Genomic DNA, 57,671 nt, shown 5'->3' with positions numbered 1-57,671 from the left:
AGTAAAAGATTTTGATCCATCTCCTTACTTTGAATATCTTAATCCTAATGACTATGGGAGAACTACTCAACTAGCTGTAGCAGCAACAAAAATGGCTATTAAGGACGCCCAGATTGATACTACAGTTCTTTCGGAGGAGACATCGGTATGCATAGGTACTACTATGGGAAACAATTCAGTCATTGAAAACTATCATGATTTAAATAATGCAAATCAGATGGTAAAACCTGAATTTATCTCCCACTACCCAGCTAACCATATAGCTGCTGCAATATCTGAGGAATTAGGTAGTATGGGAACAACTATGGTTATTCCAACTGCTTGTGCCGCAGGCAATTATGCAATTGGGTTTGCTAGCGATTTAATAAAAGATGGAAAAGCTACGATAGCCATTGCAGGTGGTGCAGATGCCATGTCTCGAGTTATCTATACTACCTTCCATCGCCTAGGGGCTCTATCAGATGATGCATCTAAACCTTTTGATAAAAACCGAAACGGTATCAATGTTAGCGAAGGTGCAGGAATTTTGATTCTTGAAGACTACGAATACGCAATAAATAGAGGGGCTCGTATTTATGCTGAGCTTAAAGGCTACGGTTTGGCATGTGATGCTCACCATCCTACTGCCCCTCACCCTGAAGGAGAAGGAGCAATCCAAGCTGCATTAGAAGCATTAAAAGAATCTGGATTATCAAAAGAAGACATCTCCTATATAAATGCTCACGGAACAGGAACTAGAGCTAATGATCATACAGAGTCAATTGCAATTAAGTACTTATTCGGAGAACGAGCGGATACTATTCCAGTTAGTTCAATTAAATCGATGCTAGGGCATACTATGGGTGCTGCTAGTGCAATAGAAGCTGCTTGTTGTTCTCTAGCAATTTATCATTCAGTTATTCCTCCAACCATGAACCATGAAGTGGAAGATCCAGAGTGTGTTAAAAACGTTGTACCTAATAAAAGTTTAGCCACCAAAGTTAATTATGCACTTAGTAACTCTTTTGCATTTGGAGGAAATGTAGCCAGTATTATTTTGGGGAGGTACACCCATGCTTAATAAAGAGGAAATTGTTATATCAGGGTTGGGGGTTATTACCCCATTTGCAAGTACCGTTGATCACTTCTGGAAAACACTGATTAGTAATTTGGATACAAAAAAACAGTTAAAAGACTTCAGTAACCAAAAAGTTTGGAAAATTGGTGATGAATGGAAACCAGAAGAGCTAATGGGTAAAAAAGGCATCCGTTATATGGTGCCTAGCTCTAAATATATTATGGGAGCATCAATCTTAGCTCTTAAAAATTCAAATCTTTTCGAAAATAAACCGGAAGCTAATGAAATAGGAGTAGTTGTTGGTTGTAACTTTACTGGAATGGAATCAGCAATAGATTATGATTTAACAACCCTAAATAAAGGACCCAAATTTGTAAGCCCTATGCAAGCACCAAATGCGTTAGCTAATTCACCTGCATCACAATTAGGTATTAGATTTGGTGCAAAAGGAAGTAATACAACCATTACTACAGGGGAAAATGCAGGGCTAGATAGTATTGGTTTTGCTCTAAATTTACTATTAAAAAATCGAGCCAATTATGTTATCTCAGGGGGTGTTGATCATATCGATCCATCAACAATGTGGTTATTCAAAAAGTCTGGTTTAATTCCATCAGAATATAGTAGTGAACAAGGAAACATCTATTCAAATGATTCAAAAGGAATTATTACAGCAGAAGGTGCTGGCGTAGCTGTTCTAGAGAAACGATGGACTGCAGAAAGTAGAGGTGTGGATATTTATGCAGTTGTTGAAGGATGGGATAGTAGATATGCCCCTTCCAGGAAACCAAATAGTCGTAAATACACCCTTCAGAAAAGCATATCAGCGCTACTTCAAAATAATCAATTAACTAATGATGATATAGATTTAATCATTTCTGGAGCAAATGGGATGCCAGAAACTGATTTACAAGAACAAGAGGCATTATCCGAGCTTTTACCTGAGGTACCCATATTCCCGATCAAAGAATTAATTGGTGAAGCTTTCGGTGCCAATGGATTATTACAGTTAGTGGCTGCATCAGGTATTTTGGTTAATCAAACATTACCTTCAAATACAGTCAAGAATGATCAAAAACAGATGGTTACACCCGCTGGACTGGTAGCTAAGCAAAATTCTACACTAAATAGAATTCTACTAACTTCTCAAAATCAATCAGGTGAAATCAGTACGGTGATGATTAGAAGTAATTAAAGGAGAATAAATGAAACAAATAATATCTTATGACAAGGTTAGAGAATTACTACCACAGGAATATCCATTTATCTTTATCGATTTCGTCACTGACTTCAATCAGAGTCAAAGTATTATCTGCATAAAAAACTTAACTGGAAATGAATCATTCTTTCAGGGTCATTTTCCACAGAATGCTATTTTCCCAGGAGTGCTCATACTCGAGTCAATGGCACAGTCTGCAATATTACTAAACAAGTTAAGTTCTCCGGAGAAATCACAAGATAAAAAATACATGCTTGCTGGTACTAAGGTAAGGTTCCTACAAACAGCCATTCCAGGGGACCAATTAAAAATTGAAACCGAAATGATTAAAGAAACATCTGGCGGAGGCATTGTTAAGTCTTCTGTATGGGTTGCGGATAAAATGATTGCAAAAGCAGATTTAACCTTTGCAATTAGTTCACAGGAAAAAATAAACGTTAAAAAGGAGACATTTCATGACTTTTGCTAAGATCTTAACAGAACTTCCGGGTCCTAATTCAGTAAAAATATTAGAGAAAAAAGATTCTGTTGCTCGTGCCTTCGGGACTTTTGTGCCATCTATTGTTGATTACGCTAAAGGTGCACGAGTTTGGGATATGGATGGAAATGTATTTATCGATTTAGCAGGTGGTGTTGGTTGTTTAAATGTAGGTCATAGCCACCCTAAAGTTGTAAAAACCATTCAAAGAGAAGTTGAGCGATTTACGCACACAGATTTTACAGTCATCCCTTATGAATCATATATCGAACTAGCAGATAGACTGTGTAAAATGATGCCTGGTAATGACTTACAAAGGGCCGCCTTTTTTAATTCAGGTACAGAAGCCGTTGAAAATGCAATTAAAATAGCACGAAAAGCCACAGGAAAAAGAGGAATTATTTGTTTTGATGGTGCTTTTCATGGTCGAACCATGTTATCACTCTCTCTCACTAGTAAAGTTAATCCTTATAAGGAAAAAATGGGTCCATTCTTTAACGACATTTATCGTGTACCATACCCAAATCCATATCGGTGGAATGGAACAACTGATCCTGAACAAGTCTCTCAAGAGGCTATCAATAGTTTAATGAACCTATTTATAACTCAAATTCCACCAAGTGAAGTGGCTGCACTTATCGTAGAACCAATTCAAGGAGAGGCTGGCTTCATCACTCCACCTAAGAGCTATTTACAAGCACTACAAAAAATATGTAATGAAGTTGGAATTATTTTCATTGCCGATGAAGTACAAACGGGTTATGGACGGACAGGAGAATTCCTAGGTTCAGATTATTTTCAAATTGAGCCAGACATCATTACTCTCGGAAAATCCATCGCAGGAGGATTGCCACTCTCAGCAGTAATTGGGAAAAAACATATTATGGACAGTGCTGGTGATGGGGCAGTTGGTGGAACATTTGTAGGTAATCCAATCTCTTGTGCAGCAGGGTTAGCAGTATTAGATATTTATGAAGAAGAAAAACTAGGGGATAAAGCAAGAGTAATAGGAAATCAGATTAAAAATAAGATTAATGATTTAAAAGAAAAGACACCATTAATTGGAGATATTAGAGGTGCAGGTGCAATGATTGCTTTTGAACTTATTAGAGACCACGAAACACTTGAACCTGCCGATGAGGAAACACTTGAAATCATTCAGAAATGCTTGCAAAAGGGAGTTATTCTCTTTAAGGCTGGCCTTTATAACAACGTAATTCGTTTCCTGGTTCCATTGGTAATATCTACAGAAGAATTAGCTGAAGCACTTAATATAATAGAAGAAAGTGTAATAGAAATAACGGAAAAGTATCAATCAGACAAGCTAATTGGAGCGGAGAGATAACTTATGAATGAATGTATGAACTTTATAGGAGGGAAATGGATAATCGGCAAAGGGGAGGTTAATTTTACTAATCAGAACCCAGCGACGTTTGAAGATTTCTCATCAGGACAGACGGCTTCACATGAGGACGTACTTGAGGCTATTGGTTGTGCACAGGAAGCTTTCATCAAGTGGAAACAAATTCCTGCACCCAAAAGAGGCGAGATTTTATTTAGGATTGGAGATGTTCTTAAGAATAGGAAAAGTACTCTTGCAAAAATAATTACAAATGAAATTGGAAAAACAAATTTAGAAGCCGAAGGAGAAGTTCAAGAAGCCATAGACATGGCTTATTATATGGGCGGTGAAGGAAGAAGGATGTTTGGTCAGACAATTCCTTCGGAACTACCTAATAAATGGGCAATGTCTGTACGAGAGCCTGTTGGGGTTGTGGGGGCTATCAGTGCCTTTAACTTTCCAGTCGCTGTTCCATCATGGAAGATACTACCCGCGATTATACTCGGGAATACAGTAGTTTGGAAACCATCATTAGAAACAAGCGCAATAGCGAATGAATTCATAAGTTGTTTTGAAGAAGCGGGACTTCCATCAGGCGTAGTTAACCTCATAATTGGTGAAAAGGATGTTGGAGAGGCCTTAGTTGATGATCCACGAGTCGCACATATTTCCTTTACAGGTTCAACAGAAAGCGGAAGAAAAGTTTATACACATGCTGCCTCTCTATTAAAGAGAGTATCACTAGAACTTGGTGGAAAAAATGCAGTCATAGTCCTAAAAGATGCAAACTTAGATTTAGCTGTTGAAGGTGTAGTTTGGGCTGCGTTTGGTACAAGTGGGCAACGTTGTACATCTGCTAGTAGAGTTATCGTAGAATCAGCCATATATGATGAATTTATCAACCGGCTAATTGATAAAACTGCAGAACTTGTTGTAGGTAATGGTAGTCAAGATGACGTCAATGTTGGACCACTTTTAAATGAAGCATCCGTTCTTAAGATGGAAAAGTTTATAAAAATAGCAAAAGAATCACGGATCCCTATTTTGTATGGTGGGAAACGCTATGAGGATAGAATAGGTCATTTTTTTAAGCCTACGATACTTGGCCCGGTAAGCCCGGGTGATCAGTTAGCAAACGAAGAGATTTTTGGCCCTATTCTATGTGTAATAAAAGCGGAAGATCTTAATCATGCCTTACATATAAACAATTCAAGCCGATATGGGCTGTCTACAGCTCTTTTTACTGGAAATGTAAATCATTCATTTAAAGGGATAAAAGAGATAGATACAGGAATTGTTTATGTTAATCATGGTACTACTGGAGCTGAAATTCAATTACCTTTTGGAGGAACAAAAGATACTGGAAATGGCCTAAGAGAAGCTGGTCAAGCAGCACTAGATGCTTTTAGTGAATGGAAGAGCATCTATATTGATTATAGCAACCAGCTTCAAAAGGCTCAAATTGATACAGATAGATTATCATCAATGATTTAAATAACATAGGGTAAGGGGGAAATCCCCCTTGCTGTTCTTTATGAAATTCTATATTTCTTACTAAATAACTTTAAAGTCAAACCACTTAATCCAAAAGCGATTAGAACGTTGATTAATATAACTAACAGATTCCACCATAAGTAGTTTGATACTTTAAATAGATGAAATGCAAATCCATAGTCTGGTGCCAATACAGGGGTAAAGAGAAGAACACTAGAAAACTGAAAGAGAAAATAATAAACACCACTTAAAATCAAGAAGAGGAGGGTACCTTTAATGGGTAATTCTTTTTTATATGCTTGATGGTTTGAATTATTCATTTTGAGTGATTTTTGATCTTCCTTAGCAATGGCTGTATCCATAAAGTGAAGTGCAAAGTCTTCTGGTGATCCTAAATCATCGCGAAAATCCTCATTTTGAATCCGGGCTTCATTAATATGTTCAATGAGTTGAACCTTTGCATCTTCTCTATATGAGGGACTTACGCCACTCGTTTTTAAAATATCTAAAATTTGACTTACGTATTGTTTCTCATAAGCAGTTAATTCAGATTTCATCTTACTACACTTCCTCCTTAAGATTATTAGCATTCTTTGTAAGTAATGAGTGAATATCCTGCTGTATTTCATGCCATTCTTTAATTTCTTGTTTAAGGAATTCAATTCCTTTGTCGTTTAATTCATAGTAAATTCTTGGTCTCTCGTCTTCACCGAATTCTTTAGAAACATTCACTAATTCTTTTTCCTTAATTCGAGTGAGAATTGGATAAATACTGCCTACTCCTTTCAATTTAATATTGAATTTTTCCAGTTCTTTCATAATCTCATAACCATAACTCCGCTTCTTATACAAGATGCTCAGTACACAAATTTCTAAGCTGCCTTTAACAATCGTTATTCTATCCATGTTTACATTATAACCTCAACTATATACTTTAGTCAAATATATATTTTTTTGAAAAATATAATTGTATTAAGTAACTAAATAATGTAAACTGTTTACATAATCTTCAAACTAACTATGGAAGAAGGGAATTTATGGGTTGGCTAAAGTTACTGTTAGAAAGAAAATTAATTGTTGGACTTGCATTTTTAATGCTTATCGTTGGAAGTCTATTCTTCTTTGATAAACTGGAAAACCAGTTTTATCCTGAAGTAAATTACGATACAGCTACAATCTCAGCACATGCTGATAATATGCCTGCGTTAGATGTAGAAGAGAAAATAACCTTTCCTATTGAAGAGAAAATATCTGGACTCGAAGGGATAACTTCATATGAATCCGTTTCATCTGAAGGGTTAAGCTCTATCAAAGTAAGCTTCAAAGAAGGTGATGGGGATGAGGCATATGAACAATTAAAAGACGCAATGAGCGATATTCAAAATCAAATACCAGTTACAGAGTTAGAGACACTTCGAAGTACAACTGCACAACTTTATGAGATGTTTATGGATATGCATTCAGGCGATCTAAGTGTAATGACCAACTTTACAGAGAGTGTACTAAAACCAAGGTTGGAATCCTTATCAGAGGTACAAAGAGTACGTATTATCGGACAAAATGAACAGCAAGTACAAATACAACTGAGTTACGAACTATTGAACAAACACAATTTAGAGTTTGAGGATATTGAAAAAATACTGCAACAAGAAAATTCAAATGTATCTTTAGGGAATTCTGATAATAATTCAGAATTACCAACACTTCGTTGGGATACTCGTTTAGATTCACTTAAACAAATTGAAGATATCCTAATCCCATCTGATGAAGGGGTCATATCTTTAGGAAATATTGCTGATATTTCATTAATTGAAAGTCGAAATAATCAAGAATTATGGCGTGATGGTGATAATAATTATGTTTGGGTCTCGATAGGAAGGACCAATGATGTTACTCAAAGTGAAATGACTAATGCTGTTAGGGATGAAATTGAAAAAATAAAAAATGAAGGCCACCTTGACGGCTTTATCTTAGAAGAAACCATTGTACAGTCTGATTTTGTAAAAGACTCTATTGGTAGTCTTCAAGGGAATGTGATTATTGGGGCTGTTTTAGTAATTATTGTTTTATTAGCAGTTCTTAGAAACTTTATGGCAACAGCAATTATTGGTGTAACAATACCAATAACAGTCCTTCTAACTTTCTTGCTAATGGGATTATTTGATGTAAGCATTAACTTAATTAGTATTTTAGCTCTTGGAATAGCACTTGGAATGATTGTCGATTCATCTATAGTAATCCTGGAATCCATTTATAAAAAGAAAGAGTCTGGCCTTGATCCGAGAACTGCCACGATCCAGGGTACAAAAGAAGTTTTTACACCTGTTCTAGCTTCTACACTAACTACAATTACAGTCTTTTTGCCAATAGGATTAATTAGTGGTCAGGTGGGGGAGTTTGCTAAGGTTTTATCATTAGTTATTGTTTTTAGTCAAGTAATCTCAATAATTATTTCCTTTACATTTATTCCTGTTCTTTCTGAAAAGATGCTAAGGGTAAAGAGGAAAGAAGCTATTTCAAAACCTAATAAGATAATGACTAAATACAATCAATATATTGACTGGATAAGTAAAAATACAAAAAGAAAAATAGGTGTGGTATTTTTATTTTTACTCATAGCTGCCAGTTCACTTCTCCTTACTTTTGCTGTACCATTAACATTAATACCTGATTTTTATAACAGACAGGCAGAATTTTATGTTGGACTTGAACAAAATACAACTCCAGAAGATCGAGAGAATGTAGCTCAAGGAATATCAGAACACCTCTCAAGCACTCCAGATGTTGAAGGATATAATGTACGTACATTAGACCGTAATCGTATGTATGTTTATGTAAAAATGACCCCAGAAGATCAAGCAACTATGTCCCAAGATGAAATTAACGAATTGATTTACAAAAAATTAAGAGAAATGTCTGATGATTATCCAGTAACTGCTTCAGGATCCGTTACTTACCCAATACAAATTTCAATAAGAGGGCAAGAAATGGAAAAAATACAAGCAGTAACAGATGACCTGGTCAGTGAACTCTCACAAATAGATGGAATTCAAGGACTTACAAGTACAATAAATAATAGTAATGAAGAAAAATTAGTTTCAATTAATAAATCTAGCCTTATAAGAGATGACTTAACTCCCTCCAATATTAAAAATACACTTGACCTCTTATCAACAAACAGGGAAGTTGGATCGGTCAATACGGATGAAGGAATCATACCAATGAACCTTTCTTTTAATACAGATTTGCATGATGAAGGTTCCTTAAATGAAATAATGGTAAGCACGGAAGATGGGGAAAGGCCGCTTAGCTTATATGTAAATTACGAAAATGGTTTTTCTCCATTAGAAATAAATCACCATAATGGAGAGAGGACAATTCAAATTGTTGGAGATATACAAGGCCGTGATTTAGGCACAGTAAGCAGTCAAGTGTTTGATGTAATTAATGATTACTCAATCGATCCAGGATATTCTATTGAGGTTGGAGGGGAAATTCAACAGCAACAAGATGCATCAAATGAAATGTATCTAGTTCTAGTCTTAGCCCTGCTGTTTGTTTTTGGGATAATGGCAATACAATTTAACAGTTTAATTCACCCTTTAGTAATAATGTTTATTATTCCTTTAACATTAACTGGTGTGTTAATTGGATTGTTCAGTACTCAAACAGAACTAAACTTACTTTCCGCTATGGGAATGTTAATATTAATTGGTATAGTCACTAACAACGGTATATTATTAATTGATCGAATTAAACAATTAAGGCTTGAAAACATACCAAGATATGATGCAATTAAGCAGGCATCAAAAGAAAGAATTCGACCAATTCTCATAACATTTATCACAACAGTATTTGGTGCAATACCGTTAGCTATTACTTCTGGTCATGCAGGACAATATCAAAAGCCAATGGCTATAGCTTTAATATTTGGACTTTCTTACTCTGTATTTATCACGCTAATGTGCCTGCCAGTAGTGTATTCTTTATTAGAAGATTTTTCAAATAAAGTCAAAAATATATTTAAAAAGAAAAAAAACCACTCATCAAAGGATGAGACTTCATCGCTATAAATTTGATAGGCCCTATAGGTAGAAGTATAGGGTCATCCTTTAATATTTATAATAAAGGAAGATACTTTCAATATTCAGTTAGTTTTAATTGTCTCCTAAATAATACTGCTATAGACTAATAGTGGAACAGGAGGGATATAATTGGAAGATGAATGGTTAAAATTAGTTAAAGATATCAAAGACCAACATTCACCCGAAGAAGTAAGAAGAATTCTGTATGTCTATCACTCACTTAACATATTGGATGAAAAATCTAAGGAAGTTTTTTTAAAGCACCCCACTAAAACTTTTTAGACCCATAAAGTAATAAACATACAAAATAAAAGGATCAGAAGGACATGCCTTCAGATCCTTTTATTCCTTTAATATAACAAAATCATAGAGGTAAAGCTGTTTATTGAATGTACGTAATTTGGGTAGGTTTTTAATTTTATCCGCACGATTCTTTTTCTCTGTAACCAAATCATATTGTTCAATTAATCCCGCCTGCTCTTCATGATTAAGTGTGACCAAATATAACGTATCATTTTTTTGATATATTTCTAAACTATCCCCAATAAGTGCTTCTTTTGATAAAGAGAAAGCCAGCTCAGATTCATAAGTGTCTGTATCAATCTTAAACACTTGACCAAACCCATCAATAAAGTAAACAAATTGATTATACAAAAAAGCACATCTTTTAAAACTAAATGGTGTCTGCTGATATAAAATCGAATTATCATTGTCATATTTTGTTATCGGAATACTTTTATATTCTTTAGTTGTTTTATTTATTTTGACCATATTTGTATTGGCACCAGCTTGAACAATAAAGAATATGTTTTCATCGTCTACTAATAATTGACCGAAGGTAGTAGATTCCGCTTCTTTTTCGACCGAACTAAAAAGTTTTGGTTTAGTCTTCGCTCCAATTTTAGTCTCATAAATATCATATGAATTTTCATCTTCAGATGTAGACTGCAAAAATAAAATATTACCTTGTGTTCCCGAAGCTTCTATAAAATGTGGAATCACACTTTTATTAAAATCATTACCTTCCTCCCAATACAAATCAGATCGATAATCACCCGTTTCCTTATCGTAACCAGAGTTGAAAATAGCGTAAAATCCTTCATTGTGCTCTACATACCCGACACTATCTCCAGTATGCTGATATCCATCTCTTTTTACTTTTTTTAAACCTTCCCCAACCAAATAAAAACGCTCTTTATCTTCTAATAATACTCTATATCCATCTACTCCAATATTTCCCAACTCAAGCCCACCCATCTCAAATGATGACGATAAACCTTTATTATTCACAAATACTGCATAACTTTTCCCGCCCCCATCGATATCTTGATCAGCAGTAGTTGAAAAATAAAGAATTGCATCCTTGTCTTCTAAAAAGTCCTTTTGATTTATAACCTCTTCAGAGACAATATTTTCTGGGATTCTAAAGAATAAAAAAGAAGTTAATGCGACTAGTAAGATACCAACGAAAGTAATTATAACCATTATCCATTTTTTCTTTTTCATATTACCTTCCTTATTCTAGAATATTTTGAAACGAAAAAGAAATGCACCAGAATGATAACACCATTCAGAAGTGCACTCCTTTAGTCATTTTATCGTTGCAACCGTAGTGGTATATGATGAAGAAGTAATGTCTCTAGGATAAACACCTAACCCACCATTTCCGTCTATATCAATATTTGCTTTAAGTGTAAAAGCTGACCACAGGAGTTTAGAGCAGTTTTTATCACCATTATGCCCAGTTGATCGATTAGTTGCGAAGTTAAATGAATATGATGACCCTACCTGAGACACCGCCCAGTCTGCTGCATTATTCTTTTGATTAGTTGTAACGTTTATTTTTTGGATAATACTATTTTGTTCTACATTTCTAGCATTATATTTAATCTGCCTTGTTCCATCCCCAGGAACAGCTTCTACAATCTTATCAGATGACGAATACATACCAACATGACCATGGTTATAGAAAGCGGTGTAAGAGTCTGTATAATAAATATTGCCTTTAGTGCTTAGCGGTAATTTATAAGTACCTGATGAACCACCATAAATTGAATATCCATCCTTTACTTCATTACCATTTTCTTTTGCTACTCGGTCTCCGTCTTTTTTATCCTTTATTATTTCTTGGTGGATAGTAGCTAGTACATCTGAGACTTCTAAATTATTCTCTTCTGCATAACTTTCCACAGATAACAAGATTTCTTTCTTTGTTGTTCCCGGTTGCAACTCGACAATTTCATCTAAATACTTATTGTTTAATCCTGTATCTGCTGATACCGCAGATGAAAAAGAAAATAGCCCCCCAATCATGATTGCTGAAATTAGAATCTTTCTCTTAAACACAACCAATCATCTCCTCATTCATTATAAATTTAGATAAATTTAGAATTTATTTACCTATAACAAATTTTACCTAATTTATCTTATGTTGGGTATTGAAAAAATAAGTAAAAATGGGTACTGTACCTCGTGACTTTCAATTATGTTTTATCAATATCGAGGAAATTAACTAATACAAAAGCACTGTAAATTAGTTAAATCAGCCATAGTAACTTTAAAAAAAGAAAGAGGATACACACTGTGATTCTTAATAAGTGGTTACGGAACATTCATCAACCAAATCTAAAATGGATATGATGAAAACCTATAAATCCAGTCGACTAAATAAACCAAGCTACTATTTAAAAATTCAAATAGCATGTGAGACTTCCCTAGATCTATATAAGATATTTTTACGTTTTTCAATTAATTTAATATTCATACTCAAAACAATCATTTGCTTCTATTTGAAAAATATATCACCTTAAGAATAGTACTATTTTAGAAGCAAAGATTTGAGCTTTAATGACAGTAGAAGCATTATTTAGATTAACAAGGTCTACATAATCTTAACTCGATCTGCAACTCTTGCAACCAATAATTTCTTAATAGGAAGGAGGGGGCTTCCAAAAAAGTTATATTAATATCTTTATCTTTATGATTGAGACTTTTCGCATTGGAACCAAAAATAGTAGTATTTGTCAGATCGTAAGACATTTATCAAATTATCATAGAGTGGATAGAATGAGAGGGGAGAATTGAAGAAATCATATAGCAACTTAAACGTTTGAAACAGCTATCCTGCTCAATTGAATCATCTTACTTTTTTAGTTTCCCTTGAATAACGGGAAGTTACGGATCGCGGAGATGAGTTTAAAAATAAACATGATGGCTGCTTAAAAACGTATAATATTATTTTTAAGCGAAGGTACGCCCATATGACAATACAATAGCTGATGCGACGTTCAAAGAATAAATTTTATTTAAAACATAAATTCAAATCCCATCTCAAAATTACAAGTATTCTCTTTGTTTTGAGACAACTATTTTAATGAATAAATAACTTCCGATAATAAACATTATGTAAACTAGAAATTATATAAGCAATAATTAAGTTGAATTAACAATGCCCTATTTAACTCCTCGAAAAAAATAATGCTACTAGGCCTAAGCTAGCAGCATTATCTTATATTACATTCATTCTAAATAATATTTATAATATCTAAAAGGATTTATCATTACTAATAGTATGATAAAATGGAGCATCTGTATATTTTTTGAAAATGATTAGTTCGTTAGTAGTCATCTATTCTATTCCCCCGCCGAACACCTGTAAAATTATAGACATTTTTCCTGCTATTTTACCATATAAAAACAAGCTCTGCGTGCCAATATTTTTCAATTATCTAACATTGTATGACTATGAAGATTAAAACTTCTTTACAAGGTGGCATGCTTGTCCTTTGTCACATACATTTATATTGATAACACTCTTAAGTGTCTATTTTGAAAAATAAAATAATAAATTAGGAGTGGTAACAATAAACATATATCAATTGCTAGAAGATGTCGTTCGTTTTCTAGTGTTTCATTTGATTCGTAATCTACCACGTGTATATTTTCACTAGGATCGTTGGTTTTAACTAGTTCATAAATTTGTGATTTAATATTTCGCATTACCTTCATACTATATTTTCGCTTATTTTTAGAAGGTGCTTTGTATACATTTTCATATCTATCTGTTTTCACTCTTGTAATCGGTATTGTTAGTTTATTAATACTCATCGATGAGGATTCAAATGCTTCTACTTGGTCATTTGCTCTTTCAATAAAAATTAGCCTATCTCTAAGTTTATCAGCAACCATGCAGTTATTGACTATAATATTTGGTGTATACTTTTATCTGATAATGAGTATCCAATAAAGATTATTGGAATGGTCTATAAAAATTGTTAGTAGCATAGCAGCTAAATCGGGTTTAGATCCCGTCAGCTAAACAGTTTGCCCCCTAACTTGTAGAAACATGATTGAGGCTGGTGGGACATAGATCTCGTATAACAAGCGAAGCTGTGACACTGCAAGAAGCATTGTTAACATGCAGAAAATAACTGCCTGGATACTACAGAGAAATACTGAGAACCCTACACATGCTAGTATTGACTGAACCACGATAAGAGTGCCTGCAACTCCTGTAGCAAGTGACCCCACCAATAATGGGGTAGCGTCAAATGGTGGGACCCCATTTAGTAATTTGTATCTTCTTTAATGTTCTTCCTTTCACCTCTAAAATTTTAAACGTTAGATTATTTCGTTCTATTACTTCTCCCTCTCTAGGAAAATGGTTTAATTCTTTTAATATGTATCCCGCAAGTACGTCATCTTCTTCTGGTAAGTTTGTATGAAAAATAGAATTTAATTGATACAAAGTTATTTTTCCATTACAGATTATTTCGTTTTCCGTAAGTTTATTAATAAGTCTTTCGTTTTCAAGGTCCATTTCATCTTCGATTTCCAATCCTATCATTGCCTCTATAATATCTTCATGCGTTACAATCCCTTCAGTTCCACCATATTCATCTAAAACAATAGCTATATGCTTTTTCTCTTTTGTCATTTGGCGAAAAACCCACTCAAGGGAAGAAAACTCATAAATAACCAAAGGATCTGTATCACAATAAGATTCTAGTGACTTGCTTGGTTCTGTCGACCAGGATATCAAGTACTTTGAATGGAAGACAGCCACTATACTATCAATATCTTTCCTATAAACAGGGTATCTTGTAAAGGGATTTTGAATAACTATATCCCTTACTTCTTCAAATGTAGTTGTAATGGGGAAGGAGACAATCTCCATTCTTGGTGTTTTAAGTATATCTTTTACATTTAGATTATGAAAATTAAGCGCTCCCTTAATACGATGTGACTCTTCCTGTTTAAACACCCCTTCAGAGTCAGCAATATCAACCATTGCTCGTAGTTCTTCTTTTGATAGGGACATCTCTTGTTTCTTGCCCTTGGAAAGAACACTTGTAATAAACCCGGTTAAACCATTTAAAACAACCGTGATAGGCTTCAAAACGATAATAATAAATCGAATAACTGGATAAACAAGATAGGAAATTCGATCGGGAAATGCTGCTGCGATTGATTTCGGAATTACTTCAGAAAATATAATAATCACAACTGTTAAAATAGTAGAAGCAAGCGCTACATTAAATCCATATGAAATAGCTAGTGTTGTCACAAGTGTCGGTAGCAAAATATTTGCAATATTATTCCCAATTAAAATAGAGGTAATAAATTCACTTGGTTTTGAAACTAAATTAAGAAGCTTTTCAGCCTTTATATCATGATTATTCGCTTTTGTTCGAAGTCTCATCTTATTTGTAGCAGTAAGTGCAGTTTCACTCCCGGAAAAGAAGAATGAAACAAATAATAGAAAAATGATTGCTATGATCAAGTGAAAATTCCTCCTTATATATCAATCATATTGTATTTGCTAAATCCATTATAAAAAAATGGAAATTGTTTGAGAACCCACTCAACAAATATTTTATAAACGAATACTAAACAGTATTCATTTCTCATTTGGTTCTCTATTAATTATTTACCTAATTCCTTCTTCAACAAACCTCCCTCTTTTGTTCCATATAAAAAAGCCAATACCGTTGAGGCTTTTTACAATGGACAATACTAATCCTGTACTTTTGCCTGAATAGGATTCAGTACTATATAATCCATCAAAAAAGCGATCACATCTCTTTCAGTTAATGAATGCTTTCCAACAGCTGCCAGAGTATGAGTTAAAATCGATGCTTTGTCATGTGCATAAATGCTTAAGAAAGCAATCAAATCTGTATAGCTCCCCCAGCTATCCCTGTAAAAATGTGCAAAACTACCGCAAAGCTAACTCATTCTATTGATGGTTCCCATAACATTATACTTACAAATGCCAATGGCAATGCCCCAATAACTGACACTATTCCTAAAATAGCAAACCTCTTTAATTTTGTTTGATACTTAACATGCTCATCAAATGTTCGTTTATGAATAGCTCGATACAAAGGGGGAGAGTCAGGAAAATGCCGATTTACAACAATAAGGAGATTTTCCCATTAAAAAAGACGATTTCTTGAGTTTAGAAATCGTCCTTTCGATTTATCTTGTGCCTTTAGTTAAACAAGCTCTTCACTAATACTTTTTCTTATAAAAAAATTGAAAACCATATAAAAGCAAGGAATTAACCATAAATCCATACATACATTAATTGAATTTATTTCATTCGTACCAAGGAGAATATCTATAAATCAAACCATAAGTAAACATTCCATAAACAATCAGGTTCCATAGCTGATAGCGAAAAAAATTGCCGTATGTCCATTTTAAAATCCCAAAGAACCAATTAATAACAGTCCCCACGTAAACGGAATTACCCAAGTTACCTTCGGAGAGAGGACTTTATACCACCCCCACCACCTTGGCTTTTTGGCGATAAAATTAATAATCAGTACGACAAATGAAATAAATATACCAGATGGTAAATGAAAACCAAGAAAGAATCATCATCATTGAATACAAACAATGATCGAGAGCTAATGTTTACCGAAGAAGAAGCTAACTTCAAATATGTTTCGTCATACATTTTGCAAGTGGATTGTTAAAAGCAACAATAATGATATAGAGAAGGTAAGGGGTTTGCTGACAGCAATATAGCAAATACTAGTCGATATTCAAAAGATTCATATAGTGACTTGGAAGTGAAGTTGCATTAATTTCAATTACTAAATTTTAACTCATTCATACCATTTAATATTAAAAATCATATAGTACTAGTTATCACAATTATTTATCTAAAAAAAATAAAAAACAGGCATCAGCCTGTTTTAATTGTATTTTTCAAATGTCAATTACCTTTGTACTTGTAATGCAAAAGAAACCTTCTTGAATTCATCGACAATGATTAACGTTGATTTTAAGTAAAGTTCTTTGTAAAGGGAAAAACCTTTGTACTTAGAATGTTTTCGACCACGATCCCATTCTTATCTGCATTCTCAGTAAACAACATTGTATTATGCAAACCGTAACCCTCAACATGGCTAATCTCTCCATTTGTTGATAAGAACCACTCTTCATATTCGTAATGCTCATTACGCTCATAATCCGGCGAATGTATCAGATGAATATTAGCCTCTATTTCCCCACTTCCTTCCAGTGAGAATACATATCGCATAAAATCCCTAATTCTATCCTTATCACGGTCACTAAAAAGAGCACCTTTCAAGTATTCGCGTGTCGGATTTTCCATCAAGATCTTCAGATTGTCTTCTATTGATTCCTCGGTCATAGCATCTGTCCTTTTAACACGATATGCTTCTATCATAATCATATCGGCTACAACCCTTCGATGAACTTGCTCCAATTCTTTTGCGACTTCAAACGCAATTTTTCCTCCTGCCGAGTAACCCATCAAGACGTAAGGTCCCTCCGGCTGTACCTCTATTATCTTTTGTGCATATAACTTTATCTTATGGGTATCTTTAAGATAATCAAACGAGTAGATGGTATAATTCCCAAGGTTTCGCGCCAACTGATAATAGGCTACACCGAATCCGGTAACAGGCGGAAAGCAAAAGACTATCGGCTTTCCTTTCTGAGTAAGGAACGTTCCGATCCTTTGCTCCTCGTCTTCATCCGTTATTGGTTTTAGATAAAAACATAAATCTTTTAATACAGGATTCAGAAATATTTGCTTCATTTCAAATTCCCAACCATGTTTATATAAACTAGAAGACACTTGGATTGCTTTCAGTGAATCTCCTCCTAAGTTAAAAAAGCTGTCTTCCAATCCTATATTCTTAATTCCTAACACTTCTTCCCAGACTAATACCATAATTTTTTCACTTTCACTAACAGGACTTATATAGTTTCTTCTATCTTTGGAAACAATATCAGGCTCAGGTAATGCCTTTTTATCTAATTTTCCGCTGTCCCCTATAGGTAGCTTGTCAATCCTGACGTAATGAGAGGGAATCATATAAGTGGGAAGCTGCTTCATTAAAAAAGCACGTAAGGTCTCTTCGTCCACCTCTTTCGTCGCCTGATAGTAAGCACAGAGAAACTGGCTATTAATGCTATTACTTCTTGACATTACCACTGCTTCTTCAATATCAGGATAGTGGCTCAGTACCGTTTCAATTTCTCCGGTTTCAATCCGCACCCCTTTAATCTTTACCTGGTCATCTTTCCGACCAAGAATCTCAACTTTCCCGTCGGGTAGCCATTTGGCGAAGTCTCCTGTCCTGTACATGTATTCTCCATCTCTAAAGGGGTTTTTTATAAATTTTTCTTTTGTCTGTTGTTGGTTGTTTATATATCCTCTGGCTACGCCTGCTCCTCCAACATAAAGTTCCCCTCGCACACCTGTAGGAACCAGCTGCTGTCTACTGTCGAGAATATAGACTTTCGTATTCTGGACCGGCCTACCAATGCATGACGGTTTGTCATCATACTCAAAATCATTTGCTAGGACATAAATCGACGTTTCTGTTGGACCATAAATATTGAGAACTCTTCTGTTCTCAGTTTTCCAGTCTCTGATTTCAAGCGTACACGGTTCTGCACCTGTTCCCATCGTATTTACCGAATCTGGAAGCTGATCCGGACTGATGCTTGAAATGATGGTCGGTGTCAGCATCATGGTAGTTACTTTCTCTTCCGTGATATATTGGATTAGATCCATGCCCCCGGCCCGAGCTTCAATAGGGGCAATGCATAACGTCGCACCCGAAGACAGGGCAGAAAACATCTCGGCTATTGACGTATCAAAATTTATCGAAGACAACTGGAGCATCCTACTACTCTCTGCAAGTCCTAAAAGGGAAACAGAGTGTTCAATTAAGTTACAAATCCCACTATGTTCAAGAGCAACACCCTTCGGTTTTCCAGTTGAACCTGATGTATACATAATATAAGCAAGGTCATAGGCAGAAATATCTGTCTGGATGTTACTGTTACTTTCATCTTTGATTGCGCTCAAAGTATGGTCAAGATAAATCTTTCGTTGCGCATTCACAGCATTTCCTACGTCTGACTTTGATTGAGTGACGAGAACTTCTACCCCGGAATCATCCAAAATATACTGAATCCGGTCTTCTGGGAATGAAGACTCAACCGGAACGTAGACACACCCCGCCTTGAAAATTCCGAGCATTCCTATAACCATTTCCAATGAAGTATCCATAACCATACCGACCTTCACCTGCTTTTTGACGCCGGAATTGATTAACAGGTGGGCAAGTTGGTTAGACCTTTCATTCAACTCCCGATAAGTCAAAGTAGTATGACCATATTTTATTGCAATGGTTTCCGGTGTTTTGGCGGCCTGTTTTTCCACCAATAAATGAAGAAGTTGATCAAAGGACCGCTGTTTTTCTGTCTTGTTCCAATTCAGCAGCTGCTGTTTTTGTTCCTCGTCTGACAGCATCTTCATATCTGAAATTTTCATGTCAGGGTTTTTAATTATCTCTTTTAATAGGCGGCAGAAATGTTCTTTCATGTTCTTAATCGTCTCTTCACGGAACAAATCAGGAGAATACTCAAAAAATCCTTCTAACCCTTTTTTGCTTTCGGTAAAGCCAATTGTTATATCATACTTTGCTGTCATGCCGTCAATGAGTTGGAATTCTATTTCCACTTCAGGCAACTTTAGTTTATCTTCGTGCTCCTCCACGTATACAAATACTGCTTGAAAGAGAGGGTTTCTGCTTGGATCTACAGGCACTTTAATTTCATCCAACAGAAGGCCGATTGGCAGGTCCTGATTCTTGTACACACCTATCGACGTTTCCCTAACATTCTTCAGAAGTTCTCTGAAAGACATGTCCCCAGAGATATCAGATCGAAAAGCCCCCATCGTCAAAAAGTAGCCGATCACCTTTTCTAGCTCCAATCGATTACGGTTGGCCAAAGGTGAACCGACAATGATATCAGATTGTCCAGTATAACGATGAAGCAGAACCTTGAACGCTGTTAGAAAAATCATAAAGGGAGTAGCGTTTTCCTTTTTCGCTATCTCTTTTAAACTGTCTAGGTCTTCTTTAGAAATGTCTATAAAAGAGCGGGCTCCACTATAAGTCACCGCAGGGGTACGAGGGAAATCGGTTGTGATGTCGAGTACATAATCAGACCCCTTTAGCTGATCTCTCCAGAAAGAAAGCAAATTTTCTTTTGTTTCTCCCTGAAGATATTCACGCTGCCATTCTGTATAATCAGCATATTGAACAGGTAAATCAGGTAAATGAGCCGTTGTGTCATCCAAAAATGCTTTATAGCTTGCAACCATCTCTTCAAAAAAGATAGAAAAGGAAAGGTGGTCCATAACGATATGGTGAACCGTCATGACCAACATCGCTTCTGTTTTGCTTTGATAGAAAAGCTTAAATCGGACAAGAGGGCCTTTTTCCAGATTAAATAATCGCTGAACCTCTTCCTTTACTAGTCGTTGAATTTCTTCTTCTTGTTTAGGGGGATTTAAGTTGCTTACGTCAACAGTAGGGATTTCTATTTTTAATTCCGGTAATACAACCTGCAAAGGCTCTCTTACATCAAATACCGTCCTCCATGCTTCATGACGCTGAATAATTGTATTAATACTATGTTCCAATGCTTTATGGTTTAATTTCCCTTTAAACTTAGCCACACCGTATACATTATAAGCAGAGACTTCGGGATGCATTCTATTAAAAAACCATAATCGTTCCTGATCAATAGAAAGCGGGCTAGGAATCGTATGATTACGACTTGGTATGCGTTTGCTTTTTAAGGTTGATTCTAATTTTGAGTTTAATTTTTTCTCGTTTAACTGACTTTCGAACAGTACTCGTTGCTCGGGAGTCAAAGCATTAATTCTCTCACTTAAACTTTTCATATTTCTTCCCCCCATTGGTAAAATTATTTTTCAACTCTGACAATACATGTAAACCTTCCATTGCTGTATCTTGATCTACTCCGAAATCTATTAAACAGGCAATCTCGTCGACTCCTATCTCTATCAACTTTTCGACAAACCCTGCGCACTTGTCAAGTGTACCTAATAGAGCGGAGTCCTGATAATATGCTTCAAAAGCCCTTGAGACAATTAAATCAAAATCAGTCGACGACAATTTCTCATAATCTTCATGAATGTATTCATGCTGTTTCATAAATGTCTTCAGGTACTCTTTTAAGGGCTTTTTAACCTTTTCTTTAATAACACGGTCATCTCTACCCAGACAAGTATGCAGCATGACAGCAACTTTCTTTGATTCAGAATCAAATCCATATTCATCAAGAGCTCTCCGATAATTTGAGATTTTCTTCTCTAACTCTTTAGTACCTCCTTTAGGCATGCCTGTCAAAATGTTTGCACCTATTTTAGCTGCCCGCTGGAAAGTGTTTGTATTGCCATTCGTTGCTATCCATACAGGAATCTGCTTCTGTAAAGGACGAGGCAGTGTTTGTATTTTGTAAGAAACTCCATCACTGTCTTCAAATTGAACATGTTCACCTTCCCATAATTTTTGTACCTTATCAATGGACTTGAACATTTCTTCTTTTCTTTCCAAGTAGTATGAACGGTCTTGGTTCGCAGCAAGTAAAAAATCGGCCGGATGCCATCCTGTGGCAAACGCTACAGACACCCGTCCTTTTGAAAGGTTGTCCACTACGGACCATTCTTCGGTAAACCGAATGGGATGATGCAAGGGGAGCACTACACTTCCTGCACGCAGCTCAATGTTCTCGGTAACAGCCGCCAGCGCCGCACTTAATACAGAAGGGTTAGGGTACAATCCGCCAAATTCTTGAAAATGCCTTTCTGGTGTCCAAACCGCTGAAAACCCGTTTTGATCTGCAAATTTGGCGCTATTGAGGAGAAAATCGTACTTGTTTGCTTCGGTAGTGGATCCGTTACCAGAAAAAAAGAAAAGACTAAAATCAATTTCTTTTATCGGTTGGCGTTCTGCTAAAAGCTCATTTTTACTCTCCAGAATTTTCTTTTCATTTATTCCTTCAGTAATAGAATAGGGGTTTTCCAGCCCCTTTTCTATTAGCTGTTTTTCAAGCAAATCACGTTGTCTAGGAGAGAGCGCAGCCATTCGTTCGATTAATTTGCTCAACCTTTTAGCCCCCTTATCATTTCTGCTTCACACCTTCCGACATTGCTTCAATTTCTCTTAGCAGCTGCTCCACCTCGGTTAAGTGCTCTTCCTCTATATCCTCTTTTCCTATTTCTCCCGCCATCTCAGCTATTGTTGGAAAGTCAAAGAATATATCCATTGAAATTTCTTGATGGAAGGTTTCTCTTAAACGTGTGACAAGCTGTATCCCCATTAATGAATCTCCCCCGAGATCAAAAAAGTCTTGCTTTCTTTTTATTCCTTCAATACCTAAAAGGCCCTCCCAAATCTGCCTGATTTTTTCCTCTACTTCACTTTCCTCTCTCGGCGCAGATGCAAATTCCTTTCCATAAACGTTGTTAGAAGATCCGTTTACCTCAGTGCTTTTTTGCATTTCCGCAAAGCGGTCGAGGAAAGAGTTCATTTCAATGAAATATCTGTTCTTCTCATAGGGATATGTCGGCAATGGAACTCTCTTAAATTCCTTATCTTTATATAAAGCCATTCTGTCAACTACAGTCCCGAAACTCCAAATCTCCCCGACAATTCGAAGGGCTTCTTCAAAAGCAAAACTCTCGCCTTCTCCCGGTAGAACACAAAAACTTCGAATCTCTTTATCTTCTCCATTATTAGATTTGACAAGGGATTCTAGAGAACCTTCATTCCCCATCTCCAGAAAGCTGTTATAGCCTGTTTTCAAAAGCTCTTGCGTCCCTTCGCTCATACGTGGATTTTCCATTAGATGCCTCAGCCAATAATGGGGATCTGTAGCTTGATTATTAGTAATCCATCCGCCGGTTATACTTGAAATATATGTAATTTTTGGATTCTTCAGCTGTACTTTAGCCAATGCATCCTTAAACACTTCCAATTTCGTTGATTTCTCCTCAGTTTCGGACCATGGAATGTCATCCTCTAGGAATCTAGCCCTCTCTACGACCATTCTCAGGGCATCTTTCATATTTAAAACACCTGAAAGGCAAGCTACGACATATTCACCAGTTCCTTCACCAATCATTGCCTCTTGTCTAACGCCCCATTCTTTCCATTGAAGGGCAAGTGCATATTGAATGGTGAATAAAATAGGTTCATTATATATCTGGAGTTTATGGAAAGCTTCGTCCCTTTTTTCATCCGAAGGATACAAGATATCCATAATATCCAGGGAAAGATAGGATTTTAAATAATCTACGCATTCATCGACTATTTTTTTAAATACAGGTTGGCTCTCATATAATCCCCTGACCGGTTTAACCACTAGCGAATCTTTTCCGGGAAACAAGAAGACGGTGTGCCTTGAAGAATTCAAACCGGCTGCATTACCATTCCATTTCTCTGCATTCTCCTTTAGTGAATTTGCAGCACTTCTCCAGTCATAACCCACAGCTGCGAGCCTGTATTCAAACTCATCTCGTCCGGATGTCAGTGTACAAGCTATATCAGAAAGTCTAGTTTGCTTGTTTTGCTCCAGATAGGTGATCAAATTTTCTACCATCGTTTTAAGGGCGGATGGAGTTTTGGCTGAAAGTGAAAGTAACTGTTCCTCATAACCGTCTCCGCTGAACTGCACATCTCTTTTATCATCATATTCTTCAAGTATGACGTGGGCATTGGTACCGCCCATACCAAAAGAACTTACTCCTGCTCTCCTCGGAGACCCGACGGAATCCCAGTCTAGTTTTTGAGTATTTACGTAAAAAGGGCTGTTTTCAAAATTAATTCTTGAGTTTGGCTTCCTAAAATGCAGTGTCGGAGGGATTTTTTTATTCTGAAGGGAAAGAACTGCCTTTATGAGACTAGCTATCCCAGCTGCACTGTCAAGGTGGCCTATATTGGTCTTTACGCTGCCGAGAGCGCAAAAACTTTTTCTAGAGGTATGGCCAAACGCCTCTGTTAGAGCTGCGACCTCCACTGGATCACCCAGAGCCGTACCTGTACCATGAGCTTCCACAAATGTGATGGTCTCCGGGTGAACATCTGCAACCGCTAAAGCTTCTTTAATTACATCTACCTGCCTTGTCACACTGGGTGCGGTGTAACCTATTTTTTGTGAACCGTCATTGTTTACTGCTGTTCCCCTTATTACTGCTAAAATTTGGTCTCCCTGTTTCGCAGCATCTTCCAAGCGTTTAAGAAGAACTACCCCTGCCCCATTTCCGATAACCGTCCCGCTGGCATCCTCATCAAACGCCCGGCAGCGGCCGTCTTCCGATAATATTCCTCCTTCCTGGTACTTAAGGCCTTTAGCCTGATCTGCTTTGACCGAAACACCTCCTGCCAAGGCCATGTCACATTCATAAGTGAGCAAGGCTTGAACGGCTGTATGAACGGCCACGAGCGAACTGGAACACGCTGTTTGGATAGCCATACTTGGTCCATTTAAATTAAATTTATAAGACACGCGAGTAGTCAAAAAATCCTGAAGATTCCCTATTGATAGTTGATATTCTCCTATACTATCAACCATCTCTTTCTGGCTCAGAACATTAAGAAGGTATCCTGACTGTCCGCTGCCAGCATATACGCCGATTCTCATATTCGGTTCAGGTTTTCCATAACCAGAAGTTTCCAGAACTTCATGAACACACTCTAAAAATAATCGATGCTGAGGATCCGTATATTCTGCTTCACGTGGAGACATTTCAAAAAAAGCCGCATCAAAGTTATCTGCCCCTTCTATGATTCCTGACCCGCTTCTACGCCCGCCTTCTTCCTCAAAAAAAGTAATGGATTCTTTTCCATCCAGCAGATTCTCCCAAAATTGAGTTGTGCTGTTCGCCCCTGGGAATCTGCCTGTCATGCCAATAATCGCTATTCCCTGTAATTCATCACTGTTCTGATCATTATTTCCATTCACTTCTGAACCCTCCATTGCTTTCTAAGACTTTTTTGACGGTTCCTCTGTTTTTCTCTAAGCTGTGTCACTTCCTTTTGTTCTTTGACTGATACTTCCTCCCTTTGCTGTTTATCTAAAGTGATATGCTCTGCATAACTACGGATGGTAGGGTAACGGAACATGTCCATTACGGTTAAAGAACTGTCGACCATATCTTGGGCTTTTTGATGCACCCAAAGTAGAGTGAAAGAATCTCCTCCCAAATCAAAAAAGTTTTCTTCAGTGCCAACCGCCTTAATTCCTAAAGCCTCACTCCATATGGAGGTCAGTGTCTGTTCAAGTTTGCTGACAGGTGGTTTATTTCTGCAAGAGGCTTCTTCCATCTCTATGTTTTCGTATTGGAGCTTTTGCCTATCGACTTTCCCATGGGGAGATATAGGCATCTCTGTCATAAATTTAAACTGGCCAGGAACCATGAAAGATGGAAGGCGATCTTGAAGGTACATACGTAGTTCCGATGCACTTGTTTTAGTAGAAGACTTCGGAATAATAAAGGCAGCTATCTTTTTCCCGCTTTTTTCATCATCTTTTGACACTGCCACCGCCTGTTTAACCAAGGGGTGCTGCTCTAAAACATTCTCTATCTCACTTAACTCCACCCTTTGCCCCCGGACTTTAACTTGGCTGTCATTGCGGCCGAGATATTCAATCCTTCCATCAGGCAGGAAGCGGGCTCGGTCCCCTGTTTTATATAGACGCTTCTTACCTGCATCTTCTCTATTAAAATCAACAATCACATAAGCTTTATCTGTTAGATCAGGCAGGTTCCTGTAGCCCCTCGCAAGACTTGCTCCTCCTAAGTAAATTTCACCGTTCACGCCAGGAGGGACTACTTTTTGATTCTCATCCAAAATAAAAGCTGTTATATTATTTAAGGGACGACCGATATCAACGTTCTCTCCTCCTCTGAAATCGCCTGTTGTTGACCAAACGGCACATTCTGCAGGACCATATCCATTTACGAACCTTCGATTTTTGCTCCAGTAAACAGCTATTTCCAGCGGACAGGCTTCTCCGGCTGATTTAATAGTTTTAAGATGAGGCAATTTTTCATTCAGTTTTCCATCTCCGTAGGAAGACAGTTTCATCAGGACAGACGGGGTAAGTGTTAACATGTTGATTTCTTTTTCTTTTATTACGTCTACCAAAGGCTTGCCTGGTAGCAGTGAATCCCTGCTTTCCAAGATGAGCGTTCCTCCGCTGCAAAAGGTAGGCAAAATCTCAAACACTGAAGTGTCAAAACTGCAGGAAGCATTTTGCAGCACTCTGGATTTTTCGTTTAAGTTCAATTCATCGAGTGTATTATAAATCAAATTGCTTAAGGCTCGTTGTTCCACCATTACTCCTTTCGGTCTTCCTGTGGAACCAGATGTGTATATAAGATAGGCAAGGTGTTCTGGTTTAGGAAAGCGGTGGTACTGCTTTTCAGCTTTCATGAACAGTGAGTCATTATTCAGTTGGAAGCCCTTAATATCTGCAATCTGTCCTTTAAAAGCAGACATTCTTTCTTTAAAAGGTGCAGAAGTCAAAAGAATATCAGACTGCGAGTCCTTTAGCATATAAGTAACGCGTTCTAAAGGGTAATTTGGATCAATGGCGAGATAAGCGCCGCCTGCTTTTTGAATTCCTATTATACTGACTATAAGATCCAACCCTCGGGGAAGCATAATTGCTACTACTGATTCCGTGCCAATCCCTTTGTATCGTAGTCTGGTTGCCAGCCTTCCTGAAAGCTTGTCTAGCTCTTGATAAGTCAGCTTTACTTCCTTATATTCAAGAGCAACCGAATGGGGTGAGGTTTTTACCTGTTGGTGAAACAAATCTACAAATGTGCGATCGAGGCGGTAATCCCGCTCCGTTTGATTCCAGTCAACAATGATTTGTTTAGCCTCAGGTTCTGGAAGTAGGTTCAGTTCCTTAATCAATTGCTCTGGATGTGCCAATGCATCTTTTATCAGTTCCATATATCGATTGGCCCATGCGTTAATCTCACCTTCATTAAATAGAAATGACTGATATTCAAATTCAACCCGGTACGTTCCCAAGTCACTCCGGTCTTTGATATGTACGACCATTTCTTGCTCCAGTGATCCACAGGGGTGGGTTTCTATTACATAAGGGAGGTTTTTATGCCGCTGGAAATCTAATACCTGAAATTCGACCGAAATATTAAATAACTGGGGCACACTGTGGAGCTTTTCCCGTAAGCCCGACAGGATGTGGTTATAGGGGAATCTTTGATGGCGGAGCATTTGACGCTGCTTATCCGAGAAATGTCGGCATGTATCCTTAAAGGAATCTGATGGACTTATCTTACAACGAAGAGGAACTATATTTACAAACATGCCAAAGGTGCTTTTTTCCTTGATACCTGTGCGATTTCTGGTCACTTGTCCCAGAGTGATGTCCTTCTTCCCACTTATCCGATAAAGGTAGGCATAGAGACATGCATTGAAGAAGGCTGCCGGTGTTACATCATTCTCCAAGCAGAATTGATCGATATTATCCCTCAATTTCCTATCCAGGCTGATTTCATACCTAGAACTCTCAATCGTATTCTTATGGACTCCTGATCTTTTCAAAAAGATAGAATCCGGGATATTTTCAAAGTTCTTCAACCAATACTCTTTGTCGCTTTTGTATCTTTTAGATGCAATATATCGTTTCTCCTTTTCTATCATGTCAGTATAAAGAGGTTTCTTGCTGATTTCTCTCAGCTCACCCCTTACTAGGTTTAAATAAAGGTCTGCAATTTCATTGCAGGTATAATGTAAGCTCACCCCATCTGAAATGATATGATGTGTTTTCAAATAAAGCCAAATCTCTGTTTCTGAAATCTGAAGTATTGCGAACTGAAACAATGGACTGTTATTGAACTGAAAAGGTAAAGAAGTGGTTTCTACAATCCAGGCTTCAGCCATTTTCTCAGGTTCTGACATACCGCTGAAATCCAGAAAAGGGATATCATGAGGAATATCTTTTGCTTGCAGCTTTTGGTAAACTCCTTCTTCTTGCTGTATATCCTGAACAACTTGGTTCTCGATCGACTCGTTCTCTTCAATAAATTGCTGAATCGCTCTACTAAGTAGTGCGGGGTCAACCTTTGAAGCAAACCTAACTGATCCAGCTAAGTTCATTAGACCTGAATTCGGATATATTTTTTCAATAAACCATACTCTTTTTTGAGCGTTAGTGAGAGGGTAAAGGGTTTGAGTCATTCGTTTCACAAATATCCACCTCTTTATTATCAATTCTAGTCTTATAACTTGCCTTTCTTCTACAATATTGAATATTCATTCTATATACACGCTTTCCCTTTTAATCGTATGGCTTTTCTTTAGATTTAAGTTTTTTACAATTACCCTTCACAACGGCTCTGCCAGAATCTTCTAAGTAAAAATGGATGTGCTTTTCATCTAGTGATATCGGTCAACACAGCATTTCTATAACTCTCATCAATTTTTTTAGCTAAAAATCAAAATATAGTTTCCTAGATTAGATGAAATCTATCCTATCACTTTTAACTCCTACTTTTTATGGACTTTTCCTTTTATCACTGTCCCTCCTTAAACGTATAATGAAGCCACCTATAATCTTTGCCCTGTTACCTTTTACATGTTATATCTTAATTGAATTTCAAATATTTTACTATTGAGAAAATTAATAGATAAAATCACTCTAAACTCTTATTGATTTCAATTATTTTCTCAATATTGAAAATTGATGAAATAATAAAAAATAAACTCTTAAATAGATTTACATAAGGAATTAATCAAATCAGAAACTCCGAAAATGCTAGTCGAAAGCAGGTGTTTTTCAAACATATAGAAAAAGAGTACTCTAAATCTGGATTTGTTCCATCACTTATTTGAGTAAGTTGAAATATTTAAAAATAATCAAATACCAGGAAACCATAAAGGAGATTTTCTTTCAGAGTACGATTGAACAAAATTTAGTAAGCAAAAACCCCATCCATTTATGGAGGGGGTAAAATATATCTCAAATCGTTTTTATTATACAATTGTAGGAATTTTATCAGGTATTAAAATAGATACTATTTTCTCAAGAACTTTTTGTTCACTTTCCCGAATAAAAAAGTGTCCACCTTCAAAAATGTGGTCCTCAAAGTAACCCTGAGTATGGCGCGACCATTCCTTTCTTAGCTGATAAACCTTAAAGTCAGTGTTTCCGGTAAAGATGTGGAGGTTGTTTTTCATTACAATCTCTTTCGGTTTATAGATATACTGAAACACCAACTTATAATCTGCATACAAAATTGGAATAAATAAATTATACAAATCCTTGTCTAGAAAAATAGATTCAGGGATATTACCACCTTTTCTCATTTTCTCTGCAAAATCATCCATTGGGAGCAAGTGAATGTCCCCCTCAAGTTTGATATCAGGAGGTTGAAAGGCAGACACAAAAAGATTCTCTGGCAGTGGCAGACCTAACTCATTTATCTTTTGACAAAACTCATAAGCTAGCAGTCCCCCCATACTGTGTCCGAATATGTTGTAAGGGTTCCCATCCTCCAAGAGACTTTTATTTTTTTCAATCATGTCAGCTACAGCTTCTTCAACTGTCCGGAATAATGGTTCCCGGATTCTTCTTCCCCTTCCAGCGAGTTCTAAAGGGATTACCTCAATATGCTCTTCAAGTTTTTTTTTCCAAGATAAATAGATAGATGTAGCAGATCCTCCCGCATAGGGTAGGCAAAGCAATCTGGCTTTCTTCACAAATTCACCGTCCGTTAAATTATTCTTTTTGAATTTGAAACTTTTAGTTAGTTGAGTGCTTGATGATTATCTAGTATGAAGGGGCTTTTAGAGAACCCATAAACAGGGTGTATAATTCCTGAGGAGTAAGTATTTTAAGATTTTTAAAGCATCCGGATGTGGAGCTGACTGCCATCTTGTAAAAGGAATCAAGATGATAAACCTTCAAATATAATTCTTTTTCTTTTAGGTGAGACTTGTAGAGATTGCATTCGGACTTTTCCAGAATAAACGAATTCAACGGTAATGCCAATCCTTTTCCTGCTGTTTTAAGGTAGCATTCCTTTAAGGTCCACCACTCATAAAATAAATCCGCTCTTTTATTTTCTTCCTTTTTCAGCAGCTCCATGTATTCACTTTTCCTATAAAATCGTTCAGCCAATACAAGGTCAACTTCTCCCATTTCTTGAACATCGATACCATTTTCTTCAGTATCCAACGCAGCGACTACCCAATAGCCGGAATGAGATAAGTTGAAATATAAAGGATTACCTTCTAAAAATGGCTTGCCGAACTCATTTTGGTAAAAACTTATCTCACTTGGTTTTTTTTTCAGGTGGCTACCAACCATATAACGCACCAAGATATCGCCAATCAAGCATCTCTCTTTATCTTTATCATGATAAAAAGAATCAATTCGCGATTGTTTTTCTTTATCAATATAGCATAATAAGTTTTGCATCTTTTCTTTGGGTAAAGGTTGATTTAGTTTTACTGCAACTACTTCCAAGATTTTCACCTCCAACCGCACTAGTGTGATGATTATAAAGAAAAAGATTGACGAACACCAAATGAAACCCTAGAATCGAAAATATACACTCACTTTCCCCTTTAGTTGGTAATTATATTAGAATTTTCCTATAATTGAAAGATTTTTGTTATTTTTATTTTTTTGGTTAATTCCATATGAGGCTTGCCCGCCTTCCCTACCTTTTTTCACTGTTTTTCCTTCTTAAAACAATTTAGTCTATTCCTACCTTTTACATTTAAGTATTTACTATTGTTAAATGAAGGAGTGAGTAATTTTGTTAAAGCAGAAGCTTAAACCTTATTGTTATTCTGAGAATGGAAGTTTAAAGGAGATTATTGTTTGTTCCCCGGCGAAACACAATGTATTAGGGCCTGAAGTTTCTGCTGTTGGTTTTGCAAAGGAGTTTATTGCCGAAAAAGCTTACGAACAGCATTGTCAAATGAAGATGAAACTTAAAGATTTTGGCTGTATTGTCCATGACCTTAGTACGGAAGTTAGCTCTTCTCTTTGGGATCGGTTAGTAAACCGTATTTTCATTAGAGACGTTGGAGCCGCATTTGGAGAACGTATGCTTCTTGGTGCTTCCGACAATGAATTGAGGCAGCCTGATTTTTATTTTTCTCAGACTTTCCTAAAGGAATTTTTAGATAAAAGCGATATACACCTGGCTCCCTCTTCAAGTTCACTTGAATTTGGAGATTTCCTGATAATTAACCCTGATTGTGTTCTAATTAATACCGGCCATCGTTCAAAAAATCGGCTAGAACTTGCAAATTTTTTATTCGCAATAGGCATCGAAGAAGTTGGATTTGTTTCTCTCCCGAAAACTATTGAGTCTCTTCATTTGGATGTTGTCTGCAATATCCTTGGAAAAGATATTTTTGTAGCAGCTTCTTTTTTAAGGTTTTCCGCTGTTTCAATTTTCAAATCTTCATCCGTTAGCTATGAACCTGAATACAGCACCATTGACAGTTTTATAGGGCGCCATGGGTTTTCTGTATATTGGCTTCCAAACAAAGAATACCTCCTAGACTATACAAACTTCATTAATCTTAATAAACAAACAGTACTGATCAGTGATGAAACAGCCGCTTATTACCAGGAACTTTTCCCACATATTGAATTTATCGGAACAGAGGTCAATCAGCTCCAGCATGGCGCTGGTAGTATTCGTTGTCTTACCATGCCGTTTGTTAGAGAAGACGATTAGCGAATAACTCTATAAGGATATACAATAAACCATGACAGCCCTAGGTGTTGTCATGGTTTAGTTGAAACAATATAATCTATTGCACCAAGAGAAAGTTGAATAGCCAGGGGTAAAGATATTTGATTTCGAGAAGTTGAGATCTCTTAATTAGAATGGTGTATTTAATGATAGTAATATTACAAATGGGTCTATTCTAAACTAACTAATTCATCTCCTTCAGGCCCTAATTATTAGAGTTTATGGGAATTGCATATTATAACTTGGACAGTCTATTTGTTTATTTAATCTGGCTTATATTTTATCTTGTAAGAATTGTATTTTTCCCTCAGGTAATCTTTTTCAAAAAAATCTCTAACGAATCAAAATCTTGTATTTCATACCTTCTACGAATTTTCTTTGGAATTACAACTCTTCCTAATCCATTGAATTTTCTCTCACTATACCAGTACTCTTCATTCAATATTTCTCCAATATAAATTCTAGAAAACTACTTATTTATAGATAATTGAATTAAAATGAAATATCATTGTAAACAAAATAATAAGCATGAACATTGTATGTTCATGCTTTCGATTATTACTTAAGAAAGAATTCGTACTAAATCATAATTACGGTACTTTTTATTTCTTTTGGTATGCCTATCAGTGAATAAAAGCCCGTTTTCGACTAGGAAATTCAATGATTTTCTTGCTGTATTTGGAGATATATTCAGTGCTTTTGCAACGGCAGCCGAGCTTGTAAAAGGATTCGAAAATGTATAAATCCAAACATGTTTATCTGAATTAGTTTTACATATCTTTAGCCCTCTTGTAGCTAGCTCCTCCGCTTTGTCTAGTTTTTCATTAATTTTATCTGCCATTCTATTACATGCATTTAAAAAGAATAATATCCAGCTCCCCCAATCTGGGTTATCTCCTCGAACACCATTTAGTAAGTCATAATATCGCATTCTTTCTTTTTCTAATTCTTCAGAGACAAAGAATACAGGCTTAGAAACAAGGTTAGATTGAACTATATAAAGTACAATCAATATCCTGCCCAGACGTCCGTTACCATCTAAAAAAGGATGGATTGATTCAAATTGTGCGTGCATAATAGCAACCTTTATTAGAGGGTTGCTATTTTCATCGAATATATAATGATTTGTTCCGTTATCAAGGTGGCTGGTATTAAGTTTCTGATTGTACGGATGTCCATTTATAAACAACTCAAGATTATTCATATATTCATCAATTTTTTCCGCGGAGACAGGAATATATGATGCATCTTCGATTTTATTGGTTGGTCCTATAAAGTTTTGTATTTTTCTAAAAGAGCCACTTGCTTGTGCTGCCCCTCTGGCACCTTGCATAAGTACTTGATGAAGGTCCTGGATTAATCTAGTTGAAATAGGATACCCCATCTTGATTCGCTCGTATCCTTGGATTAGTGCTTCTTGATAATTATTAACCTCTATAACTTCCCACCGGGGATTTTTATCATCTTTTTCTTCTACCATATCGGTAAATGTAACTTGTGTCCCTTCGATTCGTGTGGATTCCACTGATTCACTGAGTGATAGTATTTGGACTAACGCTTCACTGACAATGGAGTGTTTAAATTTTTCCTCTAAAGTACCTATTTTTAATGTAGTTTCTGATAAAACATTTAGAATACTGATAGCATCATTATTGAGTACTTCTACAGGTAATTGTTTTACTCCTTTTAGCGTCACTTAAAATCACTCCTTTTATAAAAATGCTCTTATCAACAATAATACCCCATTATAACGCAAAGAATACGAAAAAGTGAACTATTGTTAATTAATTTTTGCTTTCATGAATTTTTTCTTATCTCAACAGACTTTTCAATCGTAAATTAACAGAACAAAAAGTGATAATTGTCCATTGATATATTCTCCTCCAATAAAAAAGCTCTTATTTGAACTGGACTTAAGTCCTTTTCAAATAAAGAGCTTTCTACATTAAGTTATTATTCACTTGATATTAATTCGAATTAATGATCCTCACAGAAATATTTTTAATGTACGGCTTCCTTTTTAGTTCTAAGACGTACATAAGGTGAAGGTCTTTTAATTAGTTCATACGTAGCCGCTTCACTTTCTTCATTTTGAAAAGCCTCATAGCGGTAACGTGCAGTACTAAGTAAGACATCAATCTCCGCTTGGATCTTAATCCTTTCTTTTGTATTATGAGCACTTAGGAGTTCAACTTGAAGTTCCTCAAATTCTCGAATCTCTTCTTCATTAAGAAAATCTTTAAGAGTCATCATTGAATTTGCTCCTTCCATTCCTTTTTTCTATATGACACCGACTGTGTAGTTACTTACAGTATATCACAAAATACTCCCTAAATATGTAAAGAAGAACTGCACCTAATTTATTCTTCTTTATCTTCAGATTTAGTTGATTTTTTAGGTGCAGGCAGCTTCTCATTGAGCTGTTCTTGATTAATTTTGAATTGTTTATTGTTATCTAGTAAATTGGTAGCTTCTAACTTTGACATAGCTCCATCAGCAAAGAAGCCCGCTAATAAAGAAGTCAAAATCAGTCTTTCCATTGAACTAGGATCTGCAACAATAACTGTAGCAACTGCAGCAACAGTACCATATCCCATATCCGTTAAAAAGCCAGGATCGAATGTTCTTTTTGTGTTTCTTGGCTTCTTAATCGTTTTGTTTCGTTTCGCGTGTGCTAATAAACCCATTAGAGAACCGATGGTAGCACTTGTAATCAAATCTAAAAGCATTGACATCACCCTTTCTAATTTTAAAATTTGGCACAAAAAAACGACCAGTGGGTGATGGTTATTATTTGCTCATAAAAAAAGCAAATAAAACGATCAACCCAAAGGTCGTAATTGTTAGTTCACCGCTAATCCAAGTAGGATAGCAAAAAATAAAACAAAATAAATATGTATTAATTTTACTATAATGCTAGTATTTATTCAATGTAATTTAAAATGAGCCAGGCTTTTATACCGTGTATATTACTCTTTTGATTCTTTATCAATATATCCATTACCCCTTGCAATCTCTCTATATGAGCAATACCGCTTTGACTTGGCTGCTGTCTCTTTGAAATCCTTTTTTATGAGATGGGCCAGTATACAGATCTACAAAGTTCATGTACTTAAATATCCTTATCTCTTTTTCTATGTAACTGGTATTCGAGTAAATGTCGAAAATAAGTTATCCTTTTCCTTCCTTTTCTATTCCTTGTAGACAATTTAATCAGTATTGAAAGAAAACCAACTGATAATATTAATGCCATGAATCCCAATACCAAAGAATTAGTTATTTGTGATAAAGCAACATATGCAGTTATAAAGATTACTATTAACGTGACCGTAGGTGTTAAATGAATAGAACTGTCCATTTCCTCTTCTAGCCCTTTTAGTCTAGCAATACTTCCTACAAGAGTATATTCCTCTAAATGGTCTAAATGCTTGTGTATATCGTAATATGAAGCAAGAGAATAATTATTTAATTCACTAAATTGATCTATTAAATCTAAAATCTCTTCATCTTCACCAATTAAAAGTGTTCTTTCTATTCTATTCTCGAAATATATTTTTTCTTCTTGTTCTGACAATAATGCATGTAAACGCTTCTCCAACAACTTAACCTTTTTTTTAAACCCAAACCATAACAAATTAGATCACTCCTTTTAAAAAAGATAAACAAAGCATTCTTAAGAGGATGCTTTGTTTTATCCCCATATTTTCAAGTATTTTGCAGCATCTGGAGGTCATTGATTATATAACTTTTTAACAGCTATTTCTATCGCATCTTGTTTATCGTAAGCATTTCCTATACTTAGGCATCAGGATATTCTCTATAAATGGCTGTTAATCAATATTTCCCAGTAAGCGGTTCATAATGAGTAATTACTTCAATAACAATTCCGTCTATTAACCCTTCTACTTTCATAAACTTCTTTTAATTTTACATTTTTCTATCATGGAGTGATAATTAGCAAAAAAATAACCGCCCTATTGATATGAGTACGATGATTATTTATTAATTACTTCACCAAGTAGTTCGATTTCTTCAATGATGATGGTTTTCGATTCATTATTTGTGCTTTCTTTATATTCGTCTAGTAGTCTGCCTATTTCATTAATAAATATTAAATACTCTTCTTCATTTATATTCACTATAAACCACCTTACAAACTTATTGCCTATGAATATTGTATCATAAAATTTCATTCTAATTACCATTTATGATATTCAGTATAACCAATAATATAAAAGATATAAAAAAAGTTCTTGGTTCTTTTCAAGAACTTTTTTTATATACCTCTTTAATAGGCTAATTGTTTCCAACTATCTTGATACAGCTTAAATTCTTCATACAGCCATGATAATAGTGCATCAACTACACTTTTAATAAATTTGTTGAGTGTGAAGGTGAGGAGGTTTATGTAGTTGGGTATATGCAGCTTAATTTCTTTTTCTAATGACAAAGGTAGTCCTTTTTCAATCATAGCCGGTTCAATAGAAATATCGTATGGTTTAAGCATCTTATACCAATGAATATCACAGTAAAGATTAAGAGGATAGAGTTGTATTTTATCTATTAAATATTCTTTGAAATTTTGATGTTCAATGACAACCTCAAAAGATCCTATATTATTCGGACACATGTTAAATTCGATATACCACATATTAAATAACCTCATAGTTTATTTGATTTTTGATCGTATAGTAATTCAGGAATTGAAGGAAATCCTTAGCTAGCAGCCATTGATTACGAATAAACGTAGGTGCATTATCAGGATTAATCTTAAGATTGTTTATTGAGGAAGCTGTTTTTCGAAGTAAATTCATTTTTCCGTATTCCTCCCTTTTCTAATTGGTTTAAGAGCTGATCAATCTCTTGTGAGATCCTTTCCTCGATACATATCAGAAGATTATTCATCCTACGGCTCTCCTTTCACGAAAAAAAACACCCAAATAACCTCAAAGAGGTTATCAGGGTGTTTGTCCTGTTAATGTTTATTTTATTAATTACATCATAACATAAATGTAAGAAAATACTAAATAACAAATATGAAATTAAGATAAAGTGTTTTACAGCTACCTTTTATTACTTACTACTATTACCGTTCCTTAAATAGATGAGGACTAGTCCCACATTGATGAGATTAGCCCTCTTTTTTGGTTACATAACTTTTATTGGAAGTGTCAATTCCATTAAATTCACCTCCTTTAATTAGATAATAATTGAATTTCACAATCTAATTTAATGACTGACATTTTTTCATACTGTTCAATTTCAAGGATATATTTCAATACTTTATCCTTTAATGATGTTATATCTTGGGATAATGATGCTCTTAAAATAAGGTTAGCTGTTATACCCCATTTTTGAGATAACTCAAAAAAATGTTTGGATAAGGTATCTTTCGAGAAATTTTTTAAGTAAATATATAGATTATATCTAGAGTTTGAAATATCTTTGAATTCTTTATAGATCTCAGACAATAATAAATTTGCTTCGTTCTGAGGTAATTTAAAGATTGATAATATTTTATTATAAATAATGGGTAATGTTTGAATCCCAGTGATCGAGTCTTCAACTCCATAAAAATAACTGAAGTCGTCTTTTTTTTCACCTAATAAAGCATATTTATTATCCTTTACAACTTTTAATAAATCGTTAGAATTATACTCGTTTTTACTATAGTCATTTAATGTAAAATAATATAGGATACACTCATGGAAACCAAAATTTTCTTTTGTTGAGTTAATTGCTTTTCTAATGTCAGCTATGGATAGCTCACCATAGTATTGGTAATAATGATCACAGATTATAGCTTTGTCTTGTCTTATTTCAATTACTTCAATATCATGAAAATCATGATTTTGATTGTAATAGAAACTATATGGAAGATGAAATATATCAACCATTATTGCTGTATGGTGACCAGATTTAACTAAATGAATTAACTTCTGAGTAAATTCATTTACATCAACAACAAATTCTTCATTATAATTAATTCCATGGTTCTGCTTAAAATCAGCTGGTAATTCTCTATAATATGGTGAAAACACTAACTTTTCTGGTAATTCTTTATAATACAAGCCAGCTTGATACCAGAGATAGTCTAATTTTACACCTAGTCTTTTTAACATTGCGCTTATAGTTGCGTTGCGACAATTGTGATATTTATTCTTATATATTGTAAATTCCATCATTTAAGTATCTCTCCATACTGTAGTGTTAGAGCAAAAATATGCATAGAGAGATTCTCATATAATAGGATATTAGTAATTTCAGTGGGTTCTTTTAAATGAATAACGTTATACCATAGTGTTGGCTTTACATGAGGGTACTTACCTTGCTTAGAATGTGTACATGAAAATTGAAAAAAGGGAAGGTCATTATAATTAGGTTCAGAATAGAGAAAATCTGTAAAGAATAATTTATCACTACCAACATGAACATGGTTTTGATATATGTCTACATTGGTATAAAAATCACCATTACAACATGCACCTATAAAGTGGACCTTTTCTACTTTTTTAGCCCTTACCAAGATATTAGTTTCGTTCGATAACTCAATATTATCAACATCTTTACCATTTAAAATATTGAAAGGAATATCTTTATAAATTATTGGACTAATTGGCAGCTCTTCTGCTGGAAAAGAAGAACCTCCAAAACTAAAATTACCTTTAAAACATTCTTCTTCGAATGTTATACCTTTGTTATTAGTATATTTATCAATTGGAACTGGAAAATAAGTCACGTTATCACCTAATTCCTTTTTAAGATTTTTCATATATTTATCATAATATTTTTTATTTATTGGGACTCGGCATCTTTTTCGAATAATAGGGATTGTTTTGTGTAAATAGATTTTCAAGTGTTTTGTTGTTAATTATTCCTTACTTACCAGGCTCCTCAATCCCTTTTTTTATGAGAAGTGTATTAATTCTATTTAATGTCATAAAGTTTTCTATTAGTAGTTCTTCGTCATCAAATTCGATTCCGTATTCAGTCTCAACTTGCACAATTAACTGCATAAACAATAAAGAATCGTATCCGTAAGAATCTAAATCTTCCTCTGGATCAATCGTTCCATTGTAACCAGAAATTTTTTTGAGTATTTCAATTAATCTATTTTCCATTTAAATAATCCTCCTTTAGTTTATTCACATCAATTTTCCCTCCAATGGTTAATGGGATTTTTGTGATCATTACAATTTCCATAGGAATCATATAACTAGGCAAGCTTTTCTTTAAGTAAGTGTGTAATTTTGGCTTCTTTTTCAAACTTTTCATCTCATAAAATCCAATTATTCTAGAGACTCCCTTAATTTTCATTGTACAAACAGTTGCATTATTGATCGACTTATGCTTTAAAAGGACTTCACGGATTTCACCTAATTCAATTCTATGACCACGTATTTTTATTTGAGAGTCATTTCTTCCAATAATATAAAGTTCACCATCTTTCCAATAACCTAAATCTCCAGTTTTATAACACTTTTCTCCAGATTTTAGAGTACCAAATCGTTTAATTGTTTCTACTTTTGAAGTTTATCCTCTACTTAAGCAATCACCTAAAATGCATATTTCTCCTATTGATTCCTCATTTTCTTTATTATTATTTTGAAGTATTTTAATTGTAGTATTTTGTATTGGTTTCCCTATATTAATAGGACCGTCTTTCGTTAATTCCTTAGTAGTACACCAAACCGTTGCTTCAGTAGGTCCATACATATTATAAATTTTCGCATTGGTTATTTTATTTAGCATATTTTTTAATTCAATACTTAATGGTTCTCCACCAATTAGAAGTATTTTTACTTGGCTGAGTCCTAGTGGAATCTTCTTATCAGTTAGAATTTGAGATAATTGAGACGGGGTTAACTGAACAATATCAATGGATTTTTTTTGTAGAAATCGGTTTAGGAGTCTAGGATTTTGTTTTAATGAATCTTGACCAATTACAATCGTTAATCCAAGTGAAAGTGGTAATAAGGCTTCGACAATAAAAATATCAAAGGAGATACTAGTAAGAAACATTATGTTTTTATAAAAAGAAAAATCTATTCTTTCCTTTAACCCAATTACTAAATTCAACAAAGATTTATGTTCTACCTGTACTCCTTTGGGCATTCCGGTAGTTCCGGAAGTATAAATAATATACGAGAGTTGATCATTTTTTATGGTGGGTAACACAGTAGAAATCGGTGTTGAAACAGGAGCTAAAAATTGATGAATAGAAACATTTTTAGTTTTGGAATTAAAATCTTCACTTGCTGTTATTATTAATTGGGCATTACTATCATTTAACATAAAGTTAATCCTGGTTGTAGGCAAAGAAGTATCAATTGGTAGAAAAGCTGCCCCAGCTTTCATTATTCCAAGGATTGCTACAATAAATCCGTATGACCTTTCCATGCATACGCCTACAACTGCCTCTTTAGGAAAGTTTAAATTCCTAATGTATTCTGCTAATCGATTACTATGATCTTCTAAATCATGGTAAGTAAATAATTTGCCTTTGTCATTTACTGCAATCTGGAATTTATCTTTTTTTGGTAAATTCTCTATTAACGTCAATATACTCTGATGATTATTAATCATTTAATTTCCCTTCTTAATTCTTCCCTAGAAACTTTCCCATTTCTAGTCATTGGTAGCTTATTAATTTTTATAAATGATTTAGGTATCATGTAATATGGGAGTTTTTTAGCTAAATATTGTTTAACTTCTTTTGTTATTGTAATAGAGGAGGTATAGAAAGCTAAAAGTTGGTTATTACCATATTCATCTTCTTTATCAATGACAACAACTTCTTGAATATAGTCTATTTCATGAAGTATTGATTCCACTTCACTTAAGTTTACCGTACAACCTTTTATTTTAACCTGGTCATCCAATCTTCCTAAAACTTGTATTTCATGGCTTTGCATTAAAGTACCTAAATCTCCAGTTTTATAAGCTCTCTTTCCATTAGGTAATCTGATGAATTTTTTTGATGTTTCGTCTTTTGAAACATACCCTCTACTTAATCCATCTCCTAAAATATAGATTTCCCCAGGAACACCAATATCTACTTGATGATAATCTTCATCTAGTACTACGATACTTGTGTTTGTAATAGGATTTCCTATGGTGATATTCTCTGCATTAGAAACTTTTTTAACACTTGACCATACTGTTGTTTCTGTAGGCCCATACATGTTATAAATATCACAATTTGAACGTTTTTGTAGACTTCTTACGATCTCCTTCGGAAGCATTTCTCCACCTACAAGGATAAGTTTAATGATTGATAAACTATCCATATCTATTGGTGAGTTCAACAGTTGTCTAAGCCTTGATGGGGTTACTTGTATTACGTCAACATTGTTCTCCTTTAGTAATTGATTTAATATCCTAATATTTAGAAAAGCTGCATTATGTGCAATTATTATGGAGAGTCCGTAACACAAAGGTACTATTGTTTCTACTATAAAGATATCGAATGAAATAGATGTTAAAAATAATATAGATTTATATTTTTCCAGTTTTACTTTTTTATTAACACCATCAATTAGATTTGCAAGGGATTTATGTTCAATTAGAACTCCTTTGGGTTTTCCAGTGGTACCCGAGGTGTAAATTATATAAGCTAGATCATGCGGTTGAATGGATATAGGTGGTCTGTACGTAGGAAAGGATTTCAATCCAATGTCTTCCAAATTAATTAAAGGAGTATTTTCTAATGATATAGATACATTAAACTCTCGCCTTTCTGTCATAATGAGCGTGGCATTACTATCCATCACCATATACTTTATTCTGTCACTTGGAAATTGTTGGTCCAATGGAAGAAAAGCAGCTCCTGATTTTAAGATGCCTAACATTGTTATAATCAATTTGTCTGATCTTTCCAATAGCATGCCTATAACATGTTCGGAGGTTATCCCTTTGCTGATTAAATAATGAGCTATCTGGTTACTTTGATCTTCAATTTCTTGGAAAGTGAAATGAGTGTTCTTATATTTTACTGCTATTCTTCCACTGTTATATTTGAGGATTCTATTAAATTGAGTAATTATATCATTAAATGAATTCATTGAAATTCCCCTTATCTAACATATTTACTTAGAGTTGAAAATAATCTATTTTCATTTTCATAAATGGAAAATAGATAATCGCTTATACGATTAAATAAATTTTGTGGATTCTTTTGAAAAGCTGATTTTAAAATCAAATGTTCAACTGTTTTCCAATCATTTGCAACCTGGTTTGTAATATTAATTGCCGCCTCTATATAAGGATTGTTGACTTTACTGTTTGTATATGTGAGGAAGATAGAGAATTTTTCTCGGTTGTACTGAGTATTTGAGAGTTGAAAAATAAGTGGTGCTGTATTAAGTGGAAAACCATCCAGTTCATCTTTAATATTAATTCCATCTCTTACTTCATAAGCAAAATTTTTAATAGATTCAAATGTAGATATTTTCTTTTCTATTTGCTGATTTAGAGACGCTTTTATCAATTGCGTGTAATTGCATTGTGAAACATTAGACTTTTTAACTGTTGATACAGTTACATCTTTACCTTCTAGAAAATTCAGGTTGATTTTTTTATGGTGGAGATGAAACTTTGGATCTAGACATGTAAGAACATTGTCTTCAATTCCTAATATAATAAAGTCATGTGATAAATGTTGTTTTTGATATACAGGATGAAACGGACAAAAAAATGCATCCATATTAATAATAGAAGGTGCTCCTTTTTTGACTTCTGATGTTATTAGTTCTTTTAACTGAGAAAAATTGTTAGTATTTACTTGCTCTATTTTCATACCAATTTGCAACTCAACATCAAGAACATTTTGACTTCCATTGTATATTCGATTTCCAAGTAATTCAGGATGAATATGATTGAACTTTACATGCTCAAACCCCCAACTTTTAGAATAAAGCAGATAATACTCCAGATTCCACCACTTAGCAATAGTAACTTGCACTGCCTCATAACAATGGTGACGTTTGTCTTGTACCGGTTCCATATTGATAAGTTTCATAAAATCTCCTCACTTATAGCCACCGATTTTTTGTGCCTAGGATACCAAGAAAATCTTTAGCTAACATTTCATAAATTAAGTCTTGTTGTGGAGCATGGAAAATAGATGCTTTAATATCTTTATAGTGTTTCGAAAGATGGTTACTGAGAGATAAACTTTTTACTCCATGAATTTTCATTGCCTTGTTTATAATTTCTTCAACTGATTTACTCACATTAATTTTAGTAATTAATCCAATTCTATTTTTTAATTGGTTGTTACTCTCTGGATTATCCAAAATGCGATAATATTTTTCTAAAATCGAATAAGCTGTTTCATAACAAATTAGAATTTCAGCAATGCTAAATTGTATTCCCGGAAAAAAAGCTAATGATCTATTAGTGTGAGGAACTTTTTTATTTTTCACTTTCGTCAACTCTAAAATAATCTCCTTCGCCATCCCTAAATAAACTGAGGACAATGATAACTTATATAAATGACTTAACCAAGTGGTATTACTGAAAATATTGGTTTTTGTAACTATAGATTGGTTAATTGGAACTTTTACATTTTTAAGTTCTATTGAGTTACTGTCTGTATCAGGCATTGAGATACTATCCCAGTTATTTATAGTACTTACTCCGTTAGAGTTCTTATCTATTATAAAAATACCTATCTTTTTAGTGTCTGTCTCTTCGTCTATTAATAAACCATAGACTGGAATATGTGTAACTAATGGTTCTAAGGAAACGAAGTGTTTAATTCCATTTAATAAGTATCCAGTTTGAGTTTTCGTTACAATGACTGGATAATCGTTTGGATTAATTGTTTTTTCATCTATAAAATATACATTGGGGTCATTAATGGAGCCAAAGATTCTTCCCTTTCTAATTTCTTGTTCATATCTTTTTTGTTGTTCTACACTAAATAAATCCCATAATCCTCTTACTGTATACAAATGCATACTAAAACTTAATGCAGTATTAGAACATATACTCGCTAATTCCATCAAGAAATTTGAGTACTCCTCGCAACTAAAAGATTTTTTAAACGTAATTAAATGATACCCTTTGTTTATGAGTATTCTTACTTTATCCTTTACTTCATTTGTATCTTTTAGCTCCTTTTTCGTCAATGAATCCAATATACTCAATTTATTATCTCCTTATCATTCGTTTTGATATGTATTTAAAGATTAAATAAATATCAATATTTTTTCTCAGCTTTTATTGGGGTTTTCACTAATGAAAGGCCCTACTGTCCTTTCAGACTGTAGACAAACTCAATTAAAATTGGGGTTGCCTACTGTCTTTTTTGATTTAAACTGAAATAAGAAACTCTTGAGGTGATGACCATGCTTTCGAAACATAATTCCATTCAACGAGATCAAATTGAAATGATCGCTTTAGATCAACTTGTACCAGCGAACCATTTGGTCCGCAAAATTGAGTTGCGATTGATTTATCCTTCATTTATGATTTGGTGAAAGATATGTATTCAGAAGTAGTCGAACAAGTATTGATCCGGTTATTTTGATTAAACTGACCTTCATTTGATATACATTTGATATCCGTATGATGCGTAAAACAATCGAAGAAATCGATACAAATATGGCCTATCGTTGGTTTTTAGGCTACGGCTTCCATGATGAAGTACTTCACTTTTCGACTTTGGTAAAAATTACGAGCATCGTTTCAAGGATACAGACTTGTTTGAACAGATTTTTTACCGCATTTTAAAAATGGCAACTGAAAAGAAGCTGATTAGCGCAGAACATGTTTTTGTCGATTCAACGCATGTGAAAGCGAGTGCAAATAAACATAAATTCGAAAAGTAAGTAGTGAGCAAAGAAACACGTGCTTATCAAGAACGCCTTCAGAAGAAATCAATCAAGACCTGAAGATCATGGAAAAAAACCATTCCCTGCGGATAAGTTTGAGAATGAAGAATCGAAGGAAATCAAGGAAAGCACCACGGATCCAAAGTGTGGTTACTACATCAAAGACGAACGTACAAAACAGTTCGCCTATTCTTTCCATGCGGCCGCAGAACGTAACGGATTTGTGCTTGACGCGACTGTAACACCTGGAAACACACATGACAGTCATATCCTAGAACCATTAGTTGATAAGGTAATTGAGAAAGTAGGAAAACCTGAAGTTCTTGCGGCAGATGCAGCTTATAAAACTCCTTCGATTACGAAGTACTTATTTGAAAATGAAATAACATCGGCATTACCATATACACGATTAAGCGTGTATTCGCAGATGCAAAAGAAAAGCATGGTATGCGTTGGACAACTTTAAGGGGACTTAAAAAATTGTAAATGCAGGCGATGCATACTTTCGCTGCCATGAATTTGAAGAAGATGGCCAACTGGATATGGGAAGGTCCAAAAATGGCCTAATATAGTAGCTAGGAGAGGTCTATCCTAGCTCATTTGAGGTAAATTTCAAAGAAAATCGCAAAAGGCCCTACATTAAAGTAGGACCTTTTGTTCTATGATTTTAAATCATAACTTTTCAACCTTAAACGCTAAGTTCGTTTTTATGTTGCCAAAGCTTCCTTTGATATTTTTTGAAGGGTGTATAGTCGATAATAGTATTCTTTTTTATTTATTAATTCTTCATGCCTGCCCTCTTCAACTACTTGACCATTATCCATCACTATGATTTTATCGGAATTTTTTATTGTATTTAACCTGTGAGCAATAATAATAGTAGTCCTTCCTGATACTATTTTATTAAGAGCTGTACTAATATCTTCCTCTGATTCGGAGTCTATTTTCGCAGTTGCTTCATCTAAAATTAATATAGATGGATTATTTACTATTGCTCTAGCGAAAGTTATTAATTGTTTTTGACCTGATGATAACTCTGAGCCTCTCTCAGATAGTACAGTATGATATCCTAGTGGCATTTCGCTTATAAATTTGTCTGCACCAACGATTTTGGCAGCAGTTATTATTTGATCATGATTATTCTGATTATATAGGCCTATATTAAAGAATAAGTCTCCAGCGAAAATATGAGGGTCTTGTGAAACATAACCTATATTCTTTCTTAATTCCTGAGTAGAATACTCGTTTATATCCACCCCATCTATCGTTACATTCCCTCTATTCGCTTTATAGAACTTTAATAATAAATTTATAATAGTACTCTTACCTGAGCCTGTTTTTCCTACTATAGCTACAGTTTCTCCAGGTTGTATATCGAATGAGGTTTGTTTCAGTACATCTTGCTTATCGTCATAAGAGAAGCTTACATTTTTAAATATTATAGAACCCATTTGAAAAGGTTTATGATAATCTGGATTATCAATAACAGATTCATAGTTTAAAAGAACTAATGATTTATCAGCTGATACTACAGCTCGTTGTACTTCTGATAGTTGCTCTAGCATACTTACCATAGGATTAACCATTCTGCTAATATAATCCAGAAATGCGTACATAACTCCAACTGATATTACATTTTCTGTGGATAAATATTTTGTTCCAAAATACCAGATAATGAAAGCAAAGAATAAAGTTTTAAGTAAATCCACGATATTCCATCCAGATAATTTTTCTACTTGGATTTGTTTTAAATTAGAGATATATCTATCTTGGTTTAATTTGGCAAATTGGTCCTGGAATGTCTTTTCACTGTTAAATGCTTTAATAATAGATATCCCACTAACTATTTCTTTAAATAGGGTATTAATTTCAGCGACTTTAATTCTCACTTCAGTAACAAATCTTTTTGAGTATTTTACATGTAAAAATCCTGCAAAAAAGTAGAATGGGAGTAAAAATAGAGCAAACAAAGCTAGTTTGACATCAAGTATAAACATAAAAATGAATATTCCTATTAAAGTTACAATATTTACAACATAAGTAGAAATAAAATTAATATATAGGCGTTTTATTTCTTCAGTATCATGTGATACTTGAGTTATAAGTTGACCACTAGTAGTTTGATCTATAAATTTTATAGGTGTATTGTGAATTTTTTTAAATAAATCTAGCCTTATTCTTCTCACAGCATCAATAGCTGTTGTATTAAAATAATACTCTTGCAGAACTTTTAAAAGGTTACCTAAAAGAATTAACAATAAAAATATTCCTAATAGTATTCCAATAGGTTTATACTCGTATGAATAGAAGGGGTGAATAGTATCAATTGAATATAATTGCGAACCATTATTGGTAACTGAATATTGGTTATCTATTTTTTGTATATCAACTTTTTCCCATGAGCTATTTGGTGAATCGACCCAATCTTCTCTTATGAAAAAATATTCATTGTACTGTATGTTTTTTGTGGTTAAGTTTTCGTTTGAATTAGACATATACCAAGAATAGTTCATGACACCATTTATGTGATCATCTATGATTTTCTTGATAATTACGGGACCACTTATTACACAGACAGTGGATAATATCAGAATAAGAAAAGCTAAAATGAATTTTTTCTTATACATCGTTGCATAATTATACAAAATATTGATGGTCTTCAAATTAGTCACTATTAAAACTCCTTATCTTCGAAGTTTAATAATTTATTTTGTAATTTCTGTTTCATATATTGCTGCATGTACCAACCTTCTTGATTTAATAATTCTAAATGTGATCCTTTTTCTATGATTTCCCCGTTGTCTAAAACAAATATCTTGTCCGCATCTTCTAATATTTCCATTCTGTGAGTACATAGAATGGTGGTTTTTCCTTGTCTATATTTCTTCAAATTATTAATAATTTGTTCAGCTGTGTGAATATCAACTGCAGATAGTGGATCATCTAACAATAAGAGCTCTGGATCTTTTAGCAATGCTCTAGCAATTGAAAGCCTTTGTTGCTGTCCTCCTGAAAGCTTCGTACCTCTTTCTCCAATTAGAGTTCGAAGGCCTTGGTCCATAAACATAATTTCGTCCCATAGGCATACCAGTTTTAGCACACTTATTAATTCCTCTTGATTTGCTTTACCATTGGCATATTTCAAGTTATCTTCTATGGACCCGGAAAAAAGAATATGGTCTTGAGGGACATATCCGATTAACTCTAAATAATTGGATATGGGAATTTCATTAATTGGTATACCAGAAACTAAAATATTATTAGCAGGATCGGAATAACTTTTTAACAAAAGTTGTAATAAAGTAGACTTTCCAGAGCCTGTTTTACCTACAATACCTATCATGTCTCCTTCTAAAATCTTAAAACTAATGTCCTTAAGTACCGTAGTATTGTTTGATGGGTAGTTAAAGGTGAGATTATTGAAATTGATACTTTGAACTTGGTTTAGGTTTCTTATTTCTTTATTATCATTTTCGTTATTATAAGATTGTTGATAGACTTGGTCCATTCTATCATCGGAAGCCTTCGCACTTTGTAATGTGTTCACTAATGAACCAAAAGCGAACATAGGAAAAGACAATTGTGCCTGATAAAATGTAAATGTAACTAATTCGCCAATAGTTATTGTGCCGTTTATAATAAGATAAGTCCCATAGATTAAACTAATCGCAAGGCTAACACCCATAATAATTGAAATAGATGGCCAAAACATAGCGTTTATTAAAGATAATTTTTTGTTCTCTTTAGCGACTTCATATGAAACATGGCGGAAAGCATCAATATTCTTTTCCTCATTAACAGTAGAGCGGATTACCTTCATGCCGGTAATACTGTCTACAATGTGGTTATTCATTTTACCAAAGGATTGAAACATGCTGGATGCTCTTTTATTGATTAACTTTCCTAGATAATGTATTGATATAGCAATGAGTGGTAGTGGAATAAGTGAAACCAATGTTAATCGCCAATCCACAAAATAAATCATTGCAAATATATACATAGGTGTGGTTATCATAATGTTATTGACACTTAATATCCCTTCACCCATTATATGGCTTATTGATTGTGTATCATTGTTTAAATTTGTCAAAAGATCTCCACTTTTATTTTTATTAAAAAAGTGTAAATCACGTGATAATACAAATTTATTGAATTTCCCCTTTAGAAGCTTTTCAAGTAATATAGAATTCCTGAATAAGTACTTACCCCAAATAAAACTAATTAAAAATAAAATAAAGGATAAAGTAATAATTTTTGTTGTCTCTAATTTTAATGAATTTGTAGTGAGAGTTCCGTTTAAAATAGAGTCAAGTATGTTTCCTAAAATGAAAGGTATGTATATTATTATTGCATTCTCAAATATCATCAAAGATATAACTAAAACCTCTATTGCTAAAATACTTTTTAAGAACCATCCATACTTGTGAAATATCCAGTTCATTTAATCACCTAATCACCTTTTTTAAAAATTCCTTTGAGTTTATCGGATAATAAAACTGACTTTTTAAACCAAATCTCCTTTCTGTAAAATACTCATTCCAGGATGCCACTGATAGACTATTTTTAGAATTGGCAGAAAATTTTTGATTGTGGTCAATCTGTGACTTCAAAAGAGTTTCCGCCCTCTTCGTTTTTTCACACTCATATGTGTAAACAGCCAAGGGCGATAAAATCCTTAAAAGCTTCATTTGAATGAGTTTGAAGCTTGCTATCTCATAATAAATAAGGTTAGTTTTTCATGATGTGCTATGGATACATTATACGGAAAATTTCATAAAAGTTAAATGTTTTTGAAAAAAAAGGTAATAAGGTATCAACTATATTATCATTCTAAATTTTGTTCTTTAAATGGTTTTTTAACACCATCATTCTCCTTCTTACCTTTTTTGCTTCTTTTTTATTAGTAATATCTAGATAATCATTAGGATAAGTAGCTTGAAGTATTGGGAAATATTCTAAAAGATCAGTTGGTATATGATGAGGGTTCAATTCTTGTCGTAGTTTCTCTTTTTCTTCATTATTAAAGATTTCAAAATTAATAGCTCTTTGAAGTGGTGTTTTTGTTTTATACTCGGAATGGTTTTGCAATTCAATCCGAAATCCATTTATATATATGACAGGGAATTGCTTTCGCAGTGCAAAATTTAATGCTTCTGCAATTGTGTTTATAATAGGTTCACCCTTATCATTAAGGGATGTGTTACAAAGCATTGGTATGCCAGTAATTTCTTTAAACCTTTTTATTATTAAGTAAATATCTTTATTTTCATTCATCTCTAAGGATTGAACTCGAGCAGTATTATCAAGGTGACAAATTGCCGGAACAGCTGCTTGCTTTGCTTCCTTAACTTTAAAGGTATGTAGCATATAATTACTAACAAAAGAATTTTCAAACCATGAAGTTAAATCTTCTCGTAATACTATAGGTGCTACTGGCCTCCACCATTCTCTTTGCTTTATTTGATTCAAATAATCTTTACTAGTTGTTTTTGTGGGATCAGCTAATATAGATCGATTTCCTAATGCTCTTGGTCCAACTTCTGCACAACCATTAAACCAAATTATTGGTGACCTTTTTATATCTTCAACTACGATTTTTGAATGGGATTTAGTAATACTTTTTATAAAATAACTATCCTCGGTAGAGTTTAATACGTCATTTAATGTAGGATCATAATGACCCAAATAAGGAGTAGTGAATTTAAAGTTAATTCTCTCATTCATATTTTTATAAAACCCATACATTCCAACTCCCAATGCTAGGCCGCTATCATTAGTACAAGGAGGACAAATGAAGCCTTTAAACTTGTACTTATTCATCAGATAAGTATTGGTTGGGCAATTAAGAGAAAAACCACCAGATAATGATAAATATGTATCTGAAGGGTCTACGTTGAACCTACCAGATATATAAGAAATATTTTCTTCCATTATTTTTTGTGACATTTCTTGAATGATTTTCATAATCATGCTGATCTTATTTTCTTTTACAGTAAACCTGTTATCAAAATGGTTGAACCGATAAGGCGCATCTTTTTCTGTATATTTTAAAACTTCTTCGATTTTATTAATGAATTCATCTACATATGAATCTTTAATTCGATTTTTTAATTGTAATACTTTTTTTATTTGGAAATTTGCCTTACTGTTGCTTGCATTTGCTAAAGCCATCAATGTACCTGGGTTTAGCTTGAATTTTTGTGATGCCCAGTTCCATAGCCAGCCTGGTGAATTAATTGGGAATAAAGTTATTTTTCCTTTATGGGGTCTCACCAACATTTAGCGAAAAACATACGCTAAGCAAAATTCGACTAGCAAATTACGTTTTTTTATACGCTAAGACATTAAGGATGTTCACAAACTTGATATTCTAATAGTTGTTGAACCTTGATTGTTTAATGGGTTATTGGACACTTTTAAAGGTAATTAAACATTTATAAATCCCTTACCCAAAAGGTGTTCAGTGACTCTTGGTTTTTAAAACAATTCCTTAGCGTATGTTTTCAGCGTTTTGCTGGTAGTACCCCTATTAGGTCTTGAATAGAGAAATATTGGAATAAGATGCAGTTACTTAAATTAAATTTCAATAATTGCTATCATATAGATGTTTTATTATTCTATAAACTATCAATGTTAGGCATAAGATAAATACTAAGTACCCTAAAATAAAATAGTCAATGTTATTACTACGATTTAGATTTATGAAGAAAAATGTAAGTGGAAGTGCTATTAGTCCAATTATTATTTTACCGATCCATTTTAAATTTTTTAATTGAACTTCATTCCATTGAATCTTTTTTGATTGCAATAAAAAATATCCTATTACCATTGCAAATAGAAAAGGAATTACTATACCTAAATCAATTTCTGATTTCAGAATAGGTACAGATAGTCCACCAATAGAACCGACTAGCAACATAACCCCGTATGTAAAATAACTATTCCCTACATCAGAGAATTCGTTTTTGGAATCATGCGAAGTTAAATCTTCTGCTAATTTTTTTGGGGGAACAAAATTTTCCAGTGTAATTCTTACTGCCTCATTAACATTGTTACCTTCGTTAATCTTGTTTTGAATTTCAACATATAAGTGATCTTTAATTTCAGAAACTTGCATATCTCTTTCATCTTTAGACAACTTTTTCAGGCTTGAATCTAATTCTCTAAGATAGTTCTCTAATTGTGGATCACTAATTTTTCTAACTACCATTTACTTTTTTCCTCCATTACTATACTTTCTATTGTTTTGAACATTGAATTATAAATTTCCCAACGTTCTGCTATTATTCTTTCTCCTTCCATAGTTATTTGATAATATTTCCTCCGGGGGCCTTCGCTTGATTCATTCCAATAGGAAATAATCCATTTTTCTTTTTCTAGTCTCTTTAATATAGGATAGATTGCACCATTTGTTAAATTTAAAAAAGGGATATCTTTCATGCATATAGTAAGCTCATAGCCATACATAGCCCTTTTTTTTATTTGTAACAGAATCACAATTTCTAATAATCCTTTTTTTAATTGCATGGACCATTTATCATTAATTATGTGTGTATTTTTCATAATCACATTATATATCATATATATATATATATCAATGACATATAGTAAAACTAAGTAAAACTAACTAAATTTTTAGTTAGTTTTACTTAGTTTTACTATGCTTTAATTACATGCAAGCAACAACAAATGCTGCACCACATATAGCATCACATATTGTAGCACAAGCTGGTGCTCCAGGGCCACACGCTACACCCACTACACCACAATATGTAATACACAATAAGACTCCAGACATTCCACATGCAAATGTTTTACCGTTCCATTTAAATCCTGAAGCTGAAAAATCCTCACCAGGTAAAACTTTTTCGAAAGAAGCTAGTTCGTTATATTCTCCGGGATTATCTTTATCGAGATTACCAACTGTGTATTTGATTAATTCATTATTGTCCATATCAACCCAAGTACTAACGAATAATAGATCACCTTCTTTATTGCTACTTCGATAAGGCAAGTGGGAAAGATTTTGATCGTCCGCAGTATCAATTGCTGCGTAAGGTCCTCAACGAAGGGGATATTGTCTATATGGATGCACTTGATCGTATGGGACGGAACTATGATGAGGTTATTGCAGAATGGAAGTACATTACAAGAGAATTGAAAGCCGATATTATCGTACTAGAGAATGAAACCTTATTTGACAGTCGTAAGTTTCGTGAAATGGGCGATATGGGACGATTAATGGAAGACCAATTTTTATCTTTACTTTCGTATGTTGCTGATCAAGAACGTAAGAAAATTCGCCAAAGACAAGCTGAGGGTATCGCAGTAGCTAAATCCGAAGGGAAACACTTAGGTCGTCCTCAAATGAACTTTTCAAATCTCAGCAAGAAACAGCATCAAATAATAGAAGAAAACCATTCAAAATGGAGAAACGGAAACATAACAGGAGTTATGTTTATGGAGATGTTAGAACTAAAGAAAAACACGTTTTATAAAATAATGAAAGAATATGAAGAAGTAAGGAATAGGTAGCTATTTGGAATACTTTTTGTCCCATTTCAAGTTAATAAAAATAACTTTTAAGGGAAAATGGCGACACAATCATCGGATGCTACCTCTACTCCTATAAGGTAATCAAGGAATTTGAGATTGGAATGCTCCCTTGATTTTGGAAGCTCCTTATTGTATTGGGGAATTCTTCATAAGCAGTAGTTCATTCCCTGAATTGCTCACATACCCATAAGGAAAGGGTAAATATGAATATGGAAAAAAACATAACTAACCAAAAACGTTTGAGGATTCTTAGTGAGGATGAAATAAAGATCATTTATGACAGACCAATCTTCACATATGAAGATCGATGTTCTTATTTTTCTCTCTCACAGCCAGAGAAAGATTTGCTACACACATTGCGCTCTATCAAATCTAAGGCTTATTTTGTTCTACAATTGGGGTATTTCAAAGCTAAACAACTATTTTTCACATTCGACCTCCATGAGGTGGAAGAGGATCTTCAGTATGTTCTAAAGGAATATTTCAACAATAGTAAGGTCGATGACTTGAGTTCAATTGATAAGTCTACTAGGTTAAAACAACAACAATTGATTCTTAACTTATTTAACTACCGTAGTTGCGGTGCCGAAGAACGGCGTAAGATGGAGGAAAAAGCTCAAAAGGCTGCAGCATTTTGTGGTAAGCCCATTTATATCTTTCGGGAAATCATGAATTATTTGTCTGAAAGCTGCATTGTTGTTCCTGGCTATAGTTTTATGCAAGATATGATAGGACAGGCAATAATCCATGAGCAAAACCGATTAATCACATTGATGCAGGATTATCTTAAACAGATTGATATTGAATCCTTAGATCGATTACTTGAAGACTCTTCAGGTCTGTATGAAATTACACTACTGAAACATGAACCGAAAGACTTTAGCGTCACTGAAATAAAGCTTGAAATGAATCGTGGTAAACAAATACAGCATTTGTATCACCTTGCTCAAGAACTGTTACCAAAGTTAGATATTTCTAATGAAAGCATCAAGTATTATGCTTCATTAGTCAGTTACTACTCTGTCTACAAGCTCAAACGACTGAATGTTTGGATTGTTTATGTTTATTTGTTATGTTTTGTATCCCATCGTTATCAACGGATGCACGACAATCTGATCAACACCTTCATCTATAGCGTAAGAGTTTATACAGATGAAGCTAAATTGGTAGCAAAAGAACGAGTTTACGAATGCTATACAGAGAGCAATCAAGACATGAAAAAAGCAGGGGAACTGCTCAAGATATTCACTGATGATCATATCCCTGCTGATACTCCCTTTAAGGATATTCAAGGTCGTGCATTTACTATTCTGGAACGTCAGAAACTGGAATCCATAGCTAATCAGATCACTACAAATATAAAATATGATGAAACTGCCTTCCAATGGGAACATATTGATCAGCAGGCACGAAGATTTAAACGCTATTTAAGACCCATATTTTTGCAGGTTGATTTCTTAACTCCTTCACATAATGATCCCTTAATTAAAGCAGTCAATTTTATGAAGACCGCTTTTAATAAAAATAAATCGTTAGGACAATATCACTCAGATCATTTACCAAATGGTTTCATTCCCGATGGTGTGAAGCGTTACATCTATCAACAAAAGGTAATCTTAGTGGATCGCTATGAATTTTTAGTCTATCGCCTCCTACGCAACCGTTTGGAAGCAGGGGATATTTTTTGTCGTGACAGTATCCGATTTCGCAGTTTTGAGGATGACCTGATCAATGATCGTCAATGGCAACAGAAAGAGACGTTGATAGCTGATACTGGTCTGACGATTTTCAATCAACCCATTCATAGTCATTTAGTAGAGCTTGAGAGGAAATTAGAAGATAGAATTACTGAGGTTAACCAAAGCATTTCATCTGGCAAAAATGAACATCTTCAAATCAAAAGACGGGGTTCACATACCCGATGGACACTACCTTATATCCGGGACACAGACTCTATTAATCATTCATTCTACGATACATTAAAGCAAATAGACATTACGAGTGTCTTGCATTTCGTTCATCAACACTGTCAATTCCTTGACTCATTTGAGCACATTCTAGGACGTTATGCCAAACAGAATAAAGACAATCGTATTCTTGTCGCCTGTCTGATCGCTTGGGGAACCAACATGGGGTTAGGTAGAATGGGAGAAATTTCTGATATTAGCTATCCATTTCTGGCTGCCACATCTGATAACTTTATTCGTCTGGAGACTTTAAAGGAAGCGAATGATTGTATCAGTAATGCAATCGCCAAACTCCCAATCTTTAAACATTATGACATTGGTGAGACGATTCATTCTAGTAGTGACGGACAGAAAATTGAGACTCGAATCAATACCATTAATTCTCGTTATTCACCTAAATACTTCGGTCTTGGTAAAGGGATTGTTTCCTACACAATGGTAGCCAACCATATCCCTGTAAATGCTCGAATTATTGGGGCCAATGAGCATGAAAGTCATTATGTATTTGATATTATATTCAACAACACAACTGATATCCAGCCTGATGTGCATTCCACGGATACACATGGAACCAATGAGGTGAACTTTTCTATTCTTCACTTTTTTGGTTATCAGTTTGCGCCTCGCTACAAGGATATTCACGATAAAGTTAACAAATCTCTTTACGGATTCAAACATCCAAGCCAATATAGCGATAATCTGATCAAGCCAGTCCGAAAGATTAATACGAATCTCATTATAGAAGAATGGGAAAACATTCAACGAATTATGCTATCCCTTGCAGTTAAAACAACCACACAGAGCATTATAATTGGTAAGCTGAGTGCTTATGCACGGAAGAACAAAACCAAACGTGCTTTATGGGAGTACGATAATATCATAAGAAGTCTATATTTTTTGAATTATATTGATTCTCCACCTTTACGCCGGAATGTTCAAAAGGCATTAAATCGGGGGGAAAGTTATCATAAATTACGCAAAGCAGTATCCTTTGCTAATTTTGGAAAATTACGTTATAAAAATGAAAATGATCAACATATCTGGGGTGAATGCAGTCGCTTACTCTCCAATTGCATTATTTATTACAATGCCAGTATTTTATCTAATATGTTGGCCTACAGAGAAACAAAGGGACTGGATTCATATGTTATGAAACAAATCTCTCCAGTAGCATGGCAACATATTAACTTCTATGGAAGATACGAGTTTGATATACAACAAGAGTCTGTTGACATGGATGCAATCATTCAAGAATTAGCCCAATTAAACGTAATATCAGATACAGAGTAAGCAATGTTTAAGGAGTACCTCCCTAATCTTTCAGTGAAGTGCTCCTTATTCCACCTTTTCGGGGGGATGGGCAAAAACACCCATATTGTAAGGTCATTTCAGGAGAGGCGTGAGCCATCCATTTTTGAACATGCAGTATATTCATTCCGTTATTAAGAAGCTCAACACCCTTGGTATGTCGGAAGGCATGATTTTTAATGAAAAAGGGATTCCCTGAATCGTCAACTATGTTTTGTTTTTCGGTAAATCGCTTCAAACTTCTGTGAATGTCATAATAATTATAGGGTCTGCCTCTTCGGATACCTTCCAGCTGTACGAATAAATAATGTTTAGGATTATTAATCATATTGCTTTGATCTTTAGTCATTTTTATTACAGCTTCCACTATCTCTGATACCTCTTTTGTAATCGGTACACGATGATTCATTACTGGGGTACCACCAACATTTTGACATAAAAACCACGGTAATCCATTTATTGGATAATAAAATTCAATTTCCCTTAAGCTGGTGGGAAATTGGGTATATTCTTTAACTTATTAGAATAAATATAATGCCATTGCACTTTCTTGTTTCTCAAACATACTACAAAGCAATCTATACCAGGTGTTCACATCTAAAAGAAAGATGGTTGGGAAATAAAAAAATTGATAGTAAAAGACATATATCTTCTCCTACTCTATCGCTTGATGAATTTGTTAAAATAAATAGTAAAAATTTTCAAAAAATATTGATATTCAATTAAATACTATGTAATAATTATTATAATAATAAAAGGAGGTAGTATGATATGATGAACTTCGCCAATACTTTTAGACGTGATGGTTATTTGGTAATAAGGAATGTTTTTACTAAAGAAGAAATAGCTGAAATGAAAGCAGAAATTGACATAGCAGCAAGGATGCAAAGACACGAAGACTATATAAAAATTGCAGCAGGTGGAGCTATTACAATAGAGCCATTAAAAGATCGAGTATCTGAAACATCCCAGACCTTACTTGAAAATAACTTTACAGAAAATAATAATCTTGTAAAGGCTTCAGGTGTAGCCCAGATTCTACCGAAGTATGACCCCTCAGAAGATGATAATCTTGTAAAAGCTTCAGGTGTAGCCCAGATTCTACCGAAGTATGACCCCTCAGAAGATGATAATCTTGTAAAAGCTTCAGGCGTTGCTCAGATCTTACCGAAGTATGACCCCTCAGAAGATGATAAT

Annotated in this window: 45 protein-coding genes and 3 pseudogenes (1 of these 48 running past the window's edge); 13 read left to right on the top strand and 35 right to left on the bottom strand. The window is 34.4% G+C overall.

Annotated elements, in window-relative coordinates; genetic code table 11:
- The 5 genes in view from J2S17_RS23610 to J2S17_RS23590 are tightly spaced (at most 10 nt apart) and all read left to right on the top strand, a layout consistent with a single transcriptional unit that may run on beyond the window.
- Positions 1 to 1,060: the 3' portion of a beta-ketoacyl-[acyl-carrier-protein] synthase family protein gene (locus J2S17_RS23610; RefSeq protein ID WP_307478529.1), read on the top strand. Its footprint begins 158 nt before the window's first position; only the last 1,060 of its 1,218 coding nucleotides appear in the window; the start codon falls outside the window, past its left edge; its stop codon occupies positions 1,058 to 1,060.
- Positions 1,053 to 2,252, top strand: coding sequence for a beta-ketoacyl-[acyl-carrier-protein] synthase family protein (locus tag J2S17_RS23605; RefSeq protein ID WP_307478528.1), 1,200 nt, complete (start codon positions 1,053 to 1,055; stop codon positions 2,250 to 2,252). Before J2S17_RS23610 ends, J2S17_RS23605 begins: the two co-directional genes overlap by 8 nt.
- Before the next feature lie 10 nt (positions 2,253 to 2,262).
- Positions 2,263 to 2,745, top strand: coding sequence for a 3-hydroxyacyl-ACP dehydratase FabZ (fabZ, locus tag J2S17_RS23600; protein WP_307478526.1), 483 nt, complete (start codon positions 2,263 to 2,265; stop codon positions 2,743 to 2,745).
- On the top strand, positions 2,732 to 4,099 hold the full coding sequence (gabT, locus tag J2S17_RS23595; protein WP_307478524.1) for a 4-aminobutyrate--2-oxoglutarate transaminase: 1,368 nt from the start codon (positions 2,732 to 2,734) through the stop codon (positions 4,097 to 4,099). Before fabZ ends, gabT begins: the two co-directional genes overlap by 14 nt.
- Positions 4,100 to 4,102: 3 nt before the next feature.
- Entirely contained in the window at positions 4,103 to 5,590 is a 1,488-nt protein-coding gene (locus tag J2S17_RS23590; protein ID WP_307478522.1) for an aldehyde dehydrogenase family protein, read from the top strand.
- 38 nt (positions 5,591 to 5,628) lie between these two features.
- Here J2S17_RS23590 and J2S17_RS23585 read toward each other — a convergent pair whose 3' ends face one another.
- Both J2S17_RS23585 and J2S17_RS23580 read right to left on the bottom strand, forming a co-directional pair.
- The gene (locus J2S17_RS23585) at positions 5,629 to 6,147 is read right to left on the bottom strand and encodes a hypothetical protein (RefSeq protein ID WP_307478520.1); all 519 of its coding nucleotides are present in this window, start codon (positions 6,145 to 6,147) and stop codon (positions 5,629 to 5,631) included.
- A 4-nt stretch (positions 6,148 to 6,151) separates the two neighbouring features.
- On the bottom strand, positions 6,152 to 6,496 hold the full coding sequence (locus J2S17_RS23580) for a PadR family transcriptional regulator (protein ID WP_307478518.1): 345 nt from the start codon (positions 6,494 to 6,496) through the stop codon (positions 6,152 to 6,154).
- 131 nt (positions 6,497 to 6,627) lie between these two features.
- Here J2S17_RS23580 and J2S17_RS23575 point away from each other — a divergent pair, with 131 nt between their 5' ends.
- The gene (locus J2S17_RS23575; RefSeq protein WP_307478517.1) at positions 6,628 to 9,663 is read left to right on the top strand and encodes an efflux RND transporter permease subunit; all 3,036 of its coding nucleotides are present in this window, start codon (positions 6,628 to 6,630) and stop codon (positions 9,661 to 9,663) included.
- A 141-nt stretch (positions 9,664 to 9,804) separates the two neighbouring features.
- Positions 9,805 to 9,957 carry a hypothetical protein gene (locus tag J2S17_RS23570; protein WP_307478516.1) on the top strand — a complete coding sequence of 51 codons (153 nt, stop codon included), beginning with the start codon at positions 9,805 to 9,807 and terminating at the stop codon, positions 9,955 to 9,957.
- Between the two features lie 60 nt (positions 9,958 to 10,017).
- Here J2S17_RS23570 and J2S17_RS23565 read toward each other — a convergent pair whose 3' ends face one another.
- The 5 genes from J2S17_RS23565 to J2S17_RS23545 all read right to left on the bottom strand — a co-directional run bounded on the left by J2S17_RS23565 (position 10,018) and on the right by J2S17_RS23545 (position 15,849).
- The gene (locus J2S17_RS23565) at positions 10,018 to 11,181 is read right to left on the bottom strand and encodes a YycP family beta-propeller protein (RefSeq protein WP_307478515.1); all 1,164 of its coding nucleotides are present in this window, start codon (positions 11,179 to 11,181) and stop codon (positions 10,018 to 10,020) included.
- A gap of 84 nt (positions 11,182 to 11,265) precedes the next feature.
- A complete protein-coding gene (locus tag J2S17_RS23560) occupies positions 11,266 to 11,988 on the bottom strand; it encodes a hypothetical protein (protein WP_307478541.1) in 723 nt (240 codons plus the stop codon).
- A 1,485-nt stretch (positions 11,989 to 13,473) separates the two neighbouring features.
- A complete protein-coding gene (locus J2S17_RS23555; protein ID WP_307478514.1) occupies positions 13,474 to 13,863 on the bottom strand; it encodes a hypothetical protein in 390 nt (129 codons plus the stop codon).
- 358 nt (positions 13,864 to 14,221) lie between these two features.
- Entirely contained in the window at positions 14,222 to 15,457 is a 1,236-nt protein-coding gene (locus J2S17_RS23550) for a hemolysin family protein (RefSeq protein ID WP_307478513.1), read from the bottom strand.
- A 233-nt stretch (positions 15,458 to 15,690) separates the two neighbouring features.
- On the bottom strand, positions 15,691 to 15,849 hold the full coding sequence (locus J2S17_RS23545; protein ID WP_307478512.1) for a hypothetical protein: 159 nt from the start codon (positions 15,847 to 15,849) through the stop codon (positions 15,691 to 15,693).
- Positions 15,850 to 16,569: 720 nt separating this feature from the next.
- Here J2S17_RS23545 and J2S17_RS23540 point away from each other — a divergent pair.
- Positions 16,570 to 16,769 (top strand): annotated as a pseudogene (locus J2S17_RS23540) (tyrosine-type recombinase/integrase); the annotation flags it as partial.
- Between the two features lie 200 nt (positions 16,770 to 16,969).
- On the opposite strand, the gene J2S17_RS23535 reads toward J2S17_RS23540, so the two are convergent.
- The 6 genes from J2S17_RS23535 to J2S17_RS23510 form a co-directional block, all read right to left on the bottom strand.
- Complete coding sequence (locus J2S17_RS23535) at positions 16,970 to 20,923, bottom strand: non-ribosomal peptide synthetase (protein ID WP_307478510.1); 3,954 nt, start codon at positions 20,921 to 20,923, stop codon at positions 16,970 to 16,972.
- Positions 20,907 to 22,151, bottom strand: coding sequence for a MupA/Atu3671 family FMN-dependent luciferase-like monooxygenase (locus J2S17_RS23530; RefSeq protein WP_307478509.1), 1,245 nt, complete (start codon positions 22,149 to 22,151; stop codon positions 20,907 to 20,909). Before J2S17_RS23530 ends, J2S17_RS23535 begins: the two co-directional genes overlap by 17 nt.
- 16 nt (positions 22,152 to 22,167) lie before the next feature.
- Positions 22,168 to 25,008, bottom strand: coding sequence for a type I polyketide synthase (locus J2S17_RS23525; RefSeq protein ID WP_307478508.1), 2,841 nt, complete (start codon positions 25,006 to 25,008; stop codon positions 22,168 to 22,170).
- Positions 25,005 to 28,265, bottom strand: coding sequence for a non-ribosomal peptide synthetase (locus J2S17_RS23520; RefSeq protein ID WP_307478540.1), 3,261 nt, complete (start codon positions 28,263 to 28,265; stop codon positions 25,005 to 25,007). Before J2S17_RS23520 ends, J2S17_RS23525 begins: the two co-directional genes overlap by 4 nt.
- A gap of 795 nt (positions 28,266 to 29,060) precedes the next feature.
- Positions 29,061 to 29,786: a thioesterase II family protein gene (locus J2S17_RS23515; protein ID WP_307478506.1), complete on the bottom strand. Its 726-nt coding sequence runs from the start codon at positions 29,784 to 29,786 to the stop codon at positions 29,061 to 29,063.
- Positions 29,787 to 29,856: 70 nt separating this feature from the next.
- The gene (locus J2S17_RS23510; RefSeq protein WP_307478505.1) at positions 29,857 to 30,555 is read right to left on the bottom strand and encodes a 4'-phosphopantetheinyl transferase family protein; all 699 of its coding nucleotides are present in this window, start codon (positions 30,553 to 30,555) and stop codon (positions 29,857 to 29,859) included.
- A gap of 295 nt (positions 30,556 to 30,850) precedes the next feature.
- Between J2S17_RS23510 and J2S17_RS23505 the strand changes: the two genes are divergently transcribed.
- Entirely contained in the window at positions 30,851 to 31,786 is a 936-nt protein-coding gene (locus tag J2S17_RS23505) for an arginine deiminase family protein (RefSeq protein ID WP_307478503.1), read from the top strand.
- A 580-nt stretch (positions 31,787 to 32,366) separates the two neighbouring features.
- On the opposite strand, the gene J2S17_RS23500 is transcribed toward J2S17_RS23505, so the two are convergent.
- The 15 genes from J2S17_RS23500 to J2S17_RS23430 form a co-directional block, all read right to left on the bottom strand.
- Entirely contained in the window at positions 32,367 to 33,500 is a 1,134-nt protein-coding gene (locus J2S17_RS23500) for a Fic family protein (protein WP_307478502.1), read from the bottom strand.
- A 305-nt stretch (positions 33,501 to 33,805) separates the two neighbouring features.
- Entirely contained in the window at positions 33,806 to 34,057 is a 252-nt protein-coding gene (locus tag J2S17_RS23495) for a hypothetical protein (RefSeq protein ID WP_307478501.1), read from the bottom strand.
- A gap of 107 nt (positions 34,058 to 34,164) precedes the next feature.
- On the bottom strand, positions 34,165 to 34,533 hold the full coding sequence (locus tag J2S17_RS23490) for a DUF4257 domain-containing protein (protein WP_307478500.1): 369 nt from the start codon (positions 34,531 to 34,533) through the stop codon (positions 34,165 to 34,167).
- Positions 34,534 to 34,916: 383 nt separating this feature from the next.
- The gene (locus tag J2S17_RS23485) at positions 34,917 to 35,438 is read right to left on the bottom strand and encodes a YomK family phage-derived protein (RefSeq protein ID WP_307478499.1); all 522 of its coding nucleotides are present in this window, start codon (positions 35,436 to 35,438) and stop codon (positions 34,917 to 34,919) included.
- 361 nt (positions 35,439 to 35,799) lie between these two features.
- Positions 35,800 to 36,009 carry a hypothetical protein gene (locus J2S17_RS23480; RefSeq protein ID WP_307478498.1) on the bottom strand — a complete coding sequence of 70 codons (210 nt, stop codon included), beginning with the start codon at positions 36,007 to 36,009 and terminating at the stop codon, positions 35,800 to 35,802.
- An 83-nt stretch (positions 36,010 to 36,092) separates the two neighbouring features.
- Positions 36,093 to 36,311, bottom strand: coding sequence for a hypothetical protein (locus tag J2S17_RS23475; protein ID WP_307478497.1), 219 nt, complete (start codon positions 36,309 to 36,311; stop codon positions 36,093 to 36,095).
- 145 nt (positions 36,312 to 36,456) lie between these two features.
- Positions 36,457 to 36,618 (bottom strand): hypothetical protein, encoded by a 162-nt coding sequence (locus J2S17_RS23470; RefSeq protein ID WP_307478496.1) that lies wholly within the window; start codon positions 36,616 to 36,618, stop codon positions 36,457 to 36,459.
- A 381-nt stretch (positions 36,619 to 36,999) separates the two neighbouring features.
- On the bottom strand, positions 37,000 to 37,989 hold the full coding sequence (locus J2S17_RS23465) for a BtrH N-terminal domain-containing protein (protein WP_307478495.1): 990 nt from the start codon (positions 37,987 to 37,989) through the stop codon (positions 37,000 to 37,002).
- Positions 37,986 to 38,660 carry a beta-sandwich domain-containing protein gene (locus J2S17_RS23460; RefSeq protein WP_307478494.1) on the bottom strand — a complete coding sequence of 225 codons (675 nt, stop codon included), beginning with the start codon at positions 38,658 to 38,660 and terminating at the stop codon, positions 37,986 to 37,988. The genes J2S17_RS23465 and J2S17_RS23460 overlap by 4 nt, the downstream gene beginning before the upstream one ends.
- Positions 38,661 to 38,682: 22 nt before the next feature.
- Positions 38,683 to 38,925, bottom strand: coding sequence for an acyl carrier protein (locus J2S17_RS23455; RefSeq protein WP_307478493.1), 243 nt, complete (start codon positions 38,923 to 38,925; stop codon positions 38,683 to 38,685).
- Positions 38,915 to 39,175, bottom strand: a complete 261-nt coding sequence (locus J2S17_RS23450; RefSeq protein WP_307478539.1) for an AMP-binding enzyme — start codon at positions 39,173 to 39,175, stop codon at positions 38,915 to 38,917. Before J2S17_RS23450 ends, J2S17_RS23455 begins: the two co-directional genes overlap by 11 nt.
- Positions 39,176 to 39,337: 162 nt before the next feature.
- Positions 39,338 to 40,390, bottom strand: a complete 1,053-nt coding sequence (locus J2S17_RS23445; protein WP_370875112.1) for an AMP-binding protein — start codon at positions 40,388 to 40,390, stop codon at positions 39,338 to 39,340.
- Positions 40,387 to 41,868: an amino acid adenylation domain-containing protein gene (locus J2S17_RS23440; protein ID WP_307478492.1), complete on the bottom strand. Its 1,482-nt coding sequence runs from the start codon at positions 41,866 to 41,868 to the stop codon at positions 40,387 to 40,389. Before J2S17_RS23440 ends, J2S17_RS23445 begins: the two co-directional genes overlap by 4 nt.
- Before the next feature lie 11 nt (positions 41,869 to 41,879).
- Complete coding sequence (locus J2S17_RS23435; RefSeq protein ID WP_307478490.1) at positions 41,880 to 42,824, bottom strand: BtrH N-terminal domain-containing protein; 945 nt, start codon at positions 42,822 to 42,824, stop codon at positions 41,880 to 41,882.
- A gap of 13 nt (positions 42,825 to 42,837) precedes the next feature.
- On the bottom strand, positions 42,838 to 43,956 hold the full coding sequence (locus J2S17_RS23430) for an acyl-CoA dehydrogenase family protein (RefSeq protein WP_307478488.1): 1,119 nt from the start codon (positions 43,954 to 43,956) through the stop codon (positions 42,838 to 42,840).
- 201 nt (positions 43,957 to 44,157) lie between these two features.
- Here J2S17_RS23430 and J2S17_RS29110 point away from each other — a divergent pair.
- Positions 44,158 to 45,210 (top strand): annotated as a pseudogene (locus tag J2S17_RS29110) (transposase).
- 140 nt (positions 45,211 to 45,350) lie between these two features.
- Here the strand turns inward: J2S17_RS29110 and J2S17_RS23420 are convergent.
- From J2S17_RS23420 to J2S17_RS23395, 6 genes are all read right to left on the bottom strand, one after another.
- Positions 45,351 to 47,315, bottom strand: coding sequence for an ABC transporter ATP-binding protein (locus J2S17_RS23420; RefSeq protein WP_307478487.1), 1,965 nt, complete (start codon positions 47,313 to 47,315; stop codon positions 45,351 to 45,353).
- A gap of 2 nt (positions 47,316 to 47,317) precedes the next feature.
- Positions 47,318 to 49,084, bottom strand: a complete 1,767-nt coding sequence (locus J2S17_RS23415; RefSeq protein WP_307478485.1) for an ABC transporter ATP-binding protein — start codon at positions 49,082 to 49,084, stop codon at positions 47,318 to 47,320.
- 389 nt (positions 49,085 to 49,473) lie between these two features.
- Complete coding sequence (locus J2S17_RS23410) at positions 49,474 to 50,916, bottom strand: carbamoyltransferase C-terminal domain-containing protein (protein WP_307478484.1); 1,443 nt, start codon at positions 50,914 to 50,916, stop codon at positions 49,474 to 49,476.
- Positions 50,917 to 51,226: 310 nt separating this feature from the next.
- Positions 51,227 to 51,853, bottom strand: coding sequence for an HAAS signaling domain-containing protein (locus tag J2S17_RS23405; protein WP_307478482.1), 627 nt, complete (start codon positions 51,851 to 51,853; stop codon positions 51,227 to 51,229).
- Positions 51,847 to 52,170 carry a PadR family transcriptional regulator gene (locus J2S17_RS23400; protein WP_307478480.1) on the bottom strand — a complete coding sequence of 108 codons (324 nt, stop codon included), beginning with the start codon at positions 52,168 to 52,170 and terminating at the stop codon, positions 51,847 to 51,849. Before J2S17_RS23400 ends, J2S17_RS23405 begins: the two co-directional genes overlap by 7 nt.
- 142 nt (positions 52,171 to 52,312) lie before the next feature.
- A complete protein-coding gene (locus J2S17_RS23395) occupies positions 52,313 to 52,597 on the bottom strand; it encodes a putative immunity/bacteriocin fusion bifunctional protein (RefSeq protein WP_307478538.1) in 285 nt (94 codons plus the stop codon).
- 44 nt (positions 52,598 to 52,641) lie between these two features.
- Between J2S17_RS23395 and J2S17_RS23390 the strand changes: the two are divergent.
- Together J2S17_RS23390 and J2S17_RS23385 are read left to right on the top strand one after the other, a co-directional pair.
- A pseudogene (locus tag J2S17_RS23390) lies at positions 52,642 to 53,178 on the top strand (recombinase family protein); the annotation flags it as partial.
- Positions 53,179 to 53,420: 242 nt separating this feature from the next.
- Positions 53,421 to 56,456: a Tn3 family transposase gene (locus J2S17_RS23385; RefSeq protein ID WP_370875113.1), complete on the top strand. Its 3,036-nt coding sequence runs from the start codon at positions 53,421 to 53,423 to the stop codon at positions 56,454 to 56,456.
- A 22-nt stretch (positions 56,457 to 56,478) separates the two neighbouring features.
- On the opposite strand, the gene J2S17_RS23380 is transcribed toward J2S17_RS23385, so the two are convergent.
- On the bottom strand, positions 56,479 to 56,883 hold the full coding sequence (locus J2S17_RS23380; RefSeq protein WP_307478477.1) for a tyrosine-type recombinase/integrase: 405 nt from the start codon (positions 56,881 to 56,883) through the stop codon (positions 56,479 to 56,481).
- 362 nt (positions 56,884 to 57,245) lie between these two features.
- On the opposite strand from J2S17_RS23380, the gene J2S17_RS23375 reads away from it, so the two are divergent.
- Positions 57,246 to 57,671 (top strand): phytanoyl-CoA dioxygenase family protein (locus J2S17_RS23375; protein WP_307478476.1); only part of this gene is annotated, 426 nt, incomplete at its 3' end.

The organism is Cytobacillus purgationiresistens, from assembly GCF_030813235.1.
GTDB lineage: Bacteria > Bacillota > Bacilli > Bacillales > Cytobacillaceae > Cytobacillus > Cytobacillus purgationiresistens.
Note: the sequence above shows the minus strand (reverse complement) of the source record. Positions and strands in the feature narration are given on the sequence as shown.

What these genes read in the sequence shown, in the direction of transcription:
- J2S17_RS23605 (WP_307478528.1), top strand. Translation starts at nt 1,053, where the DNA reads ATGCTTAATAAAGAGGAAATTGTTATATCAGGGTTGGGGGTTATTACC.
- fabZ (WP_307478526.1), top strand. Translation starts at nt 2,263, where the DNA reads ATGAAACAAATAATATCTTATGACAAGGTTAGAGAATTACTACCACAG.
- gabT (WP_307478524.1), top strand. Translation starts at nt 2,732, where the DNA reads ATGACTTTTGCTAAGATCTTAACAGAACTTCCGGGTCCTAATTCAGTA.
- J2S17_RS23590 (WP_307478522.1), top strand. Translation starts at nt 4,103, where the DNA reads ATGAATGAATGTATGAACTTTATAGGAGGGAAATGGATAATCGGCAAA.
- J2S17_RS23585 (WP_307478520.1), bottom strand. Translation starts at nt 6,147, where the DNA reads ATGAAATCTGAATTAACTGCTTATGAGAAACAATACGTAAGTCAAATT.
- J2S17_RS23580 (WP_307478518.1), bottom strand. Translation starts at nt 6,496, where the DNA reads ATGGATAGAATAACGATTGTTAAAGGCAGCTTAGAAATTTGTGTACTG.
- J2S17_RS23575 (WP_307478517.1), top strand. Translation starts at nt 6,628, where the DNA reads ATGGGTTGGCTAAAGTTACTGTTAGAAAGAAAATTAATTGTTGGACTT.
- J2S17_RS23565 (WP_307478515.1), bottom strand. Translation starts at nt 11,181, where the DNA reads ATGAAAAAGAAAAAATGGATAATGGTTATAATTACTTTCGTTGGTATC.
- J2S17_RS23560 (WP_307478541.1), bottom strand. Translation starts at nt 11,988, where the DNA reads ATGATTGGGGGGCTATTTTCTTTTTCATCTGCGGTATCAGCAGATACA.
- J2S17_RS23555 (WP_307478514.1), bottom strand. Translation starts at nt 13,863, where the DNA reads ATGGTTGCTGATAAACTTAGAGATAGGCTAATTTTTATTGAAAGAGCA.
- J2S17_RS23535 (WP_307478510.1), bottom strand. Translation starts at nt 20,923, where the DNA reads ATGAAAAGTTTAAGTGAGAGAATTAATGCTTTGACTCCCGAGCAACGA.
- J2S17_RS23520 (WP_307478540.1), bottom strand. Translation starts at nt 28,265, where the DNA reads ATGACTCAAACCCTTTACCCTCTCACTAACGCTCAAAAAAGAGTATGG.
- J2S17_RS23495 (WP_307478501.1), bottom strand. Translation starts at nt 34,057, where the DNA reads ATGATGACTCTTAAAGATTTTCTTAATGAAGAAGAGATTCGAGAATTT.
- J2S17_RS23490 (WP_307478500.1), bottom strand. Translation starts at nt 34,533, where the DNA reads ATGCTTTTAGATTTGATTACAAGTGCTACCATCGGTTCTCTAATGGGT.
- J2S17_RS23480 (WP_307478498.1), bottom strand. Translation starts at nt 36,009, where the DNA reads ATGGTAATTAGAATGAAATTTTATGATACAATATTCATAGGCAATAAG.
- J2S17_RS23475 (WP_307478497.1), bottom strand. Translation starts at nt 36,311, where the DNA reads ATGCTTAAACCATACGATATTTCTATTGAACCGGCTATGATTGAAAAA.
- J2S17_RS23470 (WP_307478496.1), bottom strand. Translation starts at nt 36,618, where the DNA reads ATGAATTTACTTCGAAAAACAGCTTCCTCAATAAACAATCTTAAGATT.
- J2S17_RS23465 (WP_307478495.1), bottom strand. Translation starts at nt 37,989, where the DNA reads ATGATGGAATTTACAATATATAAGAATAAATATCACAATTGTCGCAAC.
- J2S17_RS23455 (WP_307478493.1), bottom strand. Translation starts at nt 38,925, where the DNA reads ATGGAAAATAGATTAATTGAAATACTCAAAAAAATTTCTGGTTACAAT.
- J2S17_RS23445 (WP_370875112.1), bottom strand. Translation starts at nt 40,390, where the DNA reads ATGATTAATAATCATCAGAGTATATTGACGTTAATAGAGAATTTACCA.
- J2S17_RS23440 (WP_307478492.1), bottom strand. Translation starts at nt 41,868, where the DNA reads ATGAATTCATTTAATGATATAATTACTCAATTTAATAGAATCCTCAAA.
- J2S17_RS23435 (WP_307478490.1), bottom strand. Translation starts at nt 42,824, where the DNA reads ATGAAACTTATCAATATGGAACCGGTACAAGACAAACGTCACCATTGT.
- J2S17_RS23415 (WP_307478485.1), bottom strand. Translation starts at nt 49,084, where the DNA reads ATGAACTGGATATTTCACAAGTATGGATGGTTCTTAAAAAGTATTTTA.
- J2S17_RS23405 (WP_307478482.1), bottom strand. Translation starts at nt 51,853, where the DNA reads ATGGTAGTTAGAAAAATTAGTGATCCACAATTAGAGAACTATCTTAGA.
- J2S17_RS23400 (WP_307478480.1), bottom strand. Translation starts at nt 52,170, where the DNA reads ATGCAATTAAAAAAAGGATTATTAGAAATTGTGATTCTGTTACAAATA.
- J2S17_RS23395 (WP_307478538.1), bottom strand. Translation starts at nt 52,597, where the DNA reads ATGGACAATAATGAATTAATCAAATACACAGTTGGTAATCTCGATAAA.
- J2S17_RS23380 (WP_307478477.1), bottom strand. Translation starts at nt 56,883, where the DNA reads ATGAATCATCGTGTACCGATTACAAAAGAGGTATCAGAGATAGTGGAA.